Here is a 55466-nt window from a genome sequence, read left to right on the forward strand (position 1 = left end):
GAGCGGAAGCAGTGGCGAGAGGTACACCCAGGCAGAAGGCTCATCCTGGGTCCCGATTACGATAGCGACAAGGACGACGGAGGCCGTGAAGATAATTGACACCCATCGGTGAGTCTGCCGAATCCGCTTATTCCAGTTCAAGGCGATCTCCTCCCCTGAAGTCGAGCGACATCAGGTCAGCGATTTGCAGAGAAAATTTCAGCACCGCCGGTGCGCAACACCACTGGGTGCATAGCTGGAGGCCGCCCCGGCGGTCATGACCCAATTCGAGTTGCTATCGAAGTCGGCGCGGGAAGATTGTCAGGTGGGAAATACCGTCCATGACAGCAACGCTAGGCGCGACCCGGGTGCCGCCGCTTCTCGATTCCTGATCGGTTCGCTGTTGAGCTGGGTGGCGGCGTGCTGGTTCGGGTGCAAGAAGATGCCCGCCGGAACGGGTGGTTCGGGAGAGTGTTCGTGAATCTGGCCGCAGGTTAGGAGCCCTGCTCGCAGGGACTACCCGGGCAGGCTCACGGTACGGCCCTGAGCGCGGGCCGTCTCTGCCGCGTCGAGCACCGCCACCACCTCCCGGCCGAACCGGACGTCACACTGCTGGTCCCGGGTACCCGACTCGACCTCCGCCAACAGTTGATCGATGGCGAGCCCGAGCGCCTCGACCGGCGTACCCTCGCGCGCCGGCATCCGCTCGACGCCGTTCTCGCCGTAGAAGACGGTCTCTCCGCCGACCGCCGCAGCCGGCGCGTCCAGGGTCAGCGACACCGTGCTGGTCGCCTCGGCACCATGCTGCAACAGCAGATGGACCGTGTTCCGGGGGCCGTCCATGGCGGCCACCTCGGTGACCCGGCCAAGCACCGGCAGGATGACCGACAGCGCGTGCGGTCCCACATCCCACAGTCCGCCCCGCTCCCGGCGCCACGCCGACCCGCCGTACGGGCTGCCCGACTCGAAGATCGACGCGAACATGTTGACCCGGGCGCCCTGCCACCCGCCGGCCGCTGCCGTGGCAGCCACGAAACTGGCGATGTTCGGCTCGAACCGGTTGGTGAAGAAGACCAGAGAGGCGACCCCGGTCTGTTGGGCGGCGGCCACCACCCGGTCCGCGTCCTGGGTGCTCAACGCCAGGGGCTTGTCGAGCAGCAGATGCCGGCCCGCCGCAGCGGCCCGTACGGCCACCGCCGCCTGCACGTCCGGTGGCAGGGCCACGGCCACCGCGTCGACCGCCCCGATCAGGGCGTCGACGTCGTCGAAGGCGGGTACGTCGTACTGCTTGGCCAGCGTGGTGGCCTTGGCCAGGTCACGTCCCCACACTCCGGCGAGTTCCGTACCGGGGTGTGCCGCCAGCGCCGCAGCATGTGTCTTGGCCGCCCAGTGGCCAGTCCCAAACAGTCCGACCCGAAGCAAGGAAGGGCCCCTTCTTATCGTTTTCTGTCTTGGAAGGGTCCCTTCCTAACACATCAGGGCCCGCTAACCCGACCGTTTACGAACGCGGCGCAACCCCCGCCGACGTACGGCGTACCGCTCCACGGTGAGCAGCGCCTCGTGCGCCTCCACCGCGGCTACGGCTGCCTCGTCCACCAGTGCCTGGGCGGCCACCTCTGCCACCCGCGCTGCCTGGTCGGCCCGCCGCACCTCCGCCGCGGCCTGATCATGCACCCGCCGCGCCGCCACCTGCTGAAGGCGCTGCCGCTCGGCGATCTGTTCCCGCTCCCGCTGGGCCGGATCCCGATCGCCGGCCCGCTGCCACACCTCACGCATCTCCCGCACGGAGATGTCCCCCCGCCGGTACGCGGACAGAGCGGCCCGGGACACCACCCGCTCCTGCTCGATGCTGGCCTTGTCCGCGTCCTCGCCGGTACGTCGGCCCGCCTGGGCGGCGCGCAACGCTTCCTCGTACGCCTGCTCGATCGTCTCCTGGGCGGCCCAGGCCTCGTCGCGAACCCGCTCGGCGGCGGCAACCTCCTCCCGGGCCTCGACCGCGACGGCAACGGCCCGACCAGCATCGGCCTGGGCCTCGGCGGCGTGCACGGCCAATTCCTCGGCGTCAGCTCGTAACTCGGCCGGGTCGGGTCGTGCCGCGCGTTGCCGCTCGGTCAACAGGGCGAGCGCAAGCAGCGACAACCCGCCCAGCACGCCAACGACCAGCATTACCCATATCCCTGTCGCGTCCACGCCTCTCGACTCCCCAGACCGCGCGTCCGACAAACAGCTCGATGATAGATGTCCATTAATAGGGTGGGCGAGCGCATCGCCCGGAGTCGACGGAGGCGGCGGCCGCGACAGCCGCTGACATCGGCGTTAGTAGGCTGTGCCGGTGACCGACCCAACGATCCGGGACCTCCGGTGACCAGCGCCACCATGGGTATCCACGCCGCCATCAACGCCATCGACGCCACCGGCGCCGCAGCGACCACAGACACGACCTTTGGCTTCGCCGCAGCGGCGACCGAAGCGATAGCCGGTACGCCCGTGGACGGGGTGCTGGCGACCGTGGCGATCGTGCTGTCCCTCGCACTCGCCGCCTGGAGCTTGATCGCGACGGTGCGCGACCGGGCACCGGATCTCTCGCACATGATCGGACTGGCCGTGGTCGAGGTGTCGCTGCTCGCGTTGACCGCTGCCGCGCTGGTGGCGATCTTCGGGGGTGACCGGCCCCACGAGGCGGCCACGTTCGCTGGCTATCTGGTCACCCTGGTATGCCTGCCGCCGCTGGCCGCTGTGCTGGCCAAGATGGAACCGACCCGCTGGGGTTCGGCCATCATCACCGTCGTCTGCCTGGTCAACCCGGTCCTGATCGTTCGGCTCCAACAGACCTGGGAGGTAGTCGGTGGTTGACACCCCGACCCGCGCGACCAACCGCGGCCCCGGCCGCCTGCTGGTCGCGGTCTACCTGCTCTTCGCCATCGCCGCCACCTGCCGGGCCGGGGTGCAGATGATCCTCCGCTTCGGCGAGGCCCCGCTGGCCTACCTGCTTTCCGCCCTGGCTGCGGTCATCTACATCGTCGCCACCGTCGGGCTGGCCCGGGACAGCGCCGGTGGGCGGCGGACCGCCCTGGTCTGCTGCACCATCGAGCTCGCCGGGGTGCTCGTGGTTGGCACCATCAGCCTGCTCAAGCCGGCACTCTTCCCCGACGACACGGTGTGGTCCGGATTCGGCTCGGGATACGGCTATGTGCCGCTCGTCCTGCCGATACTCGGCCTGGTCTGGCTGCTCCGCGGCAGCCGCCGCCCAGCGACGCAAAGCTGACGTCCAGCGACACAGAGTTAACGCACGGCAACGCCAAGCCGACAAAGCGCAAAGCTGACGAAGCCTGCGAGCGTCAGTCGCAGGGACCGCCAGCGACGTAGATGACCTGGCCGGAGACGAACGACGCGCCCTCGCTGACCAGGAACGACACGGTGTGCGCGACATCCTCCGGTCGGCCGATCCGGCGTACCGGGGTCTGGGCGGCGATCCGCTCCTGAAAGTCGTCGAAGTCGACCCCGATACGCGCGGCGGTCGCGGCCGTCATGTCGGTGGCGATGAAGCCGGGCGCGACCGCGTTGACGGTAATCCCGAACTGACCCAGCTCGATGGCGAGTGTCTTGGTGAAGCCCTGGATACCGGCCTTGGCCGCCGCGTAGTTCGCCTGCCCCCGGTTACCCAGCGCGGAAGTGCTGGACAGGTTGACGATCCGTCCCCAGCGCTGGTCGACCAGGTACTTCTGGGTCGCCTGGCTGAACAGGAACGCACCCCGCAGGTGCACCCCCAGCACGGTGTCCCAGTCGGCGTCGGTCATCTTGAACAGCAGGTTGTCCCGGAGCACCCCAGCGTTGTTGACCAGCACCGCCGGGGCACCCAGCTCGGCGGCGATCCGGTCGACGGCCGCCTCGACCTGCGCCCGGTCGGACACGTCGGCCGCGACCGCCAGGCCCCGACCGCCCGCCGCGCTGATCGCGTCCACGGTGCTCTGCGCAGCTGCCTCGTCCAGGTCGACCACGGCCACCGTCAGGCCGTCGGCGGCGAGCCGCAGCGCGGTGGCCGCGCCGATCCCACGGGCGGCACCAGTGACAATGGCGACTCGGGACTGCTCCGACATGGCGACCTCCGGCAACTCGCGGCGACGGTCGGAGGAGCTTAACCCAGGGGTACGCCCGTCCGCCGTCACCCGAGAACGACGCCGGCTCGTCCGACGACGCCGACCCGCCGCGCTGCCCTCACTCGAAGGCGGCACCACGGCTGAGTCGGATCCACCGGTAGCCGTAACCGGCCAGCTCCAGCGCGTCGAACTTGCCCACCGGGGCGTACCGGCGGTCGGAGAGGACATCCCCCGGCAGCTCGGTCTCCGGATACAGCTCACCGAGGTCGAGAACGGCCTTGTCCGGGCCGAGGTTGTGCAGGAAGAGCATGCTGCCGGTCGGCCCGTCCGCCCGATGCGCCAACACCGAGGGTGGTAGCCGTACGTCGACATGCGTGCAGCTGCCCGATCCGATCTCCGGCGTCTCCCGGAGGGTACGGATCATCCGCTCGAACCAGTTCAGTAACGAGCCGGGATCCCGGCGCTGGGCCGTCACGTTGACCCGCTGATAGCCGTACTCGCCGTCGTCGATGACCGGCCGGACCAGCTCCTTCGCCGGGGCGGCCGAAAAGCCGGCGTTGGGCTGGTCGGACCACTGCATCGGGGTACGGATCGACTGCCGCCCAGGTAGCGACAGGTCGTCGCCCATCCCGATCTCCTCGCCGTAGCGCAGCACCGGTGTACCGCGTAGCGAGAACTGGAGGGCGTAGGCCAACTCCAACCGGCGGCGGTCGTTGCCGAGCATCGGGGCCAACCGGCGGCGGATACCCCGACCGTAGATCCGCATCTCCTCCGCCGGCCCGAACGCGGCGAACACCTGCTCCCGCTGCTCGGCCGTCAGCCGGGACAGATCGATCTCGTCGTGGTTGCGCAGGAAGGTCGCCCACTGGCCCCCTGGTGGCAGGGTCGGGGTGTCGCGCAGCGCGTCGATGATGGGCTCGGGGTCGTGGCGGGCCAGGGCCAGCATCAGCCGGCCGTTGAGCATGAAGTCGAAGAGCATGTGCAGCCGGTTCGCCGAGCCACCGTTGTCCCCGAAGTAGGCGGGCAGGTCGTCGGGCTCCACGTTCGCCTCGGCCAGCAGTACGGCGTCCGCGCGTCGCCACTGCACGTGCTGGCGCAACTGGGTCAGATACTCGAAGTCCTTTGGCGAGTTCGGGCGGCCCGGTTCGGTGTGCTCGATGATGAACGGCACCGCATCGATGCGGAACCCGGAGACGCCGAGCTGTAGCCAGAACGAGACGATCTTCGCGATCTCGGCGCGTACCTCGGGGTTGGCGGTGTTCAGGTCGGGCTGGAACCGGTAGAACCGGTGGTAGTACCAGGCCTTGGCGGTGCGGTCGTAGCTCCACGTCTCGTGCTGCTCGCCGGGGAAGACCATGCCCTGGCGTCGGTCCGGCGGCTGCTCGTCGGACCAGATGTACCAGTCCCGGTACGGCGAGTCCGGCGACGACCGGGCCGACTGGAACCAGGGATGCTGGTCGGAGGTGTGGTTGACGACCAGGTCGATGATGACCCGGATGCCCCGGTTGCTGGCCTGGTGCAGCAACTCGGCGAAGTCACCGAGGGTGCCGAAGCGCGGGTCGATGTTGTAGAAGTCGGTGGCGTCATAACCGTCGTCCTGATTGGGCGACGGGTGGATCGGGTGCAGCCAGAGGCAGGTCACCCCGAGCCGGGCCAGGTAGTCCAACCGGCCGATCAGGCCCTTGATGTCCCCGACCCCGTCGCCGTCGGAGTCCGCGTACGTGTCAATGTCGAGGCAGTAGACGACCGCCTCGGAATACCACCTGTCACCCATACCTGAGAAACTTTTCCGATCCGGCGATCGCACAAACCTGAACCGCCACGGTACGGAGTGTGACTAGCGTGGTCAGTGGGTAGGAGGGAAGCCCCGGACCACGCCGTAGCCCCAACCGTGTGCAGGAGGTACCCGCCGATGGCAGTCGCCGCCGAGGTCGACCCGACCGAGATGGGCGGTCTCACCGGCTGGATTGCTGGCGTGATCGACTCGATGGGCGCACTCGGGGTGGGGCTGCTGGTGGCGTTGGAGAACATCGTGCCGCCGATCCCCAGCGAGGTCGTCCTCGCCATGGCCGGCTACCTGGCCGGCGAGGGCCGGGTCAACGTCTTCCTGGTGGTGCTGGCCGCCACCGCCGGCTCGGTGCTGGGGGCGATCGCCCTCTACTGGCTGGGCGCGAAACTCGGCGAGGACCGGTTGAAGCGCTGGCTCGACCGGATTCCCCTGGTGGAGTCCGACGACCTGACCAAGGCGGATCGCTGGTTCGAGCGGTACGGCCGCTGGGCAGTACTCTTCGGCCGGATGGTTCCAGTGGTACGCAGCCTGGTGTCGGTGCCCGCCGGGGCCGATCGGATGCCGATCGGTCAGTTCCTGGCGCTGACCACGTTGGGCAGCGGCATCTGGAACTCGCTCTTCGTCGGGCTGGGCTACACCCTCGGCTCCCGCTGGGAGGAGGCGGAGCGCTACAGCAGCTGGTTCGACTACGGCATCCTGCTCTTCTTCGTCGTCATGATCGGCACCTGGGTGGTCAAGCGCCTCCGGCAACGTCGGGGCAAGCAACACGCCGCCCGCTGAAGTGTGCGGGCGGCGTGTTGCCCCGGGACCAGATGTACACAACACGCCGCCCGCTGAAGTGTGCGGGCGGCGTGCTGCCGGACTGGGCTCGGTTCGGGTCAGCCGAACTGGGCGGTGATGGAGGTGAACTCCCAGTCGTTCTGCGCGATGCCGCTACAGTGCGACACCACGCCGCCGCCCGCGCAGGGCCGATCCCGGTTGACCGCCCAGAAGGCGAGCCGGGCCAGTCCCCGGGCCTCCGCCCAGTCGCGGATCTGTGTCCAGGTCGCCGGTGTGGTGAGTTCCTGCTGGTCGGAGAGGCCGTTCATGCCGGAGATGCCCATCCGGCTGTAGGCCGTGGCGTCGTTCCAGCCGAACGCGGTCTTGAGCGCGTTCTTCAACCCTTCCGAGGCGTTGACCGTGCTCTGGTACATGTTGGCCCCGCCACCGAAGTCGAACGGCATGATCGTGAAGACGTCGATGTTGGCCTGCAACGCCGCCGCCTGGTTGATCAGCCTGGTGCCGTAGTAGCTCGGGCCGGTCGTACTGGTCGGCATGGTAACGATCGTCTTGATTCCCGGGTTGTTCTGCTTGACGATTTTCAGCGCGGTAAGGATCCGGTCCTGGACCACGGTGTTTTCGAACTCGTCGGTGTTCTCGATGTCGACGTCGATCGCCTTGAGGTTGAACGCGTTGATCACCTGCTGGTACGCCCCAGCCAGGGCCTCCGGGGTCGAGCAGTTGGGGCCCAGCTTGTTGCCGCTCCAGCCGCCGATCGACGGGACGATGTCGCCGCCCGCCGCCCGGATCGCGTTGATCGTGTTGGCGTGCACGCCACCGGTGAGCGGCGCGTTGCCGTCCCAGCCCGGCGCACAGCCACCGTTGGAAAGGATGAACGCCATGGTGAACCACCTGATCCCGGTCGCGTTCATCACCGTCGCCGGTGCCGGCGGGTTGCCCCAGCCCGGATAGAGGTACGGCGCAGCGGCCATTCCACCGGTGGACGGTGGGCAGCCACTGGTGGACGCCGGTACGACCGCCGACTTAGCCGACTCGCCGTTGGCGTTGTACCCCGCGACGGTGTAGCTGTGCGCCGAGCAGGTGGCCAGCCCGGAGATGGTCGCCGAAGTGCCGGTGACGGTGGTCTTGACCGCTGTGCCCTCGTACACCCGGTAGCCGGTCACGGTCCCGGCGGACGCGTCCCAGGCCAGCGAGATCGACGACGTGGTGGTGCCGGTGACCCGGGGGTTGCCCGGAACGCCGGGCACCGACGGGCCGGGGCCGCCGCCAGCGCAGGACTGCCCGTTGACCGTGCAGTTGGTCGGGTCACCGGTGCCGGTGACGATGAACCCGAAGGAGGTGCTCGCGCCCGGGGCCAGGCTGCCGTTCCACGACCGGTTCGTTGCGGTGACATGCTGCCCGGAGGTGGTCACCAGGGCGTCCCAGTAGGTGCCCATCGTGCTGCCCGACGGTAGGTCGAACTGGACGTTCCACGAGGCGATGGCGGTCGAGGTGTCGTTGGTAACGGTGAATGTGGCTTCGTACCCGGTGCCCCAGCTGGTGGTGCGGTTGAAGATCGCGGTGGCGGCGGACGCGGGCGGTGCCACCAGCACCGTGGCTGCGGCGGTCGCGGCCACGAGGGCGGCGGCGAAGGCCGCCGTCCGGAGGGAACGGATTCTCATCGGCTCTCCTAACAAAGACCAGGGGTACGACGTCAGGGCAGGGTGGCGAGGTGCGGCTTGACGGTGCGGGCAAAGTTGTTGCCGTTGGCGACGTCCCAGTTGACTGACCAGGTCATCGCGCCCCGGATGCCCGGGTAGGTGCGCGGCGGCCGGAAACTGCCGCAGTTGGTGGCCCTGGCCAGGCAGTCCAGTGCCTGGTTGACCAGGGCCGGGGCGACCACGCCGCCGCCGGCCGCGCCAGGTCCGGCGGGCAGGCCGAGGGCCACCTGGTCGGGTCGCAGTCCGGCCTCCAGTTGGATGCAGGCGAGCGCGGTCATGAAGTTGACCGTGCCCTGGGGGTAGGCGGCGTTCTGGTCGCAGCCGAGCATCGAGCCGGAGTTGTAGAACTGGGTGTGTACGACGGTGAGGATGTCCTTGATGTCCAGCGCGAGCTTGAAATAGGACACCGAGGGCGACTGCATGTCGATCGTCTGCGGTGCCATCGTGATGATCAGTCCACTGCCCACCCGACTACGCAGGGATCGCAGCGCCTGCGCCATGTACGTCGGGTTGAGCCCGTTCTCCAGGTCGATGTCGACGCCGTCGAAGCCGTACTCCTGAATGAGCTGGTAGACGGTGTTGCTGAAGTTGACCGCGGAGCTCGCGTCGCTGACCGACACCCGACCGGCCTCACCACCGACCGAGATGATCACCTTCTTGCCTCGGGCGTGCAGTGTTGCCACGTCCGCCTTGAAGTCGGCATTGGTGTAGCCGCCGACGGCCGCCGACAACCCCGGGTCGACGTTGAACGTCACCGCGCCCGGAGTGCTGGTGGCCTCGGCGAAGGCGACGGCGACCAGGTCATAGTCGGTTGGTACGTCCCGCAGCCGCAGCTCGACCGCCGGGTTGACAAAGTTGTGCCAGTAGCCGGTGAGGAAGTGCCGGGGTAGCCCATCGGTGGGCGGATCGGTCGGTGGGGTGGTCGGGGACACCGTCGGTGAGGCCGTCGGCGTCGCTGTCGGCGTCGCTGTCGGAGATCCGGTCGGGTTCGCACCACCACCACACGGCTGCCCGTTCAACGTGCAGTTAAGTGGTGAACCAGAACCCGACGCCAAAAACCCGAACGACACCGAACCACCCGGCACGATCGACCCATTCCACGACCGGTTCGTGAACGTATGCCGCTGACCTGACGACGACAACAACGCATCCCAATACGAACCCACACCCGTACCCACCGGAAGATCAAAAACCAACGACCACGAAGAGACCGTCGTACTCCCACCATTCGTGATCGTGTACCGCCCCTCCCAACCCGAACCCCAATCCGACACCCTCACAAACGACGCCGTCACACCCGCCGCGAATGCCGGCAACTGCCCCCACACCACCCCCAACGCCGCCACCAACCCCGCCACCACAGCCACCACCAACGACCTCGACCGCCGCCACATCCCAGACCCCCTCCCACCACGATCAGAAATCCACAGTCATCAACAGATCGCCCAATCATTAAGACTGTTAACTGTTTCTGTCCAGACCCTGGATTCGGGAAATCTCGCGGCACGACGGGGATCATCGGGACAATCGAGGGGTACGGTTCCCGCCATGCACTCGACTCGGGTCTCTCTGCGCGTCCACGCGGCACGGCCAGCCATCTACCGGGCACTGCTCGATCCGGAGGCGATCGCACAGTGGCGGGTGCCGGCTGGCATGAGTAGCCACGTACACGAGTTCGACGCCCGCGAGGGCGGTTGCTTCCGCGTCTCGCTCGCCTACGACGCGCCCGACCAGGCCGGCAAGTCGACATCCCACACCGACACGTACCACGGACACTTCCAGAAGCTCGTACCGGACGAGCAGGTGGTCGAGGTACTGGAGTTCGAGACCGCAGACCCTACGTATGCCGGCACCATGACGATGACCACGACGCTCACCGACGCGGACGGCGGCACCGATGTCCTCGTCGTACACGAAGGCATCCCGGACGGCGTCTCCGCTGCCGACAACGAGACTGGCACCCGGATGGCCCTGGCGAACCTGGCCCGCCTCGTCGAGACCGACGACCTTCGTTAGGAGTTGGGTGTTAGGAAGGGCCCCTTCCTATGCAAAAAGCGATAAGAAGGGGCCCTTCCTAACACCTCAACACACCAGCGAGGTCAGCGGCGGAAGGTGAACCAGTTGACGTTGACGAAGTCTTCCGGCTGGCCGCTGGTGAAGGTCAGGTAGACGGTGCGCGTACCGGTCACCGCCGACACGTTGCCCGGCACCGAGACCCAGTTCTGCCAGCCGCCCGTGTTCGCCACCGCGAAACTGCCGATCGGCGAACTGGTCGGGCTGTCGAGGCGTACCTCCACCAGGCCGCTCACCCCGCCGGGCGCGCCCGAGGCCACCCGGGCAACGAAGTCCCGGGGCGAGGTCGCACCAAAGTTGACCCCCTCGAATCGGACCCAGTCACCGTTGCGCAGCGCGCCGATGTTCTGTCCGCCCTCACTGCACGCCTCGACGATCACGCCGTTCTGGGCGCTGAACGCCTCCGCCTGAATCGTCGAGTACGCGTCAAACCCGCCGCCCGGTGGCGGAGTCGTAACCGGCGGGGTTGTCGGCACCGTACCCCCACCCCGGCTCCACACCGCCACGTAGTCCACCAGCATCGACCGACCGGAGACGGTGGCCGCCGTCGGCGTGGTCGAACCGGCGATGGCGTTCGGGAACGCCCCGCCCATGGCCAGGTTGAGCAGCAGGAAGTAGCCGGCGTGGCTGGTCATGTTGGTCCAGTGCGGCTCGCCAACCTGCGCCTGGGTGACCGTGTGGTACTGCTGACCGTCGACGTACCAGCGCAGTTGTTGCGGGCTGGCTCCGGCGTCCCACTCGAAGCGGTAGGTGTGGAACGCCGACTGGCAGGATGCCCCCGGGCAGGTACGGGACGCGCCGATGCCAGTGAACTCGTTGCACGGGCCGCCGGGCGCCACTCCGCAGTGGAGTACACCCCACACCGAGTTGATCCCGTTGACGTTTTCCATGATGTCGAACTCGCCGATGCCCGGCCAGTTCCAGTAGTTGCCCCGGAACGGCGCGCCGAGCGCCCAGAACGCCGGCCAGTAACCGGCCGCCGCCGCGCCCGTGACGTTGGGCATCTGAATCCGCCCCTCGATGGCGAGCACTCCCCCACTCGGCGGCTTGAAGTTGGTGCGTACCGTCTCGATCCGCGACGAGGTCCACCCGCCGGCGGCGTCGCGGAGCGCGGTGATCCGCAGGTTGCCGTTCCCGTCGTGGCCGATGTTGGCGCTGTTGCCGGTGTAGGTCTGAATCTCGCCGGTGCCCCAGTTGGCCGGGCCACCGGGATAGCTGGTGCCGGTGTCGATGATCCAGTTGCTGGCGGCGGGGGGACTGCCAGCGGCTCCGGTGAAGTCGTCACTCCAGACCAGGCTCCAGCCAGGTGGGGTGGACGGTACGGAGGCGCGAGCGGTGACGGCAACCGCCGCCAGCGTGGTCACGAGCACGGTGAACATGGCGGCGACCAGGAGCAGGCGACGTCTGGGGGCCGGGCCGACGACAGCCGGCCCGGCGGACACGTACGGTCTCATCAGGGGGCCTCTCTGCGGAACGGAATTCGAGAGAGCGCTCTCTCACGGTTGTACGGCCCACATCGACACATGTCAACACTTGTCGATCAACGTACGATGTCGCCCACGCCCTACCCGCGCCGCAGTACTGCCTGCTCCAGCGCCGTCCATGCCGTACTGGTGGCCACGTAGAGCACTGCCGCGAGCGGCGCCACCAGCACGATCAGCGGTGTCGCGTACGGCAACAACGGCAATATCCTCCCCAGTGGATTCGCCATTGCCGCCGCAGTCGTCCCGTCAGCCGACGTGGCCGTCGTCGGCTGAGCACCCGCCGACCCACTCGCCGCCGCCTGAGCATTCGCCACCGCTGATCCACTCGCCGCCGCCTGAGCATTCGCCACCGCTGATCCGCTCGCCGTCGCCTGAGCGTTCGCCGAACCGGCCGCCGCCCGACGCATCCGCCGCGACGACAGCCAGGCCAACCCCACAAGCAGCAACACGAGTACGCCGAAGAGCGGCCCCGCCGCGCCAGCCAGCCCGTCGCCAACGTGGTGGCCGAGCGGCACCCCGAACAGGCGCTCGGAGAGCAGCCCATCCGCCTCGCCAGGGGTGGTGAAGAGGCGGTACATCACGAAGAAGAACGGTGCCTGCAACAGTGCCGGCAGGCAGCCGGCCAGCGGCGAGGCACCCGCCTCTTGATAGAGCGACACCAGTTCCGTACGCAACCGGTCGGGCTGGTCGGCGTACCGTTTCTGGATTTCTTGGATCTTCGGAGCGAGTGCCGCCTGCCGCTGCTGGCCACCCACCTGCGCCACCGTCAGCGGCGAGATCAGCAGGCGGACGACAACGGTGAACAGCACGATGGCGGCGGCGGTGGCCGCCGTTCCGGCCAGTGGCGCGACGGTGTCGGCGAGTACGGAGACAACGGCGGAAGCGGCAGCGACCGCAGCGTCGAGTGGTGCGAAGGCAAGCATGGTTGAACCCCTCGGCTCGATTCCAGGTGTCGTGTTCGACAGACGAGCCCGCCTGGTCTGCGGGCATGGCGTGGAATCGGCCGCGTGGCGGCTGGGAAAAGACGGGGCGCGCTACACGGCCGAGGGGACGGCCGACGGGGCTCGGGGACGGGGCCGCCCGGCCGCGTCCGGATCGATCTGCCGGGGCACCCGGCTACGGCGAGCCCGATCTCGCAGGATGCTGGCATGTCGTGCCGGATCAGCCGTGCGACACGGCCAGCCGACGAAGTGGACCGTGACAGCGACCGCGATCAACGTCGCGGCAGCAAGCGCCGCACCGGCGACCAGTTCGGCCGGGTGGGTCGTGAGCTCCGCGAGCTGCGTAACGACGTATGCCCAGAGGCTCGTCACAATCAGCGGATACGCGGGCACGGGAGTCAGCATAGAAGATCGGGTCCAGTCCACGGTCTGAACCGTGTCCCGCCTCGATCACGTCACATGCTCAATCGACCCGATCGATCACCTGTGTCGCCGCCTCCGCCAAATCGGCGAACATCCGCGCGCGTTCGTGGTCGCCCATCCGGGCGTGCAGCCGCGCCATATCCCGGAGGACCGTAGCCCCGCCATCGGCGTAGCCGACCGTTCGGAACAGCGCGAGGGCCTGCTCATGACCGGCGAGTGCGGACTCGTGGGCACCCCGTCGGGCGGACAGGTTCGCCAGGCTGGCGATGGCGTGCCCGGCCCCGGCGAGGTTGTCCAGGTCAAGGAACTCCACAAGGGCCCGACGATGGTGGTCGAGCGCCGATCCGTCGTCACCCAACTGCTCGTACGCGGTGGCGATGTTGCTCAGCGCCATGGCCGCGCTCGCCCGGTCCCCCGCCTGTTGCAGCAGGGTGAGTGCCCGCTTCGCCGTGGACAGCGCACGCCGGGGCCGGGCTGCGGCGAGACGGAGTACGGCCAGATGGACCAGCAGAAGTCCACGGATACCGGCGTCGCCGGTCCCGGCGGCGATCCGCGCGTGGTACATCGCCCGCCCGTGGCGGCCCAACCGGAACTCGGCCAGGCTGAGGGCACCCGTGACGATCGCCTCCGTGACGGGTTCCCCCACCGCGTGGGCGGCCAGACGTGCCCGCGAATGCAGGCGTAGACCGAGTGTGTAGTGGCCGCCGGTGTCGAGGTAGCGCCACATGATGGCCGACAGACGGTGAATGTAGCTCTCCGGCGCGGTGTCGGTCAGCGCCAGAACGTCGGCCCGCTCCGCGTCCAGCCACGACAGTGCCGCCTCACGGCCACTCTCGCCCCATCGATGCGGATCATGCCGACCCTCGTCCGGGGCCGCGAAGTCGCACTCGGACGAGGGTGCCGGTGGTCGCAGGTGCCGCTCATGCGGTGCGATGGCATCCATCGCCGCCGACACCGCACCGAGGTAGAAATCAAGAAGTCGGGCGTGGGCCGCGCGCGACGTGGGATCGGCACCGGCCAGCTCGGACGCGTAGCGCTTCAACAGGTCATGCTGCCGGAAGCGGCCTGGAGTAACCGCAGTGACCAGGTGCGCCCGCATGAGTTCGTCCATGGCGCGCCGGACCGCCTCGACCGACGTACCAGCCATCCATACGATCGCCGGCTCCGCCACACTCGTCCCGGGCACCAAGCCGAGCAGGCGGAACATCCGAGCCGCAGGCCCGCTCAGCGCGGCGTAGGACCAGGAGAAAACGGTGCGTACGTCGATGAGCGGGTCGCCGCCGACGTCAAGGGCGTCTAGCCCGCACCGTTTGATCTCCTCAATCAGTACGGTCGGCGTACGCTCAGGATGGGCTCCGATCCGCTCGGCTGCCACGCGTAGCGCCAGCGGAAGCCCGGCGCAGAGTCGGTTGAGTTCACCGGCTTCCCATGGGGTGAGCCGCCCCGGCCCGAGCATCTCATCCAGTAGGTCGGATGCCTGCGTTTCGGTGAGCGACTCCAGGACCAGACGACGAGCGCCCTCCCGGGCCACCAACCCGGGCAGCGCGTCACGGCTCGTAACGATCGTCATGGTGTCGGCTGAGCCGGGCAGCAGCGGGCGTACCTGATCGGCAGAGCGCGCGTTGTCGAGGACAACGAGCATCCGTCGGCCACTGAGCATGGTGCGGTAAGCCGCGGCTCGCGCCTGGATCCCGGCGGGAACCGCCGCGCCGATCGAGCGCAACAGGCAGTCCAGTGCCGAGGTCGCGTCCAGCGGTAGCGCCGGATCGTAGCCGCGCAGATCGAGGTACAGCTGCCCGTCCGGAAAGCGCGCGGCCTGTTGATGCGCGAAGCGGACCGCCAACGCACTCTTGCCCACTCCCGCCGGGCCGGAGACCACCGTTACCGGTCCACGAAGTGCCGCCAGTTCGCCTCTCCGGCCGACGAACCCCACCACGTCGGCCGGCATCTGATGCGGCACGAGCCACCTCGACGCGGCGCGCGGACCCGTACCGATCCGCTCCAACGCGGTCGCCCACCGGCGCGCCTCGCCTGCGTGCACGCCGAGGGCGAGCACCACCGAGTCCAGCGCGTCGGCCGTGAACATGGTGCCGCCGTTGAGGTAGGAAGCCAGGGTACTGCGGGGTATCCCGCTGGCCTTCGCGATGTCCGTGAGGGAGAGACGCACCTTGCCCCTGCCCTGTGCCGCGTGTCGGCGCAGCAGGTCAAGCTCAGCCAGCAGCTGTGGCAGCGACGTCACGGTGTCGGGATCGGACACCAGCCCAGGGTATGGGATCAGCGCGTGCGCGTCCGGTGTCATCCCGGCCCGTCCCGGACGTCCATTCACTGCCGCCGGCCTCCCATAACCTGCGGAAATGCTCAAAACCAAACTTCGTGCGGGTCTCACCGCACTGACTCTGATCGTTCTGGCCCTGGTATCGACCACGGCGCACGCCGCATCAGCCGCCCCGCCACTGGTCATCGAAACGCGGGCACCGGTCATCGAAACGCGGGCACCAAGCCTGCACCCGGAGGGGGTCGCCTGGGATCCGCTGCGACACGCCTTCCTCGTCGGCTCGGTACGCCACGGCACGGTCTCCGTCGTACGCCTTGACGGCTCCGTACGCACACTCGTCGACGACGGTGTGATGGTCTCCGTCATCGGCGTACATGTCGATGCGCACCGCAGAAGAATCCTGGTGGCGTACCAGGACCCCGGTGTGGGCGTCCGCTCCAGCGACGCCACAAGGCTGCGCCAGTCAGGCGTGGGGATCTTCGACCTGCGGTCCGGCGCGTTGCTACACCGGGTCGACCTGACGGCCGTGCCAGGCGCTGCCGAACACGTCCACGGTGCCAACGACCTGGCGATCGACTCGAACGGCAACGCCTACGTCACCGACATCGCCAGCGGTGAGATCTACCGGGTCGGCAGGGACGGCACGGCCACGCTGCTGCTGCGTGACGAGCGGCTGGGTCGCGACGGGGTGGGGCCCAACGGCATCGTCTGGCATCCGGACGGATACCTCCTCGTGGTCCGGTACGACACGGGAGTCCTGTGGCGGATTCCCGTCCAGGAGCCGGCCCAGATGACCGAGGTTCACCTCGGCACCACACTCGTCGGCGGGGACGGGATGGTCCTACAGCCGGATAGGTCTCTCGCGGTCATGACCAACCATCTCGCCTCCGCAGCCATCTCGGGCGTGTCGGTGCTCCGCTCGTCCGACGGTTGGGCCTCGGCGGTCGCGACCGTCCGGCCCTGGCCGCAGCCGGAGCAGAACCCGACGACCGCGACCGTGACCCCGCTTGGCACATATGTGCTCGAAGGTCGTCTCGGTTCCCTCTTCGCAGGCACACCCCTTGATGACTTCACCCTCAGGCCACTGTGTTAATGGTGGTGGTTGACCAAACCCGTTAGGAGCGCGCTGATGACGGTAGTCCTGTGGGCGCAAGCGATGCCGTCCGCGCCCGCACTGCGCCTGCGCCCGTGGAACGACCAGGACATCGCACCGTTGATCGAGATCTACCGCGATCCCGTCCTGCGCCAATGGACCCGGCTGCGCGTGGAGAACGCCGAAGACGCCGTACGGTGGCTGGACGTACAGCGACAGGGCTGGCAGAGCCGGCAGCGGCTCAGCTTCGCGGTGCTGGAGAATCAGCCGGACACCGACGAGGGGCAGCTGGTCGCCAACGTCGTCCTCAAGAAGGCTGACCCCACCGGCCAGTCCGCCGAAGTCGGCTACTGGACGGCGGCGCATGCTCGGGGCCGCGGAATCGCCCCGCGTGCTCTGACGGCGCTCACCGACTGGGCCTTCGACACCTTTGCCGCCGACGGGTTGAGTCATCTCGACCTGCTCCATCAGGTGGACAACCTGGCGTCGTGCCGGGTGGCCGAGAAGACCGGCTACCGGTTCGCACAAACCTTGCCCGCCCAGCCGCCCGCCTTCCCGCAGGACGGCCACCGCCACACCCGCCCCCGGACGTAAGGAAGGGCCCCTTCTTATCGCTTTCTGTATAGGAAGGGGCCCTTCCTAACACCTCAGGACAGGCGCACGTGCGGTTCCAGGGTCACCTCGAACAGGCGATCCCAGGGCAGCTCGATGTGCACCGAGTCGAGCCGGTCCAGGGTCGCGGTGATCGTCTTCGCGCCCCGTCGGCCGAGCACGATCTGGTGCCCGGCGAAGTGGTCCGTGAAGTACCGCGAGGTCACCGGCCCGAGCCGATCGGCGATCCAACCGTCGAAGTAGGTCTTCTGCGCGTCGGTCAGCCGCAGCGGGTCCCAACCCTGGGCGCGGGCGTGGGCGTACGCCTCAGTTTGCACCACGTTCTTCCACGGGTCGTCCTTGACGAACCGGTAGAGCAGGTACTCGGCGTGCGCCTGCCCCGGGGTCGACATCTGTGGTACGCCAAAGCCGCTGCCGGAGTTACGCAGGTACGACCAGCGCGCGGTGCCGTGCCCGAGGGCCAGCCCCAGCGCGTTGCCCCCGGTGTTCCACCCGGAGTACGACAGCAGCGCCGCCAGGTCGAGCCCCGCCTCCATCCGGGACACCAGGTCGTGGTCGCCCTTGTTGACGATCAAGGGGTCCACCACGATGACCGGGGTACCGGCGGCGAGCAGCGCCCCGATCCGGGCCACGAAGGCGTCCAGGTCGGCGCCCCGGTTGGCGGCCACCGCCGACGGGGTGTTCACAGCGAGCACGATGTCGGCGGAGCGGCCGACGGGTCGGCCGTCGATAACCCGACCGTCGACCACCGGACCATCGACCACCTGACCGCCGACCGACTTCACGTGCCGGCGGATGTTCTCGGCGAACGGGATGCCCTCCAGTTGGGCCGTCCACTCCTCGCCGGAGACGCCCGCGTACTCCAGCCGGTAGGTGGGGTTGTCCCCGGTGGCGATGAGTCGGGCCACCAGCAGCGCGTTCACCTCGTCCGCACCCGGGAAGATCTCCACCCGGTCGGTGACGCCGAGTTGGGCGGCCAGCGCCTCCAGTTCGACCCGCTCGGCCCGAGCCAGTCCGACCGGCGCGGTGTCGTCCTCGGAGAGCACCAGGTGGCTGATGGTCCCGTCGGCGACCCACTCCACCATCAGCTTGTTGACCTGGTGGTTGCGGGCCCGCGCCGCGAGGTAGTCATCGACGATCTCGTCGGGGATCTGCGCCCGGGTCGCGTCGAGTTGCCCGCGCAGCTCCTCCTGGCCGAGGTTCACCACCTGGTCGTAGAGCTTCGCCCAGCTGACCAACAACGAGATGTACGCGTCCAGCGGCGTACCGGTGCTGGTCAGCGCCAGCCGCTGGATGGTGTCGTGTACCTCGATCGTGGCGTCGGGGTGGGACTTGCGCAGCGTCCGAATCGCCGCGACGTTGGCCAGCGCCTCGGCCATCGTCGCGGTGGCGGTACGCGAGGCGATCAGGCCGCCGTACGCGAGCATGCTCACCGAGATGACGTACCCGTCGACGTCACCGACCGAGCCCAGCCACCGGCCGATCCCCGCCCCGTCGCCGGGAGTGAAGAACCGGCCGAGCAGCTCACGCGGCGGCAGTTCCAGGCGTACGCCGGCACTGGCGGCGGTCATCTCCGAGCAGTACACGTTGACCGGGCGGTCGTCGAGCGGTACCAGGGCGATCGTCCGGTTCTTGCCCTTGGCTGGCCCGGCGAGTGCCGAGCCGCCGCCCAGGGTGGCGCCAGCCAGACTGCCAGCGGCCAGACCACCGAGGCCCGCAGCCAGGACGGTACGTCTTCTCATCGTCTCTCCGTTCTTCACTGCCCCGCCACATTGGGCGCATTTCGTCGTGCCCGCCGGACGGGAGTCCTCCGCCGCACCCGTCCGGCCTGCCGAGGGTGTTAGGAAGGGCCCCTTCCTAGGCAAAAAGCGATAAGAAGGGGCCCTTCCTAACACTCAATCCGTGGCTCGGGGGGTGGCCGGGACGAGCCGGCGAGTAATCCATAGGGGTGAGGTGACGGCGTTGCCCATCACCACGGCATGTGCCCCGGCGGCGAACGCCTCGCCGATCTGCTCGGTGTTCCGGTAGCGCCCTTCGGCGATCACCGGCACCGACAGCAGCTTGGTCAGGCGGGCCAGCAGGTCCAGGTCGGGTCCGTCGGTCGGCGGGCTGGCCGGGGTGTAGCCGGACAGGGTGGTGGCCACCGCGTCGGCTCCCGCCTCGACGGCCGCCACCGCTTCCTGCTCGGTCGAGATGTCGGCGAGCACCAGGGCGCGGCTGCATTCGCGTACCGCCTGGACGGTGTCGGCGAAGCTGCGCCCGTCCGGCCGGGGGCGGCCGGTGGCGTCGATGGCGACGATGTGTGCCCCGGCGAGCGCCGCGTCGACGGCGTGTGTCGCGGTGGGGGTGATGAAGACACCCTCGCTGCCCTGCTTCACCAATCCGATCACGGGTACGTCCACAGTGGCTCGAATGGCCGCGATGTCAGCCAACCCGTTCGCCCGGATCGCCACCGCGCCACCCCGTACCGCAGCGGCGGCCACCCGCGCCTGCACGTACGGGTCACGCATCGGGTCGTCCGGCTCGTCGGGCAGCGGCTGGCAGGAGATGACCAGGCCACCGCGCAGGTCGTCCAGGATTGTCACAGGTCCTCCATGGCTAGTCGGGCCGCGCCGACAGCGACCGAGTCGGAGCCGAGCGCGGCGGGTAGCAGCGGCACGTCGGCCCAGGCCGGGGGAAGTTCCACCGGGTACGTGGCCAGAGCGGCCGGGAGCAACGCGTCTCCCGCACCGCCGGCCACCAGTACGGCTTGCGGGTCGAGCAGGGTGACCAGCCCAGCGAGGGCCCGCCCCAGTGCCGCGCCGGCCTGGTCGAGCACCGCCTGTGCGGTGGTGTCCCCGACAGCGGCCCGCTGTGCCACCAACTGCCCGGCGATCCGTTCCCCGGTGGCCAACTCGTACGCGGCCGCGAGCCCGGTGCCGGAGGCGATCGCCTCCAGGTGACCGTACCGACCGCAGCCGCAGCGCAGGCGCTCGGCTCCGGGCACCGGCAGGTGGGCCAGTTCACCGGCCCCGCCTCGGGCACCATGCTCGACCTGGCCGTCCCGGATCAGTCCGCCGCCGAGGCCGGTGCCGGCGGCGACCAGGAGCAGGTGTCGTCGGCCTCGGCCGGCTCCGGCCCAGGTCTCGCCGAGCGCGGCGGCATTGACGTCGTTGTCGACGCGTACCGGGGCGAGGCGCGCCCGGTCGTCGAGCGTGCCGGCCAGGCGGGCGGTGAGTTCGGCGGTGATCCGGGTGCCGGCCCAGCCGGGGAGGCTGTTGGTGGCGTACCGGACGGTGCCGGTGTCCGGGTCGATGGTGCCGGCCGCGCCGACCCCGACGGTGACCAGCCCACCGGCGGTCGCAGCACGGTCACCGCCGAGCCCAACGGTGACGGGTACCCGGCCACCGTCGGCCGCGCTGGCGAGGAGCTGCCTGACGAGCCCGGCGGCGGTGTCCAGCACCGCTGCCGGGCCCCGTTGGGCCGGGGTCGCGGCTGCGCTCCGGGCCAGCACCCCGCCGGCCGGGGTCACCAGCACGGCGAGGGTCTTCGTACCGCCAATGTCGACGCCGACATGCAGCGCGTCATCGCCGACATGCGGCGGGTCCGGCAGGCTCATCCCTTCAGACCGGTGTGCGCCAGGCCTTCGACGAACTGCTTCTGTGCTACCACGAACACCGCCAGTACGGGCAGTGCGGTCATCGACGCGGCAGCCAGCTGCACGTTCCACATCGGACCGCCGTACGCGTCGACGAACTGGGTCAACGCCTGCGGCAGGGTGAACATCTCCGGCGAGGAGAGGAACACGATCGGTTCGAGGTAGAGGTTCCAGCTGTGTAGGAAGGTGAAGATGGCGACCGCGCCCAGCGCCGGGCGGGACAGCGGCAGGGCGATCTTCCAGAACGTCGCGAACCGGCCCAGCCCGTCCACCCGGGCTGCCTCCTCCAGTTCACCGGGGAGGCTGATAAAGAACTGCCGCATGATGAACGTCGCCAGCACGCTGGGCGCGCCGAGGATCGGCACCAGGATCAGTGGCCAGTGGGTGTCGACCAGTCCCAGTTTGAAGAACATCTGGAACAGCGGGACGATCGTCACCTCGCTCGGGATGAGCAGGCCGGCGAGCACCACCAGGAACAGCACGTTCTGTCCCCGGAACCGGATCCGCGCGAAGGCGTACCCGGACAGGGCCGAGACCGCCAGCGTGCCGACGGTGACGATCAGCGCGATGTAGAGGCTGTTGAAGTACTGCCGTTCGAACGGCTGCAACTCGAACACCCGCTGGTACGCGTCGAACTGCATGTCGGTGGGCCACAGCTGCGGCGGGAAGGCGAAGATGTCGGCGATCGGCTTCAGCGACGAGGTGACCATCCACCAGGTCGGGAAGATGAACGGGATGCACAGGACCATCAGTACGCCGTAGAGCAGGAGCTTGGTTCGGCGCGAAACGTCACGATTCATGGAAGACCCACCTCTTGCGCATCTGCCACTGGAGCACGGTCAGCGCGAGGACGATGGCGAAGAGCACGATCGACAGGGTGGCGCCGTAGCCGAAGTGGTGGAACTGGAACGCCTGCTGGTAGAGGTAGTAGACGAGCACGGTGGTGGAGGTGCCTGGTCCGCCCTGGGTCAGCACGGCGATCTGCGCGAAGACCTGCAACGACCCGACCACCGTGATGATCGAGGTGAGCAGGATCGTCGGGCTGATCAGCGGCACGGTGATCCGCCAGAACTGGCGCATCCGACTCGCGCCGTCGACCTCGGCGGCCTCGTACAGCTCGGCCGGCACACCCTGGAGCGCGGCCAGGAAGAGCACCATGTTGAGGCCGACGTTCTTGAAGACCTGTACGACGATGACCGAGAGCATGGCACTGGTCTCGCCGCGCAGCCAGTTCGGCCCGTCGATGCCGATGGTGTCGAGCAGCCCGTTGATCCCACCGTTGTCCTGGAGCAGGAAGTTCCAGACGATGGTCCAGGCCACCAGCGACACGACCACCGGCGAGAAGAAGAGGGTACGGAACACGATGCTGCCGCGTAGCCGCTGGTTGAGCAGGACCGCCAGTAGCAACGCCAGGGCGAGGTTGAAGACCACCAGGCCGATGGAGAAGAGTCCGGTGGCCTTCAGTACGTCCGGCAGGTTGGTGTCGTCGGCCAGTGCCTGGTAGTTCTCGGCTCCGACGTAGTCGAAGGTGCCGGCGAGCACGTTCCACTCGTGCAGGCTGTACCAGACCACCAGGATCAGCGGCAGGATCACGAAGACCGCGCTGCCCAGCAGTTGCGGGGTGATGAACAGGTAACCGGTGAGTTGGTCCCGTCGTCGGGCGGTCCAGTATGGGCGGCGGTCACCCGCTCGCCGTGGACCGGCCGGTTCGGCGGTACGCCCCCCGGTGGCGGGCCGGGCCGATTCCCGGCCCGCCATGGTGTCCGTCTCGGACATGGTGGGGAGTCCCTACTTCGCCAGCAACGGCTGGATCTTGGTGCAGACGCCGTCGAGTACCGCCTTGACGTCGGCGTCCGCCTTCCACAGCGGGTCGAGGCTGGCCCGGACCTGCTGGCTCAGTTCGGCCTGGCCGGCGTGGTTGGGCTTGACGACCCCGTTGGTGATGCCGTCGATGACGACCTTTTGCAGCTGCTCCGGCTTGAGCTTCGGGTTGGTCTTGGCCAGCGTCTCGGCGGTCAGCTGCGACTGGCGCGGCGGCGGGAAGTACTGGGCAAGCTTCGCCGAGTTGGCGGCGTTGGTGAAGTACGCCAGGAAGTCGGCCGCCGCCTGGGCGTTCTTGCTCTTCTTCAGCACCCCGAGGCCGGCCTGGCCAACCACCGAGTAGTTGCCCTTCGGGCCGGCGGGCAACGGCACCAGGTCCCAGCCGAACCCGTCGTCCTTGAGCAGCGATGCGCGGGAGATCTGGGTGACGGTCATGGCCGCCTCACCGGCGAAGAAGTCGGCGGTCGTACCCGGGCCGGGCAGCGCCTTGTCGACGAAGATCGCCTTGTGCAGGGTGGTCATCGCGTCGACCATCTCCGGGGAGTTGAAGCCGCAGCTCTTGCCGTCCGCGCTCCACGCCTGGGCGCCCCAGCCGGTGAAGTAGGTGGAGAGGTTGTCCCAGCCCTTGTAGTCGAAGTCCCGGATCACGATGCCGGCCTTGCCGGTGGCGGCGTTGGCAGCCGAGGCGGCGGCCAGCGCGTTGGTCCAGTTCCACTGGCCGGCGGCGATCAGCTCGGCCGGGGTCTTCTGACCGGCCTTCTTGAGCAGGTCGTTGTTGACGAAGACACCGAACGGCGAGGTCGAGAACGGGTACGCGTACAGCTTTCCGCCGTCCTGCCACAGCTTGAGGGTGGCCGGCGACAGGTCGTCGTACCCGTAGCCCTCGGTCTTCTTCAGGATCTCGTCCAGCGGCAGCAGCGCACCGGAGGAGACGAAGTCGGGGGCCGAGTTCTCGAAGATCCAGGCCAGGTCGGGGGCGTTGCCGCCGGCGATCTGGGTGGTCAGCGTGGTGGTGTAGTTGTCGAACGGCAGCGGATCGAACTTGATCTCGGCGATGTTCGAGTGGGTCTTCTTGTATTCCTCGGCGATCTCGTTGAACAGTTTGAGGTGCGCCTCGTTGGCGGTCCAGACCGTCATCCGCAGGGTGGCCGGGCCGCTGTCGGCGGCGTCGTCCCCGCCGCCACAGGCGGCGAGGGCGACCATGCCGGCCAGCGCGGCAGCGGTGACGCGCAGACCCTTTCTGATCTTCACGGTATGTCTCCTCGTTCGGGGGTGTGGTGTTCAGTTGCCCGCAGTCGGGTCGGTAACCCGTGGTTGGGTCAGTAGCCCGCGATCTGCGGCCAGCGCAGTTCGACGCCGGCTGCGGTGATGCGGTCCTGGAATTCGGCCAGCAGGGCGGGGGTGTTGCGGACCGCGCGCGGCGACTCGCCCCGCGCCAGGCAGAAGTCGGCGAGCAGGCCGGCGACCTCGCCGACGTTCCACTCGACCGGGTGCAGCCGGTAGCTGCCGTTGGTGATGTGCGTGGTGCCGATGTTCTTGCCCGCCGGCAGCAGGTTCTCCACCCGGTTCGGAATGAGTGCGCCGAGCGGAATCTCGAACGGGCAGGAGCCGACGTCGATGTAGTTGTCACCGCCGGTGGAGGGGTGCAGGTCGATGCGGTACATGCCGACACCGATCGAGTCGGCGTAGTTCACCGCTCCCCGGTCACCGCGTACGGCCAGGGACAGGTCCTGTTCCGCCACCGTGTACTCGGCGCGGATGCGCCGCGACTCGCGGATGTACGGCGCTTGGGCCAGTCCGTCGGCGCTGCCGGTGACGTCGCCACGTAGCCGCAGGCCGGGGAAGCCGGTGCCACCGTCGGGGCGGGGTGCCTCGGTCTGCATCCAGTAGAGGACCGAGTAGGACAGTTCCCGGGCCTGGGCGAGGTGCCAGGACGCGTTCGGTACGTCGATGACCGGGCCCTCGAAGTAGTCGATCATCGGCCAGTTGACCAGGGTGATGTCGCTGGCGTACGCGCCGTCGACGAAGTTGCGCCGGGCGGCGATCCGCCGGAACGTCCACAGGTTGCCGTCGCCCGGGTTGAGCCGCTGGTCGGCGTTGACGCTCAGCGGGTCGTCGTCCGGGTTCGGGGTGAAGCTCCGCTCGACGATCTCCAGGGTGCGCGGGTGCGGCGAGCGCCAGGAGAGCAGTCGGTCGCCCCAGAAGTCCGGCTTGTAGTCACGCCAGAAGTCGTAGTTGGCCGGCCGGTCGATGGTGTGGTCACCGTCGACGTGGTCGAGGGCGAAGCAGACCGAGACCGCCTGCATGTTCATCGGCTGTGCCTCGCCCGGCGCGCTGGGCTCGCCGGTCTCGGACTGGGCCTCGAAGCCGGTCACGTACTCGGTGCCGGTCAGCGGCAGCAGGTCGCCGGTCTCGGTGGCGTCCAGGATGTAGGGGGCGGTGATGTCGATCCGCTCGTCCCGGTCGCGGTGGGCGACGGTGACGCCGACGACCCGGTCGCCGTCGGTCTCGGCCGCCACCGGACGGTACGGCTGGAGCACGGTCAACCGCCCGGCCCCCCGGTACGGGGCCAGCATCTCCTCCAGTACCGCGACCGCGACCCGGGGCTCATGGCACAGCCGGCTGACCCAACCGGCACCCGGGTTGAGGTCGGTCCAGCCCCGGGACCGGGCGGTCAGCGGGTAGTGCCGCCGGTAGTAGTTACGGATCCCGTTGCGCAGCTCCCGGTAGCTGGCGGTGGCGCCGAACTGCTCGATCCAGGAGTGCTCGTCCGGCGGGACGGCCTGGCTGGTGAGCTGCCCGCCGAGCCAGTCGAACTCCTCGGTGAGTACGACCGACCGACCGGCCCGCGCCGCCGCCAGGGCCGCCGCGACCCCGCCGAGGCCACCGCCGACGACGAGGACGTCCGCACGCATCTGTGCCACTTGCTTCCTTCCAGTAGTCCGGTCGCCGCTCAGCCGCGGCCGACCGTCCGATCAGGTGCGCCGAGGGTGCTGCCCTCGACCAGTTCGCAGGGCAGGAGCCGCTGCTGCACGGTGCTGCCGCCGGTGCCGGTTCCGGCATCGGCGGAGGTGGCCCTGGCATCGGTGACGGTGGCCCCGTTGACCATCGCCACCAGTACCTCCACCGCTTGGCGGCCCATCTCCTCGCGCGGGATGAGGAAGCCGGTGAAGGCGACGTCGCTGGGCACCGGGACCGTCGGGTCGCCGAGCGCCAGGATCGACAGGTCCCCCGGTACGGCCAGGCCACGTCGACGGGCGGCCCGCTCAAGTTCGACCATGGCGGCGAAGTCCTCGACGAAGACGACGGTCGCGTCGTCGGCGAGTACCTGGTCGAGCAGTTCGTCGGCGGTACGGCCGTCGGTGCCGAGTTCGATGCCGCTGCCTGCTGATCCGATCTCGGCGGCGAAACCCTCGCGGCGGTCGGCGGCCGACTCGGCGGCCATTCCCATCCGCAGGTACGCCATCCGGCGGTGCCCGTATCCGTGGGCTCGTCGGACGAGTTGCCGTACGGCGTCGGCGTAGTCCGCGCCGACGTACGGCACCGGCCCACCGGCGTCGTCACGTCGACCGACCGCCACGAACGGAAAGCCGTCGTCGTTGAGCCGGCGTAGTTCGGCCGCGTCGAGTTCCCGCCCGAGCAGGAGGCAGCCGTCGGCCAGCCGGAGCCGGTTGTCCTGGTGGAAGATCCGTCGCCGTCCGTCGACCACCGGGGCGCTGGTGAAGAGCAGCAGGTCGCAGCCGACCCGTTCGGCGCATTCCTCGATGCCGACCAGGAATGGGTGGAAGAAGTCCCGGCTGCCGCTGGGGAAGGCGGGTTCGTAGGTGAAGACGCCGATGATGCGGTTGAACCGGGAGACCAGGCGGCGGGCGATCGGGTCGGCCACGTAACCGGTCTCCTGGATGGCGCGCAGCACGCGCTGCCGGGTCTCGGGGGCGATCCGCACCTCGGTGTCGGCCCGGTTGTTGAGCACCAGGGACACCGTCGCCTGACTGACGCCGGCAAGCCGAGCGATGTCACGCTGGGTAACGCGCCGGGAGGCAGGGGTCACGGTGGTCAAGCCTTTCGGTCGGCATCGCTAATACGTATAACCGGCTTGGTATCCAGGGATACTGCTGCGCGCTCCGGGTGGCTGTCAAGGGCTGGACGACAAGTTCGTTGGGAGGTAAGTTCCCTGGCTAATGCGCATTAGCAAGATCTGACCGCTCCCTGAGGGAGAATGTCACCGTGACGGAACGGTTGATCGTGATCGGCGGAGACGCGGCCGGGATGGCTGCCGCTTCCCAGGCCCGGCGACGCCGCAAAGTGGACGATCTGGAGATCGTCGCGTTCGAGCGCGGTCACTTTACGTCGTACTCGGCCTGCGGCATTCCGTACTGGGTCGGAGGGCAGGTCGCCGAACGCGACGAGCTGATCGCCCGCGACCCGGCGACGTTCCGGGACAAGCACCAGATCGACGTACGGCTGCGACACGAGGTCACCACGATCGACCTGGACCGGCGCGAGGTCGTCGCCCGGGACCTGGCCTCCGGCGGCGAGGTGCGCGAACCCTTCGACCTGCTGATGTACGCCACCGGCGCGACCCCCACCCACCCGGACTGGACCCGTACGACGGCCCGTGGCGTCTTCGGCGTACAAACCCTGGACGACGGCGCGGCCCTGCTCGACTGGCTGGACGGCACACGCCGGTGCCGGCGGGCGGTGGTGATCGGCGGCGGCTACATCGGGGTGGAGATGGCCGAAGCACTGCTCCACCACGGTCTGTCGGTCACCCTGGTCGACCGGAGCGAGCAGCCCATGTCCACGATGGATCCGGACATGGGCGCACTGGTCCGGGCCGCGTTGGTCGGGCTGGGCGTCGACGTGCGTACCGGATGTGCGGTCACCGGCCTGACCACGCAGGACGGGCGGGTCACCGGGGTACTGACCGACGCCGGGGAGATCCCGGCCGACGTGGTGGTCCTCGGCCTCGGCGTACGCCCCAACACCGCACTCGCCGCCGCCGCTGGCCTACCGCTCGGCATGTCCGGCGGGGTACGGGTCGACCAGCGGATGCGGGTGCCGGACGTCGACCGGGTCTGGGCGGCCGGCGACTGTGTCGAAACCCTGCACCGGGTCACCGGCCAGTCGGTGCACATCCCGCTCGGTACGCACGCCAACAAGCAGGGCCGGGTGGCCGGCATCAACATCGGCGGCGGTTACGCCACCTTCCCCGGGGTGATCGGCACCGCCGTGACGAAGGTGTGCGACCTGGAGGTGGCGCGTACCGGCCTGCGGGAACGGGATGCCACCGCCGCCGGCTTCGAGTTCGTCACCGTACGCGTCGAGTCGACCAGCCGGGCCGGCTACTACCCGGGAGCCGCCCCGATGACAGTCAAACTGCTCGCCGAACGGCGCAGCGGACGGCTACTCGGGGCGCAGATCGTCGGCCGTTCCGAGGCGGCCAAGCGAATCGACGCGCTGGCCGTGGCGCTGTGGAACCGGATGACGGTGGACGAGATGAGCGGCCTCGATCTCGGCTACGCACCGCCGTACGCCCCAGTGTGGGATCCGGTGCTGATCGCCGCCCGCAAGGCCATGGAGGCGGTGGAATCCACCGGCTGAGGTGTAAGGAAGGGCCCCTTCTTATCGCTTTCTGTATAGGAAGGGCCCCTTCCTAACCACTAACCCCCGTCCACCAGGCGTCAGGAACGACCGCTTACCAGCGCGTTGAGTTCGCCGTAGTCCACCGCGTCGACGAGCGTCGAGTAGCTCCCGGTGGTGAGCAGTTCCTCGGCGCTGCGCCGGGCCAACGCGTACGCCGCACTCACGATCCCGACACCGACGCTGACCCGGGCCACGCCCAGCTCGGCCAGCTCACCGACGGTGGGCGCGCCGGGGCCAGCCATCACGTTCAACGGTCCCGGCACCGCCTTGACCAGCGCCGAGATGGTCTCCGGATCGACTACCCCGGGTACGAAAATTCCGTCCGCGCCGGCCGCGAGGTATGCCGACGCCCGCTCCATGGTGGCCGCGAGCCGGTCGGCCGGGTCACCGAACTGACCCAGATAGATGTCGACGCGAGCATTCAAGAACATCGGTACGCCCACCGCATCGGCTGCCTGCCGGGCGGCGGCGATCCGCTGGGTCTGCTCCTCGATCGGACGGGACAGGAACCGGCCGTCTTCGAGGTTGACGCCGACCGCGCCAGCGGCCAGTACTCCCCGGATCGTCTCGGCCACCCCATCCGGATCCTCCGCATAGCCGCTCTCGATGTCGGCGGTGACCGGTACGTCGACAGCGGCGACGATCCGGGCGATAAGGTCCAGGGCTCGGTCCCGGTCGAGCTGGTCCCCATCGGCGGCACCGAGACTCCATGCGACACCCGCGCTGGTGGTGGCGATCGCCTTCGCCCCAGCCGCCTCGATCAGACACGCGCTGGCCACGTCCCACGCGTTGGGCAGCGCCAGGATCTGGCGGCCGTCCCGCAGTTGGCGGCCATCGTGCAGTTGACGGTCATCGTGCAGTTGACGGTCATCGTGCAGTTGACGGTCATCGTGCAGTTGACGGTCATCGTGCAGTTGACGGAAGAGCAGGGCCTGCTCCGACTGGTTGTTGGTCATGGCATCGAGTCTGGCCACCGCCGCCGAAGATCGTCTAGCGGCTTCCGGACTTGACCAGCGGGTACGGAGTCAGGGGGCTCGGTGGGCTCGGTGGGCGCGCTTCGCGTGAGCGACCGTTCGGCGGGCGTCGCGCCAGGCGACAAGGGCGGTGCGTATTCGAGGAGAGGAGATGGTTTCACCTCGCCGTCTGGCGCTGAGCTGGTCGATCAGCCAGATAGGGGCGTGCGCCTGCTCGATGGCTTGCGTCTTGGTGAGGAGTTCGCCGTTGTCGAGTGCATGGCGGCCCCGGGCCATGGAGGTAAGACCAAGGTCAGCGATGGTGGGGTCCAGCCACAGCCAGGGGCGTCGAGCGGCCCAGGCCCAGTAGCCGGTCAGTTCGGCATGGGCCGCTGCTCGTATGTCGTCATCCGAGACTTCAGGGAAGACTTCGCGCGGCGAACGCCCAAAGATCTCGTACCCGTGTCGTACCAGTTCTGATCTTGTGACCCTCGACAGAATCCGGTGCACGAGTTGTCCGTGAGTCCAGGTCGGATGCTGCATCTCGATGTGGGAATGGTCGCGCTGTCGACGTATACGCAGCCGAGTTTGAATCCCGCGCCGGCCCCGCTGTCGAGGTGACGATGGATGGCCGCAAGCTCGTCCTGCCGGCCGATGTCGATAGGCCCGTCGACGAGCGCAACCAGGTCGAGGTCGCTGACCAGGGGTATGTAGTCGCCGGTGGCCAATGACCCTGCGACCATCAAGTCACTGACCCAGCCGAGCCCCTGCAGTTCATTGCCAAGTGTTCTAACAACATCGGGTGACGTCGCCATGATGGCGAGTGTATGGGCCCCTTCAGTCAGTCAATCGGACTGCCAACTACGAGCGGACAGGCCCGCCCGGACCGCACCACGATGGCCCGGTCGCTGGTCGACGCGCCGCAGTGGGCGCGTACCGACGACGAGGCGCAGACGATCCTCGCCGCCGGTTGCCAGCAGCGTCGGGCGACGCCGGCCGAGATCGAGACGGTGATCCTGCGGATGCCCAGGACTCGGTGGCGCGGGTATGGCGGCTACACGTCGCGATCGATGGCGCACACCACCTGGACGCCCGGTACTGGGCAGCGGACCTGCGCCGGCAGAACGAGATCTGGATAGCCGGCGACCGGATTCGCCGGTTCACGGCTTTTGACGTACGACATCGGCCGGCGTACGTCGTGACGCAGATGCGGACGGCGCTGGAGCGGCCGGCTGGCGACCGGGTCTCTGAACAACCCTCGCTGTCCCGGCAGCAACAGATGCACCCAAACTTCAGGCTGCTCAGGCTGATCCCGACACCGACTCCGACGCCGCTGCCACTGACGACGACGATGCCGATGCCGATGCCGACGATGCCACCGTCACCGGGTAGCGGAGGATCGTCTTGAGCTTCTCGGGTGCGGTGCGGCCGGGATTCGACAGATAAATCTCGTGGTGCCGGCCGCAGACCTCCCGGCCCTGTTCGGCCACGAAGGCGAGCAGTCGTTCGATCGTGGGGCGCTCCGCCGCGTACGGTCCGATGTGCAGAATCTGCGCGGCCGGCCCTTCGGCGAACTCGCGCAGCTCAAGCCGATCCACCGCGGCCGACGGCTTCTTCTTCGCCGTCGCGGCGATCCCCTGCGCGACCAGGTCTGCCGTGACCTGCGACGGCTGCATGATCATCATGGTCCACTGCCAGTCGGCCCGATCCCGCTCGGTAATGTCCCACCCGCCTTCGGCCCACCACAGCCCCTGCAACGGCATCACCGAATACTCCACGGTGCCCGCATTCTTCAAGGCGAACCGCGCGAAATACGAGACGCCATACAGCGCCTCGACCGCCGACTGCCAGACCGGCCCGTCGGGATCTCCAGCGCCGTCGACCGCCAGGAACTGCAACGCGGGTACGTCCACCACGGCCGGATTGCCCGTCGCCCCGTACAAATCTTTGTGCACCTTCTTGAAGTCCGTGCTCAGCATTCGTCTTCCTTCTCGATCGGGATGACGATCCGGGTCGCCAACTGCGTCGGATCGCTCGTGGTCGGATCGGTCAGGTACGCCTCACGTACCGGGCCGTGGGGGCGCAGCCCTCGCTCGTGGATCCAGGCGAACATCGCCTGGTAGGTCAGGGGCAGATGCTCGTACGCTCCGACGTGCGTCGCGACGACCGCCGGTCCCCCGGGCAGGTGCTCCACCGTCGTCCCGCCCACCGGATCGGCCGCGGTCTCCACGCCGACCGCGATACGCAACTGTCCGTCGATGTCGACCGGAAACAGTCCCCACATCGGTGGGGTCCACGGCAAACCGGGCAATACACTCGACAACTGCGCGAAGCATCCGCTGATCGCCACGCCGATCTCGTCCGGCGCGCACACCGTCGGGGCGACCAGTAGTCGCCGGGGCGGTTCCCTGGTCAGGCCGACCTCCTGCTGAAGCAAGCCGTCCCGGAGCAGCCGTTCCAGTGCCGCCAGGGTGTTGCGCTGCCGGGCCAACCGCTCCTCCAGCCGGTCCCGTTCGGCGCGCAGGGCAGCGGTCTGGGCGTTCTCGTCGCCGCGTAGGGTCTGCGCGATCGCCGCCAGCGGCACGTCGAGCGTACGGAGCAGGGCGATCGCCAGCGCGTCACGTACCTGGTCACGGCGGTAGTACCGATAGCTGGTGATCGGGTCGATGTGTGCTGGCGGCAGCAGTCCTACGTCGTCGTAGTGCCGTAGCTGCTTGACGCTCAGCCGGCACATCTGGGCGAAGCGGCCGATGGGCAGGAACTCCTCGGGCATGCCCTCATCGTCGGCCCTCCCATCGTGGGAGAGTCCAGCGCCCAAAGGTTGGGGTGTTAGGAAGGGCCCCTTCCTATCGCTTTCTGTATAGGAAGGGGCCCTTCCTAACACCCGACGGCGCCCAACCGCTTGCGAATGCAACTATTGGACAGCGCATATATCTGCGCTAACATCTAGCGATGTCCCTACGGCACGCCATCCTCGGGCTCCTGTCAATCCAGCCCATGAGCGGCTACGAACTAAAAAAGATCATCGACACGAGCGTTGGACACTTCTGGACGGCAGATCAGTCGCAGGTGTACCGGACGCTGGCCAGCCTGGTGGAGGACGGCCTGGCATCCCGCCGCACCGTGATGCAGGCGGAGCGCCCCAACCTGCATCTACACAGCGTGACCGACCGCGGATTGGCCGAACTGGACAAGTGGCTCGCCTCGCCGTTGCAGACACCGCCGACGCGCGAGCCCTTCCTGGCGCGACTGTTCTTCGCCGACAGGATGCCGGCGGACGAGGTGCGAAAACTGCTGGATAACCGCCGACAGGAAGTGAGCGACGAGCTGGCGGCGTTGGAGGCGATCGCCGTTCCGGCAGAGGTCACTGAGATCGGGCAGGTGCTCCGGTTGGCCACGCTCGCCAACGGCATCGCTCATGCCCGAGCCGAGCTCGACTGGCTGGACGCCACGAAACAACAACTAGATGGGATCGCGTCATGAGCCCATCCGTGCCCGGCCGACCTGGTAGCCAGCACCCGGTCGCAGCCAAGCTCGACCGAGTCGCGGCACGCTACGCCGCCAAGCCGAGGGTGTCGGCGATGAGCTTCGCAATCGAGCAGCCGTCGACGGGATTCACCTGGCACCATGGCGACACCGACCAACCGTACTTCGTCGCCAGCATCACCAAGCTGTACACCGTCTCGATAATCATGCAACTTCGCGACGAGGGAGTCCTGACGCTCGACACTCGCGCCGCAGAGCTGCTCGGCGAGGAAACGATGTGCGGCCTGAACGTGCACGACGGCCACGATTACGGTCCGGCGATCACCGTACGCGAGCTGTTGACGCAGACATCCGGGATACCCGACTACTTCGAACAGAAGCGACCCGACGGCGGCACCTTCCTGAGTGACATGCTCCGCGCCGACGCCGCCTGGACGTTCGAGAACTACATCGAGATGGCAAGGGCCATGCCGAGCCAGTTCGCCCCCTCGACACCGGGTAAGGCGCAGTACTGCGACACCAACTACCAGCTGCTCGGACGCATCATCGAGGTAGCCACCTCCGGCAGCTTCAACGATGCCTTCCGTAGCCGAATCATCGAGCCGCTCGGCTTGCCCAACACCTGGCTGTTCACCCCGCACACAGTGCATCGGTACGACGAGGTCGCGACGATCCTGCATGGCGACACACCACCGCACATCCCGAAGACGATCGCCTCATTCGCACCCGATGGCGCGGTGGTGTCAACCGCCACTGACCAGCTGCGACTCCTCCGCGCCTTCATGGGGGGCGAACTGTTCCCCGCGCGGTACCTGACCGAGATGACCGCGCACTGGAACCCGGTCTTCTCCCGTCTCGAACCCATCGACTACGGAATCGGGATCATGCGGTTCAAGCTTCCCCGCTGGCAATCGCCGCTCGCGCCGGCCCCGGAGATGATCGGCCATTCCGGCGCCTTCGGGTCCGTGCTCTATTACATCCCGGAACGGGATCTCTACGTCTCCGGCACCGTAAACCAGATGCACCCCCGTAGCCTCTCCCACCGCCTCCTGCTACAGCTCGTAACTCAACTCCGCTGAGAGACAACCCAAGCACGTGCCGGCGAGCCGGCCACCGGACGGCAGCACGGCCGCTCGGGTTGGGGTGTTAGGAAGGGGCCCTTCCTATGCAGAAAGCGATAAGAAGGGGCCCTTCCTTACACCCGAAGGAGGGTGAGTAGGCCGTCGACCAGGCCGCCTCGCCAGCAGACCGGGTCGTGCCCGCCGTCGTACTCGTGGTAGTCGACGGGGGCGTCCACCGCCCGCAGGAGGTCGCGGAGGTGCCGGGTCCGGTCGAGCAGGTCCCACTCTCGGGTGCCGACTTCGAGGTACCAGCGGATGTCGCGAGCGGCTGCCGTCTCGGCGACCCGGGTGGCGAACCAGTCGTCGCGGGGATACCAGAACGAGCCGGACTGCGACAGTACGGCCCCGAACCGGTGCGGTGCACGCAGCGCCGCGTAGGCGGCGGTGAGCCCGCCCAGGCTCTGACCGGCGATGACGCTACGCGCCGGGTCGGTGGTGATCGGCAGCCGCCGACCAGCCCAGGGCAGCAGCTCGTCGACAAGGAAGTCCACGTAGGACGGATTGCAGGCGAGATCCCGGGTACGGGTGGGCATGTCGACCGGATCGACCATGAGCACCACTGTCGGCGGGATGCGACCCGCGCCAACGAGGTTGTCCAGGGTGGAGCCGAGCGCCCCCTGGTCGCCCCAGAGGTCGCCGTCGAGGAGTACGACCACCGGCAAGTCGCCGTGCCGGCCCAGGTCGCCGTGCCGGCCCAGGTCAGCCTGCCCGTCGCCGGGCGGCACCCAGAGCCGGACGGTACGCGTACCGCCGAGCGCGGCGCTCTCGAACCGGTGCACCGTGATGGTGCCGCTCGGCGTACCCGGTCGCGGGGCCAACCACGGCTGGGCGGGCGCGTCGGGCAGGGTCACCGTCGACAGCACCGGCCCGTCGGGGCCGTCGGCCAGCGGTTGCCGGTTGAGTGGGTCGGTCACCGTCGCCGACCGCATCCGCTGCCAGAGGGTACGGTCGGGTGTGCCGGTCGGGTCGAACTCCGGCACCGGTACGTCCAGCGGCCCGATCGTGTAGCTGGCCCGCCAGGTGCCCGGCATCCGGTAGCTAAGGTGCCACACGTCCGTACCGGGTAGCCGGTGCATGGTGCTCTGCCGCAGGTCGTGGAAGTCGGTCAGCTTGTTCAGGTGCAGTACGACCGCCTGTGCCGATTCGTCCCGCCACAGGAACGTGACCACGTGCTCGGTACCGTCAGGCTCGATCAGCGGCGTACCTTCGGTGGCGACCTGCGCCCAGAACGAGGCAACCGCCGCTGCCCTCCCCGAATCGTCCGCCTCGGCCAGGGCGGCGGCCAGCGCGGTGACGCGTGGGCTGGCGCAGACCGGCAACGGGTACGGCCGGGGCCGGTGCGGCGGCACGACCGGGCTGCTCGGCACGTGGAACGCATCCTCCGGCAGGTGGGACACATCGTCGGGCAGGTGGGACGCATCGTCGGGCACGTCGACGGTGCCCTCGATGCGTGGTGCCGTGCTACCCATGCGTTCGTGCTCCGTCCCAGAGGAGGAATCAGCAGTCTTAGGGGAGCCTAATCAGGCTCGACCTGGCTCCTCAGGCCGCCTGGACAGCGAACAGGCGCGCGAACTGTGCCCTGCCGTCACGCTCAAGTCATGCGTCGGAGGTCAGCACCCGAGGGGGCATGACGGACGCCTACCTCTGCGAGCGGGGCATCCGGCCCGACATCGGTCGCTCGGCTGATAGGGCTGATGTCGGGATCCCTTCTCGCTTGGTTGACACAGAAACTATCCGAATAAATCATGGACATCGATACAAAACGTCTTGCCTCTGGGCTGAAGTCAGCCGGAACGCCGACCGGAAGGACACTCATGCGCAGATCCGTCAGCCGAATCGCCGCGACTTTCGCCGCTGCCCTGATCACCACGCTGGCCGCGACGCTACCGGCGTTGCCTGCAGCCGCTGGCGAGCCGGTCAAGAGCCCCGACGAGGGCCTGGTCTTCTACTCGAGCTACCCGACCGAAGTAGTCGGCAGGCAGGGCAAACCTGACGACGTCTGCCGTCAGGTCCCGGCCGACGCGACCTGGCTGCTCGCCTGGAGCGACGGCTTCGGTAGCGTCTCCGGCTACCGGACCCCGGACTGTAGTGGTCAGGCGTCCGAGCTCAACAACTTCCACAGCTGGCCGAAGGGCCACTACCTCACCTACAAGGCCAGCTGACCAGTGTTCCCGGTGGTCGTTCGCCGACGACCACCGATCCCGTCAGCAGGGCGCGAGTCATGCGCTGCCCGGGGCGCGAGTGGGGGCACTATCGTTCTGGCGTGCACATCCGTTTCGACGTCCCAGCCGATCCCGCCTACCCGGGCCGCGTGGCTGCTGCACTCAGTAGTGTTCGGCTGCGCAAGTACGGTTATATCGGCGCGGTGCTGGTGGTGGTCGGGGCGATCGGTTTCGCCGTCTCGCCGGGGTTCGCGTGGGGCGACCAGATCTCGCTGCTGTGCATGCCGATGGTCGTGGGGGGCCTGCTGTCGATGCTGTACGCGCCGTGGGTGCGGTGGCGCGCCCGGCGTCGCTCCAGTGGCTACGCCGTCGAGGGCGCGTACGATATCACCGACGACAACATCATGATGCGCAGCGGCTCGGAGTCCGGCGGCATCGCCTGGGACGGGGTCACCCAGGTGAGGGACACCTCTGACTTCTGGATCGTGTACGTCGGCCGCATGCCGGCGACCGTGATCCCACGCCGCTTGATGTCCGCCGAGGACGCCGAGACGTTGCACGCCTTCATGGCCGAACGCGGGCTGCTCCAGCTTCGGTGAGCACCGGGATCAAATGCTCCAGCTTCGGTGAGCACCGGGATCAGATGTCGTGGAGGAACAGGGTCATGCCGCTGAGGCGGTCGCCGGCCAGGGTGAGCACCATCAGCCCGCCGGGTTGCTCGTCCCCGTCGCCGGTGAGGTGACAGGTAAACGCCGGCTGCCCGTTCGCGCGGATGGGGCGCAGTTGCATACACAGACCCTGACGGACGCGCCAGGCGGCACTGGCCCGCAGGAACGACATGATCGCCGCCATGCCGTGGTACTCGTGCGGCGCGGGCGGCATGGCCAGCCACGCCTTGTCGGTGAGCAGACTGACCAGGGTGTCGACATCGTCGCCCGCGAAGGCTTCGGAGAAGCGCTCCACCACCTGACGTTCGCGCGCCGACCCAGGCGCGGGTGGCGCCTCACGGCCGGGCTCGCGGTGCCGTTCGATCGCACGGCGGGCTCGCTGCAATTGACCTTTGATGGCGGTCGGTGTGGTGTCCAGCATCGGCGCGACCTCACCGAGTGGATATCCGAGTACGTCACAGAGCACAAGTACGGCGGCCTGCCTCGGGGTGAGTCGCTGTAGCGCGGCGATGAACGCCAGTTCGATCGCCTCCCGAGCGGTGTAGCGCGCTTCGGGGTTGGGATCGGTGTCGGGCGTGTGCACCAGGAGCGCGTCGGGGTACGGCTGAAGCCAGGTCACGTGACTGCGGCGGCTGGGCTCGGGAGGCTGGAACGGCGGTTGCGGCTCGGGTGGGATCCGTCGGCCACGGTCGCGCAGCGCGTTGAGGCAGCGGTTGGTGGCGATCCGGTACAGCCAGGACCGCAGCGAGGCTCGGCCCTCAAATCCGTCCAGGCCACGCCAGGCCGCCAGCAGCGTTTCCTGGAGCACGTCCTCGGCATCGGTCACCGAACCCAGCAGGCGGTAGCAGTGCACCAGCAACTCACGCCGATGCGCCTCCACCGCCTCCTCGAAAGTGACCTCCGCCACAGCCGTTCCGTTCCTCGCGTCGTCGGTGTCAAGACCAGCAACACCGGAAGGAGTTTCAATGACCAGCCCAGCATTGCAGACCGCTTTGGCCTACCACCGCGCGTGGACCGGCAAAGATCTTGAAGCGGCGATGGCCTTCATCGCGGACGAGATTGTGCTCGACGCACCAGCCGGGCGGCTCACCGGCATCCAGGCATACCGCCAGTTCCTCGGGCCGTTCGCGGAACAGTTCCTGATCCGCGCGGAGATGATCGCCGGGTTCGGGGACGACAGTACTGCCCTGCTCATGTACGACACCGAAACAGTTCCCGCCAAGAGCGCACCGGCAGCCGAGTTTGTCACGGTCCGGGACGGAAAGATCGTCTACAACCGGTTCATCTTCGACCGCCTGCCGTTCGCAGAGTTCCAACGCCGGCAGGTCGATGATGGCGTTCGATGAGGAACTGGCCGGTCGGGTGCGGGAGATCATCGGCGACCAGCCGGGGGTGACCGAGAAGCGGATGTTCGGTGGGCTCGCCTGGCTGGTGCACGGCCACCTGGCCACCTGGGTACGGCGCGGGCTGACCTATGCGTTGACATTGTCGGGCCGGTAGGCCGTCAGCTCATCCGCCGGTATCTCGTATCGGCGGATGAGCTGAGTCTCCACTCAGTGCCGACCGGCTACCTCATGAGGCACTGGCGAGTCAGGAGGGCGGCTGGCAGGTGGGACACCAGTACGAGTTCCGGCCGGCGAGTTCGCCCCGACTGATCTCCGTACCGCAGACGTGGCAGGGCAGCCCAGCGCGCCGGTAGACGTACACCTCGCCACCGTGCGCGTCGACGCGCGGTGGGCGACCCATCGCCTCCGGCAGGTGCTCCGGGCGAACTGTGTCGATCTTGCCGACGGTCACCGCAACGCCCATCAACTCGACCAGATCGGCCCAGATGGTCGCCCATGCCTGCGGGGCGAGCTTTCGGCCGGGCAGGGTCGGCGGCAGACCGGCCCGGAACAGCGCCTCGGTCACGAAGATCAGGCCGGTGCCGGCCACGATCGACTGGTCCATCAGCAGCGCCGCCAGGGCGATGTTGCTGCGCGCGATCCGGGCGTACGCGGTGGTCGGGTCGGCGTCGGCGCGCAGTGGATCGACGCCGAGCCGGTTGCGTAGTGCGTCGACCTCGGGCGGGGAGAGCAGTTCACAGGCGGTGGGACCGCGCAACTCCAGCCAGTGCCGGTCGCTGGCCAACTGGAGACGTACCTGGCCGACCGGCTCCGGCGGCGCACCGTCGCCGTCGGCGAACTTGCCGTAGAGCCCGAGGTGGATGTGCAGGCTCAGCCCGTTGTTGTAGTGGTGCAGCAGGTGCTTGCCGCACGCCTCGGTGTCGTCCAGCACCGAGCCGGAGAGCAGCGCCGCACCCTCGGCGAACCGACCCTGCGGGCTGGCGGCCAGCACCTTGTCACCGGCGAAGAGCGTACGGTGCCGCGCCGCCAGGCGGTGGATCGTGTGTCCTTCGGGCATGGCAGTCAAGGGTAGTCAGCGACCTTTGCCCCGCCCAGGCAACCTGGTCACGACCGGCCGTCACGCAGCCGGCCAGGACCGGCCGTCAGGTAGCCCGGCCACGAACTCTCGCCGCACCCTATGCAGAACTAGGAATAGGTAGCTACCATGCCGGATATGAGTTCGCTCCGCATGACAACGCCACGCCTCATGGTGCTGCGGGCGTTGCTGACCGATCCGAGCCGCGAGCGGTACGGGCTCGATCTGGCTCTGACGGCGGGCCTGCAACCGGGAACCGTTTACCCGATCCTGGTCGCCTTCGAGGCCATGGGCTGGCTGGAGAGTCGCGAGGAAGACATCGACCCCCATGCGGCCAACCGCCCCCGGCGGCGCTACTACCGACTGTCTGCGGCCGGGGCGTCCGCAGCTCAGCAGGCTGTCCTGGCCGCCGAGAAGCGGCGCAACGCAGGCTCGGGCACCCGGAGGCGGTTGGCGTGGTGAAACGGACGGCACCCGCGCCGGAATCGGTGCCCCAGAACTGTCCGAGCCCGTGTCCGCCAATCGAACGCGCCGCCGTCGCCGCGCTCACCCGCCTGCTACCGGCGGGATTCCGTGACCGGCAACAGAACGAGTGGACGGGTGACCTGGTCGCCCTGGCTCAGCACGGGGCAGCCGCACGCTGGCAGTACCTGTTCTGGGCGGCATGGACCCTGCCGTCGCTGCGCTTGGCGGCGAGCCGCAGCCGGAAGTCGACCACGGCGCAGACACTCCCGGTCGGGACCAACCAGAAGCAAGGCGGACTGCCTGTCGGGCTGCTTCGGGCTCTCACCGGCGTCCAGTTCTACGTGGTAGCGGCCTACCTCGCCGCCGCGGTGATTCCGTACCTCTGGAGCCCGCGCCCCTATCCCCCGACCTGGCTGTGGATAGTGCCGGGCTGGCTACTTGGCGTACCGGGATTCTTCGTCACTCTGCTCGGACCGGTACTCGCGATTCCCCTGGCGCTCGCCGGCCTTGTTGCGCTGGCCAGGTACCGCCGGGCGCTGTCCGCTCGAATGACCCGTTGGGGCCTGGTGGCTACCGCCCTTTCGACTGCCTATGCCGTCTATGGTTTGACGCCCCTGGCCCACGCGATGCGCATCTACCTGATCGACTGACAGCGGTAAGGCCCACGCCATACCTCGGCAAACCGCCCCTGCGGAGTCACCGACCACCTCCTTGCCGAGCAGCCGACTCAGTTCCGAAGAAAATCCCTCAGCTGTGGAGTCACCGCTTTACCGCACGGGAAACGTCACTCCGGTCAACTCTTCGGAGACAGTCCACAGGCGCTGCTGAACGGTCTGGTCGTGGGAGTCGGGGCTGGAGGTGACCAGCTTCGGATATCCCCGGATCTCACCCCGGTTGCCGGGACCGTAGTACTGGCCGCCGATGACGGCCGGATCGGTGGCGGCGCGCAGGGTGGGCAGGGCACCCATCTCGGCCTTCTGGGTGAGCAGCGGCGCGAGCCAGGTGACGGGCAGCCGAATCGCGGCGGGTGTGTTGCGGATGAGTTCGGTGTTGGACACGCCGGGATGGGCGGCCACCGCGACCGTGGTGCCGTGCGGCGCGAGCCGGCGCTGTAGTTCGTACGTGAACATCAGGTTGGCGAGTTTGGCCTGGCCGTAGGCGGCGGCACGGCTGTACGAGCGCTCCCACTGCAGGTCGTCGAAGTGGATGGCGGCCCGGATGCGGTGGCCGGTGCTGCTGACCGTGACGACGCGGGAGCCGGGGACGGGCAGGAGCCGGTCCAGCAGCAGGCCGGTGAGGGCGAAGTGGCCGAGGTGGTTGGTGCCGAACTGCAGCTCGAAACCGTCGGCGGTGGTCTGCTTCGGGGTGTACATCACGCCGGCGTTGTTGATCAGGAGGTCGATGCGCGGGTGGGCGGCGCGCAGGTCGGCCGCCGCGGACCGGATCGAGGCCAGGGAGGTCAGGTCGAGGACCTGGACGGTGACGTCGCCGGTGATGCGGGCGGCTGCCTGCCTGCCCTTCTCGATGTCGCGGACGGCCAGGACCACCGCCGCCCCGCGCGCGGCGAGCATCCGGGCGGTCTCGAAGCCCAGCCCGGTGTTGGCGCCGGTCACGATCGCCACCCGTCCGTGCTGGTCGGGGATGTGCTGCTCGGTCCAGTTTCCACTCACACTCACGGCACACTCCTAAAGAACCATCGGTCTGTTATGAGAACGACCTTAAGAGACTGCCGGTCTGCTGTCAAGGAACCGCTGGTCTTTAAGCTAGGCTGGGGACGTGACATTCCAGCGGGCGCGGAGCGAGGAGCAGCGGGAGATCCGCCGCCGGGCGATCCTGGACACGGCGGCGGCGATGCTCAACGAGATGCCCGTGGCCGAGGTGAGCCTCAACGAACTGAGCCGGCGGGTGGGCCTGGCCAAGTCGAATGTCCTGCGCTATTTCGAGTCGCGCGAGGCGGTGCTGCTCGAACTGCTGGACGACTTCCTGGGAAGTTGGCTCGCCGAGCTGGCGGACGAGCTGGCCGCGGGCATCGAGGCGCACGCGGCGCCGGAAGTGCGGGCAAGCCGGCTAGCCGAGATCCTCAGCCAGTCGCTGGCGGACCGGGTGGTGCTGTGCGACCTCTTCGGCGCGCAGGGCGGCGTCCTTGAGCACAACGTCTCGGTCGAGGTGATCAAACGGCACAAGCGATCCTCCCTCGCCAGGCTCGCGGTCATGACCGAGCTCGTGCGCCGCCATGTGCCCGAGCTCGGCGACAGCGCACAACCCTTCTGCCTGATGAGCCTCGTCGCGGCGGGCGCCCTGTCGTCCTACGCCCCGCCGCCGCCCAGCCTCCTCGCCGCCTATGCGGACGAGCCTGCGCTCGGCGTACTCCACATGGAGCTGCGTGACGCTCTGCGGATGTCCTTCACCTCGACACTCCTGGGCGTGCTGCCGCGCGCCTGAACCTTTATCAGTGACTCAGGTGGCTGGACTTCACGCTGTTCAGAAACGCCGTCCAGGCGTACGGGTCGACCGCCAGCACCGGGCCGGTGACGTCCTTGCTGTCCCGGATGCCAACCACACCGACGAGGTTGTCAGCCACCTCGACACACTCGCCACCGCTGCCACCACTGCGGGTGGACTTGCGCCACCGGGCACCACTCAGGTCAGGCATAGCGCTCTCCTATGATCTCGCCGATCAGCCTTGGTTGATTGCTCGGGCTAGGGGCCCACCTCAGCGTGCCCCGGTCTACCATCGCCGTCAATGCGGACGGGATCGCCGGACGGATGGCCCGGCGACCCTGCCGCTCCGCTGCGTCACCGGGTCAGGCGGCCGGACTTCACGCTGCACACGAACGCCGTCCAGGCGCTCGGCTCGACCGCCAGCACCGGGCCGGCGGCGTCCTTGCTGTCCCGGATGCCGACCACGCCGACGAGGTTGTCGGCCACCTCGACACAGTCTCCGCCGCTGCCACCACTGCGGGCAGCCTTGCGCCATCTCGCACCATTCAAGTCAGGCATAGCGCTCTCCTATGATCTCGCCGATCAACCTTGCTGATTGTCTCTCGTCCAGGGCCAGGGATTCCAGGTCCGACCAGACGTGCGCGTAGGCGGCCACCTCCGCCTGCCGGTCGAGATAGAGCGCACCGGTGATGCCCTCAATGTAGATGGTGGTCGGCTCGGTGGCGGCCCGGCCGAAGGCGACCGGGAAGTCGAGGATGACGAAGGTGCCGGCCTCACTGGCCAGCGGCGGTCCGGCGGCGAGCGGCAGCACCCGGATGGAGATGTTGTCGCGGGTGCCTGCCTCCAGCAGGTGCCGCAACTGGTCACCCATGCCGGCCCGATCGAGCGGTGGCCGGAGCAGCACCGCCTCGCTCAGCATCACTCGGAACGTGGGCGCGGGTGGTAGTCGGCGGGTGAGCACGTTCTGCCGCTGCAACCGGACCGCCACCAGTTTCTCCCGCTCCTCCACCGGCATCGTCGGTGACTTGCGGCGAAACATCTCGGTGGCGTAGGCCCGGGTCTGCAACAGGCCGGGAATCAGCTCGCCGTTGTAGTGACGGAGTTGCTGGGCCCGCTCCTCCAGGCCGACGTAGAGCGAAAACCAGGTGGGCACGGCACTGCCGTAGGAGTGCCACCAGCCGGTGGCCCGGGTCTCCCGGGCCAGACCGAGTACGAGATCAGTCACCTCCTCGGCCACGCCGTACCGCGTGCAGAGCGCCCGTACGTCGATGACCCGGGCCGGAACCAGCCCCTTTTCGATCCGCCAGATCTTCTGCCGGGAGCAGTCCAACTCCTCGGCTGCCGCGTCGAGGGTGACTGCCGCCTCCTCGCGGAGCTGGGTGAGCAGCCGCCCGAGCTGTCTCCTCGGGACAGTCGAACCCGATGTTTCATCCACGATGCAACACCCCGCATTCCCTCGTGCAACAAATAAGAACCATTCCCTCACCGACCTTTCCGCATTCCTCCGTCAACCCCGGCAATTGAGGTTATGAAGCCGCAGTTCATTGCGCAAGACAATGGACGGACAGAAACTTGATAGGCGGCTTGCAAGGCAGAAATGATCAGCGGCGAACGGTTTCCGGGAGGGCGAAGGAGGGCGAATGAAACGTCGTGTCTCCTACGAGGAATACCTCTCCGCAGCGGCGATGACCTTCGCGCGCCGGCACCGTCCGCTGCCGCTGGAGCGCAGGTGTACGTGCAGCGCTGACCTGCCCTGCCAGGCCCGCCACCGGATACCGATCAGCCGCCAACACTGGCCTACCCCGGAGGAGCAGGAATGAGTTGGCACAACCCGCTACGCCCCTACTGGACCTGCACCGGCTGCGATGCCGACTGGCCCTGTCCGACGAAACGACGAGAATTGTTCGCCGAATACCAGGGGGCAATGATCAGTTTGTCGATCTACCTCGCCAGTCAACTCGTGAAGGCGGCCACCGAACTCGACTACATTCCGGCCGGCTGGCTGCACAACCGATTCCTCGGCTGGATCCGTCATCCCGAGGAGCCACTGCCGCACAGCGCCACCGACGTGCTGGTCAGCACCTACGACCTGGTCACCGAGCACACGATCAACACTGACGGGCGCTGCCCGACCTGCGGCGACCCGGACACCTGCTGGGTACGCATCAACCCCAACGGGCCGCCGATCGCCGTACCGCTGCCCAGGTCGGCGCTGCTCACCCAGCGCGTGGGCGAGGACCGACACCAGCCTCCACGGTAGGCGTGACTACAGGGGTGGGAGTGCTTCGCGGGCGTTGAGCCACTCGTCGGGCACATCGTCCAAGCCGGTACGAGCGGCGACGATACCGCCAACGATGGCGCAGGTCGTGTCCATGTCGCCGCCAGCGCTGACGGTCGCCCACAGCGCCTCGACGAGATTGTCGAGGTGTCGGGCGGCGCACCAGATCGCGTACGGCACGGTGTCAACGGCGGAGATCAAGCTGCCACAACCGACCTCGCCGGCGATCCACTGCGGCTGGCGAGAAAACGGTCGGCGGGTGAGCAGACGCAGCCGAGCGGCGACCTCGCTGTCCGGCGTGCGAGCAGCTACCTGCGGCAGCAGTTCCTCTGCCGATACCTGCCGTACCGCCAGTGCGGCCGCGACGGCTACGGCGATGGCACCAGCGGTCGCCTCGGGGTGCGCGTGCGTGACCGCAGCGGACAGGTCCGCCTGCTCGACGACCCGGTCAAGGTCGTCAGCGAACCAGGCTCCGAGTGGGCCGACGCGCATCGCGGCACCGTTGCCCCAGGACCCTTGCCCGTCGAACTGGGCGGCGGTGACCAGCTGCCACGGCTCACCAGCACCGATGGCCTGCAACACCCCGTGCATGGACGGGCCGTAGTTGCGATACGGGTCGGCGGCGTACGCACTGGCGAACCGGTCGGCCAGCTCATCCTGGACCACCTGTCCGTGGTCACGCAGCGTCCGGTAGAGCGAGATGGCCATCGCGGTGTCATCGGTCCACGGCCAAGGTCCCTGTGGTACGAACCGCTCATCGAGAAGCCGCTGCATCTGCTCGGCGGGCCGGAAGAACCACGTCTCGCCGAACGCGTCGCCCATCGCCACTCCGTGCAACGACCAAGTCGCGGCCTCAACGTTGGCAGTCATGCTCTGATCGTGACAGCCGGCCGTCTCCCCGGTCGAACCGTTTCCGCGGCGCTGCACCCCACCCGCGATGGGTTTGGCCACCGCTCTCTCGCTGAAGTAGACGGTGCTGGTACGGACAGGTGTGGCCGCCAGCACATCGGGGTACAGCGATGTGGTCCCCCGCGTAGGCGCCACCGGACACGGCACCCACGCTTGGCTCAGGAGGTGAACCATGGTCAGAATTCCTTCGTTCTCGCGCAACCAGGAGACGGCGCCCACCCGGGCCGGCAGTCAGGTCGCCAGCAATGACCGGTCGACCACCGACACCAGCAGCACCGCCACCGTCACCAGCACCGACGAGACCCGCGACAGTGGGCGGGTAGCGGTCGCCGACCGTCCCGTTCGCACCACCGACACCCGCGCTACCGACACGCGCAGCACCGACACCCGCGCCAACGACACGCGCAGCACCGATACGCGTACGACCACCCGGCCGCGACCGGTCGACACGGACCGCCGGCTGGAGACCAACCGCCGATCGGCTACCGACCGGACGACGGACGTCCCCCGGAAAGTCGACACCGACCGGGTGCCGCAGGTCGACCCGAGCACTGAGCGGGTCGTACCCGCTGGCCCTCGCCCCCGGGCCAGCATGCTCGCCACCCTCGGCCTGATTGTCGGCGTGGCGGCGGCGCTCTTCGTACTCACCGGCACCCTCGCCGGGTACGGCATCGGCCTGGGCGTCCTCGCCCTGCTGTTCAGCATCGGCGGCGTCTCGGCCACCGGCCGTCGGCACGTGGCCGGCAAGACCGACGCGCTGATCGGTCTCATGCTCGGCCTCGGCGCGGTGCTTCTCGGCGTGCTCGCGGTCAGCGGCGAGTTCGGCTGGCCCACGATGGACGGTGACACCGTGCAGCGGTTCCGGGAGTGGCTTGACTCACAGTTTGTGAACCGGTTCTGACGGGCAACTACTGATCTCGGAACGGTGGTTCACCGGTTCCAGCGACTGGGTACAGGTGGTTCACCGGCCAAGCGCACATCTTCGAGGGGCGGCAACGTTGCCGCCCCTCGAAACATGTCCGGAGCGATCGCGCGCAACGAACCGATGGCCTGACCGGAGTTAGACGCAACGTTCCACGCCACTACGCAAGTCTCACCAGTGGTTTCCGCCGTCCGCCCCGGAATAGCGTGGATCAGGACGCCAGCCCGCAGCCGTTCCGTGGCCGGGCGCGTCCGATCCCCTGGGAGCAGGACACATGACGTTGGATACCACCGGTCGGCGCTATCTGATGTGCCGGCCGACGTACTTCGCCGTCGACTACGCGATCAACCCGTGGATGGATCCCTCCGCCCCGGTCGACACCGCGCTCGCCGTCCGGCAGTGGGAGACGCTGCGTCAGACGTACCTCGACCTGGGGCACCGGGTCGAGGAGATCGAGCCGCTGCCCGGCCTGCCGGACATGGTCTTCGCCGCCAACGGTGGCATCGTCATCGACGGCAAGGCACTGGCAGTGCAGTTCCGCGACCCGCAGCGTGCCGACGAGGCACCGGCCTACCGGGCCTGGTTCGAGCGCGCCGGCTTCGCGATGTACGACCCCAAGCACGTCAACGAGGGTGAGGGCGACCTGCTGCTCGCCGGTGACCTGCTGCTCGCCGGCACCGGTTTCCGCACCGCCCACGCCGAGCACGCCCACCTCCAGGAGGTCTTCGGGCGGCCGGTGATCACGCTGCAACTGGTCGACCCGCGCTACTACCACCTGGACACCGCGCTCTGCGTACTCGACGAACGGAACGTCGCGTACCTGCCGGCGGCCTTCTCCCCCGGCAGCCAGGCGGTGCTGCGGCGGCTCTTCCCGGACGCGGTGCTGGCCACCGCCGCCGACGCGGCGGTGTTCGGCCTCAACGCGGTCAGCGACGGCCGGCACGTGGTGTTGCCCCGCCAGGCCACCGCGCTGGCCGCCACGCTGCGCGACCGGGGGTACGAGACGATCGGCGTCGACCTGTCCGAGCTGCGCAAAGCCGGCGGTGGCCCGAAGTGCTGCACGTTGACGCTGCGTGAAGGAGAGGGAAGCAAATGATCGTGGACGACGCCCTGCGTACCCCGCCGACGGACGACGCTCTGCGTACGCCGACGGCGGTACGCGACGCGGAACGGTGGACCGCGCACAACTACCACCCGCTGCCGGTGGTGATCGAATCAGCCGAGGGCGCCTGGCTGACCGACGTCGACGGCCGGCGCTACCTGGACTGTCTGGCCGGCTATTCGGCGCTCAACTTCGGGCATCGGCACCCGACGCTGATCGCCGCCGCCCACGCTCAGCTCGACCGGCTCACGCTGACCAGCCGCGCGTTCATCCACGACCAGTTTGCCGCCTTCTGCCGCGAACTGGCCCAGCTGTGCGGCAAGGAACTGGTGCTGCCGATGAACACCGGGGCGGAGGCGGTGGAGACCGCCATCAAGGTGGCCCGCAAGTGGGGCTACCAGGTCAAGGGGGTGCCGTCCGGGCAGGCCACCATCGTGGTCGCCGACGGCAACTTCCACGGCCGTACGACCACCATCGTCAGCTTCTCCACCGACCCGGACGCCCGCGACGACTTCGGCCCGTACACCCCCGGGTTCCGGATCGTCCCGTACGGCGACCTGGCCGCGTTGACCGAGGCCATCGACGACACCACGGTGGCCGTACTGCTGGAGCCGATCCAGGGCGAGCAGGGCGTCGTCGTCCCGCCGGCCGGTTACCTCTCCGGCGTACGTCGTGTGTGCACCGAGCGGAACGTGCTCTTCCTCGCCGACGAGATCCAGTCCGGGCTGGGCCGGACCGGTACGACGTTCGCCTGCGACTACGAGGATGTCGTACCGGACATGTACCTGCTCGGCAAGGCGCTGGGCGGGGGCATCGTGCCGGTGTCGGCGGTGGCCGCCGACCGGTCGGTGCTCGGGGTGCTGCGCCCCGGCGAGCACGGCTCCACCTTCGGCGGGAACCCGCTGGCCTGCGCGGTCGCCACCGAGGTGGTCCGGCTGCTGGCCACCGGGGAGTTCCAGCGCCGCTCCGCCGAGCTGGGCGTGCACCTGCACGCCGCGTTGCAGAAGCTGGTCGGGCAGGGCCTGGTGGCCGTACGCGGCCGGGGCCTGTGGGCCGGGATCGACATCGACCCGACGCTGATGACCGGCCGGCAGGCGTGTGAGCGGCTGGCCGAGCGCGGCATCCTGGCCAAGGACACCCACGGTTCGACGATCCGGTTGGCTCCCCCGCTGGTCGTCACCGTCGAGGAGCTGGACCACGCGGTCGAACAGTTGGCCGCCGTACTGCGCGGCTAACCCGCCACCCGCCTGACGCGGTTCGCCCGCCCCGTACACGTACGGGGCGGGCGAACTAACCGGCTGTTGGGGAGGTGGGCGGACCTACGGCTTGAGGCGGATCGCCATGGTGGGGGCCTCGGCCATCACCGAGGTCGGGTTGAAGTCGCCCCCGGAGGTCATCTTCGCCGCTCGACCGATCTGTACGCCCGGATACAGCTCCACGAGGTCTCCGGTGCTCAGCGCCCGGGCCTGCTGGTTGATCAGGGGCACCCGCTGCGCCTCGTCCATCGAACCGCCCGGCCGGATGCCCGAACCGTTGGTGCTCACGTCCCGGGCGATCAGGTCGGCGCCGTGCAACTCGAAGCTGACATGGTTACGGCTGATCCAACGCCGGGCCTCGTCGTTGAGCCACTGCCCCAGCCGGATGCCCTCGGACTGTTCCGGCGCCCGGCCCACCACGACCCGCTGTTCGGGGGCGACCACGAACCGTCGCCGGATCTGCCCACCGATCCGTACGGCGAGCACCTCGATCTTGGGGCGCGGACCGATGTCGGAGAGCCGGCGCTCGTGCCGGGGGCAGGTCGGCACCCCGGTACGCAGGCTCGGCGGCGGCTGACCGTACGGCGCTCGTTCGACCCGCAGGTCGGCAAAGGCACCGCCTCCGCCACCGCCGAACAGGGAACATCCCAGTTCGGGGCAGCGCCACACGCGGGCGAGCAACTTGGTGCCGGCCGGTGACGGGCCGACCGCGGTGGGCACGCTGACGCCCACCCGGGCCTTGAGGGTGGGACCGTTCGCGCTGGGGATCGGGGCGAGCATCCGCCCCGGCTCGGTCACCCACGGAAAACGCCCGGCGAGCCCGTCGAACCGCTGCCGACTGAGCACCGGCAGGCCGAGCAGGTCGGCCACCTCAAGCACCCGGTCGGCGGGGCGCTGGTCGACGACCTCGACCAGACCGTCGTCGGCCCAGCGGCGGATCACCATCCGCTCGTTGGAGGTCAGGTCGGCGTCGGAGAGCAGCCCCCGGTGCACCACCGCGTAGACCGGTGCGCCGTCCTCCTGGAGTTGCCGACCGAGCGCGTCGATGGTGATCCCGAGTCGTAACAGGCTGGCCGGCCGGCCACCGTCGAGGTCGACGTAGCGGACCACGTCGGCCAGGTCGAGCACCGCCCGAGCCAGGGCAGGGTCGGTGCAGACCCGGCCCTCGATCGCGTCCAGAACCTTGCTGATCTCGAATCTCATGCCGGGTTCCGTAGGATCTCGTCGATGCGGCGGGCCAGGTCGAAGTCCCGCCGGGTCACTCCGCCAACAGAGTGGGTGACGCACTTGAAGGTCACGGTGCGCCAGCGGATGTCGATGTCGGGATGATGGTTGAGTTCCTCGGCGACCACCGCAACCCGGTCGACAACGGAGATCGTCTCGGGAAAGCCGCCCAGTTCTGCCGTCCGGGAAATGCCAGCCGGGTTACCGGTCCAGCCGGCCAACCCGTCCAGCTCGCTGCGCACCGCCTCAGCGTCGAGCACCTCTGCCATGCGGCTGACCTTACCTTCTGGCTGGTCCAGCTCAGGAGCCGTCGTGATGCTTGCCCACCTTTCCGTCACGAACGACGCCACCCCGGGCAGCGAACGACGCTACCGCTGGGCAGCGGGCGACGCCGACCGGGGCAGCGAACGACACTGCCCTGGTCGGCAACGGTGCCGCCCCGGTCAGACCCGGGTGATCCGTACGGCGTCGGCGACGACGTATCCGGTGGCGCTGGACCACCGGCTCACCCCGACCACGTCCTTGTCACCGGCGGTGAGGGTGAAGGTGCCGAGGGACTTCCATGCCCCGCCACCGGTGCTCTGGTCGACGATGACGGTCTGGTTGCCGCCCTTGGCGACGACGACGTACGGCGTGGCCGTGTTGTAGCCGGCGATGCCGGGGTACCAGGCGTCGATCCGGTAGCTGCCCTCGGCCGGGATGTTCGCCTTGTAGTAGGCGACGTCACTGATCGCCTGCGGGTTGGCGTACCGGTAGTCCGCCCCGTAGCGCTCAGCGGAGTAGCTGGAGGTGAGCCAGTTGGCGCTGGCGGTGAACCGCCCGGCGGTGGTGTTGTCGATGATGACGCTGAACGCCGGCGGGGTGGTGCCGCCGAGCGCGGCGGCGACGTCGAGACGCAGTTGCGGCAGCTTGGCGTAGAGGACGTCACCGGGGCAGGCGGTGGCGACGTAGTCGCGGTGGCCGAAAATCTGGGTCGGGGCGATGTTGTACTGATCGCAGATGTATGCGCAGAACTGCACCAGCTTGTTGTAGAGCACTGCCGGCGGGGCGACCGAGGTGTAGAGCCCCTCGTTCTCGATCCCGATGGCCTTGTCGTTCTGGCCGGGGCAGTGTGCGCCGACGACCATCCCGCTGCCGGCCTGTAGGCGGCTGAGGCTGTTGTGCCGGCCCTCCATCACGTGCCCGCCCCGGCTGATGGTGAAGTGCTGACCGCTGTCGGCCCAGCCGTTGCCGTCCATGTGCCAGCCCTGGACGGTACGGGCGAACGAGTAGGCATACGACAGCGAGGTGTCGCTGACGTTCGCGCTGGCCGTGTGGTGGATGATGATCTTGTTCGGCGAGGACGAGATGACGTTGAGCGAGCTGGAGGGGTTGCGAGCCCCCCAGGTGGCGCAGCTGGCGATGGTGGGCGAATCGACGGCGAGGGCCGGCGCGGCACTGGCGAGCGACAGTCCGCCGGCGGCGGTGCCGACGCCGATGAGTACCGCACCACGCATGACGTCCCGGCGGGACAGGTGACTGCCGGTCATGGACGACCTCCACAGCTGGGGGATGAAGATTTCTTTAGCGATAGCACCAAAGATCGAAGGAATTCTTACCAGACATCGACATCTCCCGCTAGAGCCCACTTCGTCGGGTAATGGGGCAGTTACGAGTCGGCTCGGCAGTCGGCAGGCGGCGGAGGCAACCGGCGGAGGCAACCGGGTCACGTCACGTCAGGCCAGGTCAGGTCATCCGGCGTACCGCAACGCGCAGCCGGGCCAGGTCCCGTCGCCGTCGCTCGTAGGTCATGGCCAGCCCGATCAGCGCGAGGCCACCGATCGCCAGGAAAATCCACCGAGGTAGTCGGTCCCAGACTCCGACCACCTCGTGCAGCGCGACCAGGGCGAGCGTCCCGCCACCGAGCAGCACCGGAGCCTGCCGACGCCACCTGGCACCCACCAGCACCGTGACGAGTGCCCCTGCCCCGACCAGTAGCCGCCGCCAGGGCTGCCCGTCGGCGACCAGAATCGAGACCAGGCCCGGCAGCAACGCCGCAGCCAGCCCCGGCCCGTACGTGAGCCAACTGTTCCGCCCCGGCCGCGTCCGGTTCGCCAGCCAGCCGGCGACCAACGCCAACGCCGCCGCCGGCAGGGTGTACGCCTCCAGCACCGCCACCCGCTCGGCGGCCAGCAGCAGCCACGCGGCGAGCAGTTCACTCCCACCCGCGACCGCCGCGAGGCTCCAGCGACGACCCGCCGACTCCTTCGGGTGCAGCGCCCGGACGCCTGTCGCGACCCCCCACAACGTGCAGACCACTACCGCGTACCGCAGGTCGGACGCGGCGAGCAGTAGGGCGACCACCGCACCGGCGTGACCGGCTGCCTCGATCGTGATCGATTCCACCGGTCGCCGGCCGCGCAGCACGGCACCGACGGCCAGAGCCGCCCCGGCCACCCCGAGCACCGCGAAGGCGGCGAACCGCAGCGGCAGTTCGGCGGCCCGGGACGCGACCACCGCGAAGATCACCCCGGTGGGGACCGCGGCCAGCCAACCGGCCAGCCGGGCGGGGCGGGTCCGGCCGGCGAGCCCGGTCACCGCAGCGACCACGACGACCAGGCCCACCGCCACGAGCGTGCTGGCCTTCGTCGCCAGCAGACCCGCCAGACCCGGCCCGGCCAGGACCACCCCCAGCGGTACGGTCACCGCGCCGACCCGGGGTCGCCACGGCGTCAGCGCGGCGAAGAGCAGGCCGGTGAGCCCGCTGACCAGCGCCACCGCCGGTACGACCGGCCAGCGGGCCCCCGACACGGCCAGTCCGACCAGGAGCGCCGTCGCCCCGAGCGGTGCTGCCGTGACGAGCCTGCCGGCCCAGCGACGGCCCCAATGGATCGACTGGTACGGCCAGGGGAGGATCAGTGCGGCGACGGTGAGGACGGCCAAGGCGATCCCGGCCGGGGCGTCCACCCGGTGCATCAGTTCGTCGGATGGCCCACTGACCGGCACCAGCCCCACTCCACCGGGTGCGCCGGACCAGATCCCACCCAGCCAGGCGTACGGGCTGACCAGCACCGCCCAGACGGCCGGTGTCAGCAGGACCGCGCTGGTCAGCAGCAGTAGCCCGCCGGAGAGCAGCAACGGCACCGCCCGCTGGATCGGCCGGACCAGCACCAGTCCGATGGCCACCAGCAGGACGGTGATCGAGGCGTACACCGGTCGGGGCTCCCCGGCCCGCTCGACGGCCGGGGACAGACCCGGCACCAGGACGGCGAGCGCGAGCGCCACGGCGGCGTACGACTGTTGGCCAGGCCGCCACCGACGGACCGCGACCAGCGCACCGACCAGCAGGGCGACGGCGATGGTGCCTCCCCGTGCCTGCCACCCGAGGCCGACCCCGGCGGTGAAGAGCCCCACGGTCAGCGCAGCTGGCCCGGCGAGCAGCCCGACGGCGAGCGCGGTTCCGCCGACCGCCCGGTCCACTGAGGAGTCGACCGGCGCGGTGAACGCGACCGCGATCCCGACAACCAGGAGCCCGGCGAGTACGGCGGTGGCGCTCGCCGGGCGGGCCAGGCCCACCAGGAGCGCATGTCCGGCCAGCAGCGCACCGGTCAGGGCGGCTGTCACCCGGACCGGAGTCGGGCTGCGCGGCACAAGCCGGCCACCGCCGGTGGCCGCCGGTAGGCCAACCGCCGCCGGTAGGCCAACCGCTACCAGCGGGCCAACCGCCGCCGGCAGACCAACCGCCGCCAGCAGACCAACCGCGACCGCGAGGTCCACCACCGGCACCGCCCACCAGGCCAGTCCGGTCGCCGGCAGGGCCAGCACCACCAGCCCGGTCCCGCCGATCGCAGTGCTGACCCGGGCAGCCCTGGGCAGCAGCAGCGCCAATGCCGTGCTGGCCACCCCCACCGACACCGGTACCTGCCAGTCGAGCGGCACGATCGCGTCGACGTCCCCCCGCCACACCGGCATCGATCGCAGCAGGGTGGCCGCCACCACCACAAGCACCGCGATCCCGACCGGGATCCACAGCGCGCCGACGGTGACCAGCCCACCGATGCGGGCACCGAGCCCCACTCGGGGCGGCAACACCCCGCCCGCCGCCGTAACAGCTCCGGCCATCGTCCTCATGAACCCCGGCACCGCCGTCACGAGCAGGGCGATCGCCATGACAACCAGTGCCGCCGGCAGCAACGGTGATCCGGGCAGTTCGACCATCGGGCGGACCGCCGCAGCGGCCACCACGACCACCAGCACGCCGGCCGCCACCGCCGGAAAGACGACGCCCCGGCCGACGATCGAGCCGGCCACCAACAGCAGCGCCACCACCACCAACGGGCCACCGGCCAGTATCGGCGGGTCGGTGACGAACAGGGCGCCCAGGCCGCAGCCGGCCGCGCCGAGCAGCGCGACGCCGTACGCGATCCAGGCGCTGATCCGACCGGCCCGCGCTACCCCGTCACCACGTACCAGCCACACCACCGCGAGATTCAGCGTGGCCAACCCGGCGAGCACCAACGCCCACCCGGCGACCCCCAGGTGGGCGTCGACCGCCAGCAAGACTGGCACCGGCTGGGCCAGGAGCAGCGCGGTAAACCAGGGTGCGGCGAGCCGGGTGGCCGCGCCGTAACCAGCGGCGATCACCGTACCGAGCGTCAACACCAGCGCCGGATAACGCAGCCCCGGCCAGCCGGCCACGCCAAACAGATCGACCGACCAGGCCGCGTACCCGTCGAGCAACACCAGCAGCAGCCCCACTGCGGCGAACGTCTCCCCGGTCGCGGTCAGCCCCCGGTGCTTCGCCAACGGCGGGGCGGCCAGCACCAGCAGCGTGACGGCGGCCAGGATCATCGCCCGGCCGGTGACCCCGACAGTGGCCCAGGCAACCACGGTGAACACGATCGCGGCCGTACCGAGCAGCAGCCCACCGAGGATGAACAACAGGTTCTGCACGGTACGGGTGGACGTCTCCGGCCGTACGCCACCGTCGGGGTTACCGGTCGTCGGGGCAACCTGGGCCGGAACCGCTGGTAGGGCGGTCGAGGTGCGGATCGGGGTACGGGCCGAGCGGTCGACGTAGCTGGCGACCCGTACCCGGGCGGCCAGCTCGTTGCGTCGCCGCTGGTGATCCCGCAACGTCGCCGACAGCATCAGGTACGCCTGTCGGGCCTGCTCGACCCGACCGGTGAGCCCGGCGATCTCGCCATCGAGCCGGATGACCTCGGCGGCGACGGGATCGGGCCCCCGACCGCAGCCCGGACAACCGGTGGTCAGACTGGCGGCGACACCACACACCGGACACGGATAGCTGCCGACCGGGCTGGCCTGACCGCTGCCCTCGCCACTGGACGAGGCAGGCTGGCCGCTGATCGGGCTGGGCTGGGGCGGCTGCATTCCCACATGCTCTGAGGCGGCACCGATAGCGGGCCAGAGTGCGGATACTCAGCCTCGGCCGTCGGGCACCCGGTTGGCCTCGATCCACTCGTCGATGCGCGTCCACCAGTCGTAGAGCCAGTCGATGCGTTCCTGCTTACCGGCCGGCACCTCCTCGGGAGGTACCGACCAGAACCGCATCACGATCCGCTTGTCCATCGGAAGTTCCCGCCACACGTCGGTGACGGTAAGCATCCGGTCCAACCCGGTGTGCGCGACGAAGACGACCCCCGCGTCCGGGGCAGCCTCCAGCGCGGCCAGCATCCCACCGGGCTGCGGAGCGAGCACGTGCCGC

56 protein-coding genes and 1 pseudogene (1 of these 57 only partly in view) are annotated in these 55466 nt (G+C 68.8%); 22 read left to right on the forward strand and 35 right to left on the reverse strand.

The window, feature by feature from the left end; all coding sequences use genetic code 11:
• Positions 1 to 495: 495 nt before the first annotated feature.
• Together ACWDV4_RS01535 and ACWDV4_RS01540 are read right to left on the reverse strand one after the other, a co-directional pair.
• Positions 496 to 1401: a Gfo/Idh/MocA family protein gene (locus ACWDV4_RS01535; protein WP_449973964.1), complete on the reverse strand. Its 906-nt coding sequence runs from the start codon at positions 1399 to 1401 to the stop codon at positions 496 to 498.
• Positions 1402 to 1464: 63 nt separating this feature from the next.
• Positions 1465 to 2145 carry a hypothetical protein gene (locus ACWDV4_RS01540; RefSeq protein ID WP_449973966.1) on the reverse strand — a complete coding sequence of 227 codons (681 nt, stop codon included), beginning with the start codon at positions 2143 to 2145 and terminating at the stop codon, positions 1465 to 1467.
• A 210-nt stretch (positions 2146 to 2355) separates the two neighbouring features.
• Between ACWDV4_RS01540 and ACWDV4_RS01545 the strand changes: the two genes are divergently transcribed.
• Positions 2356 to 2832 carry a hypothetical protein gene (locus ACWDV4_RS01545; RefSeq protein ID WP_449974131.1) on the forward strand — a complete coding sequence of 159 codons (477 nt, stop codon included), beginning with the start codon at positions 2356 to 2358 and terminating at the stop codon, positions 2830 to 2832.
• A complete protein-coding gene (locus tag ACWDV4_RS01550; protein ID WP_449973968.1) occupies positions 2825 to 3244 on the forward strand; it encodes a hypothetical protein in 420 nt (139 codons plus the stop codon). The genes ACWDV4_RS01545 and ACWDV4_RS01550 overlap by 8 nt, the downstream gene beginning before the upstream one ends.
• 73 nt (positions 3245 to 3317) lie before the next feature.
• Here ACWDV4_RS01550 and fabG read toward each other — a convergent pair whose 3' ends face one another.
• Both fabG and ACWDV4_RS01560 read right to left on the reverse strand, forming a co-directional pair.
• A complete protein-coding gene (fabG, locus tag ACWDV4_RS01555) occupies positions 3318 to 4076 on the reverse strand; it encodes a 3-oxoacyl-ACP reductase FabG (protein ID WP_449973970.1) in 759 nt (252 codons plus the stop codon).
• Positions 4077 to 4194: 118 nt separating this feature from the next.
• A complete protein-coding gene (locus tag ACWDV4_RS01560; RefSeq protein ID WP_449973972.1) occupies positions 4195 to 5850 on the reverse strand; it encodes an alpha-amylase family protein in 1656 nt (551 codons plus the stop codon).
• 138 nt (positions 5851 to 5988) lie between these two features.
• On the opposite strand from ACWDV4_RS01560, the gene ACWDV4_RS01565 reads away from it, so the two are divergent.
• Complete coding sequence (locus tag ACWDV4_RS01565) at positions 5989 to 6645, forward strand: DedA family protein (protein WP_449973974.1); 657 nt, start codon at positions 5989 to 5991, stop codon at positions 6643 to 6645.
• 98 nt (positions 6646 to 6743) lie between these two features.
• Here the strand turns inward: ACWDV4_RS01565 and ACWDV4_RS01570 are convergent, their stop codons facing one another.
• Both ACWDV4_RS01570 and ACWDV4_RS01575 read right to left on the reverse strand, forming a co-directional pair.
• A complete protein-coding gene (locus ACWDV4_RS01570; protein ID WP_449973976.1) occupies positions 6744 to 8306 on the reverse strand; it encodes a cellulose binding domain-containing protein in 1563 nt (520 codons plus the stop codon).
• A 32-nt stretch (positions 8307 to 8338) separates the two neighbouring features.
• A complete protein-coding gene (locus ACWDV4_RS01575) occupies positions 8339 to 9739 on the reverse strand; it encodes a chitinase (RefSeq protein ID WP_449973978.1) in 1401 nt (466 codons plus the stop codon).
• A gap of 154 nt (positions 9740 to 9893) precedes the next feature.
• On the opposite strand from ACWDV4_RS01575, the gene ACWDV4_RS01580 reads away from it, so the two are divergent.
• Positions 9894 to 10361: an SRPBCC domain-containing protein gene (locus tag ACWDV4_RS01580; RefSeq protein WP_449973980.1), complete on the forward strand. Its 468-nt coding sequence runs from the start codon at positions 9894 to 9896 to the stop codon at positions 10359 to 10361.
• Positions 10362 to 10444: 83 nt separating this feature from the next.
• Here the strand turns inward: ACWDV4_RS01580 and ACWDV4_RS01585 are convergent, their stop codons facing one another.
• From ACWDV4_RS01585 to ACWDV4_RS01600, 4 genes are all read right to left on the reverse strand, one after another.
• Positions 10445 to 11797 carry a carbohydrate-binding protein gene (locus ACWDV4_RS01585; RefSeq protein WP_449974133.1) on the reverse strand — a complete coding sequence of 451 codons (1353 nt, stop codon included), beginning with the start codon at positions 11795 to 11797 and terminating at the stop codon, positions 10445 to 10447.
• A 185-nt stretch (positions 11798 to 11982) separates the two neighbouring features.
• On the reverse strand, positions 11983 to 12825 hold the full coding sequence (locus tag ACWDV4_RS01590; RefSeq protein WP_449973982.1) for a YidC/Oxa1 family membrane protein insertase: 843 nt from the start codon (positions 12823 to 12825) through the stop codon (positions 11983 to 11985).
• Positions 12826 to 12936: 111 nt separating this feature from the next.
• Entirely contained in the window at positions 12937 to 13236 is a 300-nt protein-coding gene (locus ACWDV4_RS01595; RefSeq protein ID WP_449973984.1) for a DUF6412 domain-containing protein, read from the reverse strand.
• Positions 13237 to 13306: 70 nt separating this feature from the next.
• Positions 13307 to 15523: a helix-turn-helix domain-containing protein gene (locus ACWDV4_RS01600; RefSeq protein WP_449973986.1), complete on the reverse strand. Its 2217-nt coding sequence runs from the start codon at positions 15521 to 15523 to the stop codon at positions 13307 to 13309.
• Between the two features lie 97 nt (positions 15524 to 15620).
• On the opposite strand from ACWDV4_RS01600, the gene ACWDV4_RS01605 reads away from it, so the two are divergent.
• Both ACWDV4_RS01605 and ACWDV4_RS01610 read left to right on the forward strand, forming a co-directional pair.
• Positions 15621 to 16634, forward strand: coding sequence for an SMP-30/gluconolactonase/LRE family protein (locus ACWDV4_RS01605; RefSeq protein WP_449973988.1), 1014 nt, complete (start codon positions 15621 to 15623; stop codon positions 16632 to 16634).
• A gap of 36 nt (positions 16635 to 16670) precedes the next feature.
• Positions 16671 to 17228: a GNAT family N-acetyltransferase gene (locus ACWDV4_RS01610; RefSeq protein WP_449973989.1), complete on the forward strand. Its 558-nt coding sequence runs from the start codon at positions 16671 to 16673 to the stop codon at positions 17226 to 17228.
• A 53-nt stretch (positions 17229 to 17281) separates the two neighbouring features.
• Here ACWDV4_RS01610 and ACWDV4_RS01615 read toward each other — a convergent pair whose 3' ends face one another.
• The 8 genes from ACWDV4_RS01615 to ACWDV4_RS01650 form a co-directional block, all read right to left on the reverse strand.
• On the reverse strand, positions 17282 to 18988 hold the full coding sequence (locus tag ACWDV4_RS01615) for a DUF4127 family protein (protein ID WP_449973990.1): 1707 nt from the start codon (positions 18986 to 18988) through the stop codon (positions 17282 to 17284).
• A 153-nt stretch (positions 18989 to 19141) separates the two neighbouring features.
• Positions 19142 to 19831: an N-acetylmannosamine-6-phosphate 2-epimerase gene (locus ACWDV4_RS01620; protein ID WP_449973992.1), complete on the reverse strand. Its 690-nt coding sequence runs from the start codon at positions 19829 to 19831 to the stop codon at positions 19142 to 19144.
• A complete protein-coding gene (locus tag ACWDV4_RS01625) occupies positions 19828 to 20844 on the reverse strand; it encodes an ROK family protein (protein ID WP_449973994.1) in 1017 nt (338 codons plus the stop codon). The genes ACWDV4_RS01620 and ACWDV4_RS01625 overlap by 4 nt, the downstream gene beginning before the upstream one ends.
• Positions 20841 to 21683, reverse strand: a complete 843-nt coding sequence (locus tag ACWDV4_RS01630) for a carbohydrate ABC transporter permease (RefSeq protein WP_449973995.1) — start codon at positions 21681 to 21683, stop codon at positions 20841 to 20843. Before ACWDV4_RS01630 ends, ACWDV4_RS01625 begins: the two co-directional genes overlap by 4 nt.
• On the reverse strand, positions 21673 to 22659 hold the full coding sequence (locus tag ACWDV4_RS01635) for a carbohydrate ABC transporter permease (protein WP_449973996.1): 987 nt from the start codon (positions 22657 to 22659) through the stop codon (positions 21673 to 21675). Before ACWDV4_RS01635 ends, ACWDV4_RS01630 begins: the two co-directional genes overlap by 11 nt.
• A gap of 12 nt (positions 22660 to 22671) precedes the next feature.
• Positions 22672 to 23955, reverse strand: coding sequence for an ABC transporter substrate-binding protein (locus tag ACWDV4_RS01640; protein WP_449973997.1), 1284 nt, complete (start codon positions 23953 to 23955; stop codon positions 22672 to 22674).
• 68 nt (positions 23956 to 24023) lie between these two features.
• Positions 24024 to 25619, reverse strand: a complete 1596-nt coding sequence (locus ACWDV4_RS01645) for an FAD-dependent oxidoreductase (RefSeq protein ID WP_449974135.1) — start codon at positions 25617 to 25619, stop codon at positions 24024 to 24026.
• Between the two features lie 38 nt (positions 25620 to 25657).
• Positions 25658 to 26755 (reverse strand): LacI family DNA-binding transcriptional regulator, encoded by a 1098-nt coding sequence (locus ACWDV4_RS01650; RefSeq protein ID WP_449973998.1) that lies wholly within the window; start codon positions 26753 to 26755, stop codon positions 25658 to 25660.
• Positions 26756 to 26931: 176 nt separating this feature from the next.
• Between ACWDV4_RS01650 and ACWDV4_RS01655 the strand changes: the two genes are divergently transcribed.
• Positions 26932 to 28308, forward strand: coding sequence for an FAD-dependent oxidoreductase (locus ACWDV4_RS01655; protein ID WP_449974000.1), 1377 nt, complete (start codon positions 26932 to 26934; stop codon positions 28306 to 28308).
• An 80-nt stretch (positions 28309 to 28388) separates the two neighbouring features.
• On the opposite strand, the gene ACWDV4_RS01660 is transcribed toward ACWDV4_RS01655, so the two are convergent.
• Together ACWDV4_RS01660 and ACWDV4_RS01665 are read right to left on the reverse strand one after the other, a co-directional pair.
• Positions 28389 to 29306, reverse strand: coding sequence for an isocitrate lyase/PEP mutase family protein (locus ACWDV4_RS01660; RefSeq protein ID WP_449974002.1), 918 nt, complete (start codon positions 29304 to 29306; stop codon positions 28389 to 28391).
• A 69-nt stretch (positions 29307 to 29375) separates the two neighbouring features.
• A pseudogene (locus ACWDV4_RS01665) lies at positions 29376 to 30118 on the reverse strand (hypothetical protein).
• A 12-nt stretch (positions 30119 to 30130) separates the two neighbouring features.
• On the opposite strand from ACWDV4_RS01665, the gene ACWDV4_RS01670 reads away from it, so the two are divergent.
• Positions 30131 to 30442 (forward strand): hypothetical protein, encoded by a 312-nt coding sequence (locus tag ACWDV4_RS01670; protein ID WP_449974003.1) that lies wholly within the window; start codon positions 30131 to 30133, stop codon positions 30440 to 30442.
• Positions 30443 to 30604: 162 nt separating this feature from the next.
• On the opposite strand, the gene ACWDV4_RS01675 is transcribed toward ACWDV4_RS01670, so the two are convergent.
• Together ACWDV4_RS01675 and ACWDV4_RS01680 are read right to left on the reverse strand one after the other, a co-directional pair.
• Positions 30605 to 31282: a GyrI-like domain-containing protein gene (locus tag ACWDV4_RS01675; RefSeq protein ID WP_449974005.1), complete on the reverse strand. Its 678-nt coding sequence runs from the start codon at positions 31280 to 31282 to the stop codon at positions 30605 to 30607.
• Positions 31276 to 32076, reverse strand: a complete 801-nt coding sequence (locus ACWDV4_RS01680; RefSeq protein ID WP_449974006.1) for a MerR family transcriptional regulator — start codon at positions 32074 to 32076, stop codon at positions 31276 to 31278. The genes ACWDV4_RS01675 and ACWDV4_RS01680 overlap by 7 nt, the downstream gene beginning before the upstream one ends.
• Before the next feature lie 179 nt (positions 32077 to 32255).
• Here ACWDV4_RS01680 and ACWDV4_RS01685 point away from each other — a divergent pair, with 179 nt between their 5' ends.
• A complete protein-coding gene (locus tag ACWDV4_RS01685; RefSeq protein WP_449974007.1) occupies positions 32256 to 32786 on the forward strand; it encodes a PadR family transcriptional regulator in 531 nt (176 codons plus the stop codon).
• Positions 32783 to 33868, forward strand: a complete 1086-nt coding sequence (locus tag ACWDV4_RS01690) for a serine hydrolase domain-containing protein (protein WP_449974008.1) — start codon at positions 32783 to 32785, stop codon at positions 33866 to 33868. Before ACWDV4_RS01685 ends, ACWDV4_RS01690 begins: the two co-directional genes overlap by 4 nt.
• A 116-nt stretch (positions 33869 to 33984) precedes the next feature.
• On the opposite strand, the gene fes is transcribed toward ACWDV4_RS01690, so the two are convergent.
• Positions 33985 to 35379 (reverse strand): enterochelin esterase, encoded by a 1395-nt coding sequence (gene fes, locus ACWDV4_RS01695; RefSeq protein WP_449974009.1) that lies wholly within the window; start codon positions 35377 to 35379, stop codon positions 33985 to 33987.
• A 345-nt stretch (positions 35380 to 35724) separates the two neighbouring features.
• On the opposite strand from fes, the gene ACWDV4_RS01700 reads away from it, so the two are divergent.
• Positions 35725 to 36072, forward strand: coding sequence for a hypothetical protein (locus ACWDV4_RS01700; protein WP_449974011.1), 348 nt, complete (start codon positions 35725 to 35727; stop codon positions 36070 to 36072).
• 101 nt (positions 36073 to 36173) lie between these two features.
• The gene (locus ACWDV4_RS01705) at positions 36174 to 36671 is read left to right on the forward strand and encodes a YcxB family protein (protein WP_449974012.1); all 498 of its coding nucleotides are present in this window, start codon (positions 36174 to 36176) and stop codon (positions 36669 to 36671) included.
• Positions 36672 to 36711: 40 nt separating this feature from the next.
• On the opposite strand, the gene ACWDV4_RS01710 is transcribed toward ACWDV4_RS01705, so the two are convergent.
• Positions 36712 to 37713 carry an RNA polymerase subunit sigma-70 gene (locus ACWDV4_RS01710; RefSeq protein ID WP_449974137.1) on the reverse strand — a complete coding sequence of 334 codons (1002 nt, stop codon included), beginning with the start codon at positions 37711 to 37713 and terminating at the stop codon, positions 36712 to 36714.
• Between ACWDV4_RS01710 and ACWDV4_RS01715 the strand changes: the two genes are divergently transcribed.
• On the forward strand, positions 37706 to 38086 hold the full coding sequence (locus ACWDV4_RS01715; RefSeq protein ID WP_449974013.1) for a nuclear transport factor 2 family protein: 381 nt from the start codon (positions 37706 to 37708) through the stop codon (positions 38084 to 38086). The genes ACWDV4_RS01710 and ACWDV4_RS01715 overlap by 8 nt on opposite strands.
• Positions 38070 to 38240, forward strand: coding sequence for a hypothetical protein (locus tag ACWDV4_RS01720; protein ID WP_449974015.1), 171 nt, complete (start codon positions 38070 to 38072; stop codon positions 38238 to 38240). Before ACWDV4_RS01715 ends, ACWDV4_RS01720 begins: the two co-directional genes overlap by 17 nt.
• A gap of 90 nt (positions 38241 to 38330) precedes the next feature.
• Here ACWDV4_RS01720 and ACWDV4_RS01725 read toward each other — a convergent pair whose 3' ends face one another.
• Positions 38331 to 39143, reverse strand: a complete 813-nt coding sequence (locus tag ACWDV4_RS01725; protein ID WP_449974017.1) for an Fpg/Nei family DNA glycosylase — start codon at positions 39141 to 39143, stop codon at positions 38331 to 38333.
• Between the two features lie 156 nt (positions 39144 to 39299).
• On the opposite strand from ACWDV4_RS01725, the gene ACWDV4_RS01730 reads away from it, so the two are divergent.
• Together ACWDV4_RS01730 and ACWDV4_RS01735 are read left to right on the forward strand one after the other, a co-directional pair.
• Positions 39300 to 39623: a PadR family transcriptional regulator gene (locus ACWDV4_RS01730; RefSeq protein WP_449974019.1), complete on the forward strand. Its 324-nt coding sequence runs from the start codon at positions 39300 to 39302 to the stop codon at positions 39621 to 39623.
• Positions 39617 to 40276 carry a hypothetical protein gene (locus ACWDV4_RS01735; protein ID WP_449974020.1) on the forward strand — a complete coding sequence of 220 codons (660 nt, stop codon included), beginning with the start codon at positions 39617 to 39619 and terminating at the stop codon, positions 40274 to 40276. Before ACWDV4_RS01730 ends, ACWDV4_RS01735 begins: the two co-directional genes overlap by 7 nt.
• Before the next feature lie 117 nt (positions 40277 to 40393).
• On the opposite strand, the gene ACWDV4_RS01740 is transcribed toward ACWDV4_RS01735, so the two are convergent.
• A complete protein-coding gene (locus tag ACWDV4_RS01740) occupies positions 40394 to 41296 on the reverse strand; it encodes an SDR family NAD(P)-dependent oxidoreductase (RefSeq protein WP_449974138.1) in 903 nt (300 codons plus the stop codon).
• 106 nt (positions 41297 to 41402) lie between these two features.
• Between ACWDV4_RS01740 and ACWDV4_RS01745 the strand changes: the two genes are divergently transcribed.
• Entirely contained in the window at positions 41403 to 42068 is a 666-nt protein-coding gene (locus ACWDV4_RS01745) for a TetR family transcriptional regulator (protein WP_449974021.1), read from the forward strand.
• Between the two features lie 7 nt (positions 42069 to 42075).
• Here the strand turns inward: ACWDV4_RS01745 and ACWDV4_RS01750 are convergent, their stop codons facing one another.
• From ACWDV4_RS01750 to ACWDV4_RS01760, 3 genes are all read right to left on the reverse strand, one after another.
• Positions 42076 to 42279, reverse strand: coding sequence for a DUF397 domain-containing protein (locus ACWDV4_RS01750; protein WP_449974023.1), 204 nt, complete (start codon positions 42277 to 42279; stop codon positions 42076 to 42078).
• Between the two features lie 143 nt (positions 42280 to 42422).
• Positions 42423 to 42626: a DUF397 domain-containing protein gene (locus tag ACWDV4_RS01755; RefSeq protein ID WP_449974025.1), complete on the reverse strand. Its 204-nt coding sequence runs from the start codon at positions 42624 to 42626 to the stop codon at positions 42423 to 42425.
• Positions 42619 to 43503, reverse strand: a complete 885-nt coding sequence (locus tag ACWDV4_RS01760; RefSeq protein ID WP_449974026.1) for a helix-turn-helix domain-containing protein — start codon at positions 43501 to 43503, stop codon at positions 42619 to 42621. The genes ACWDV4_RS01755 and ACWDV4_RS01760 overlap by 8 nt, the downstream gene beginning before the upstream one ends.
• Positions 43504 to 43708: 205 nt before the next feature.
• Between ACWDV4_RS01760 and ACWDV4_RS01765 the strand changes: the two genes are divergently transcribed.
• The gene (locus ACWDV4_RS01765; RefSeq protein WP_449974028.1) at positions 43709 to 43888 is read left to right on the forward strand and encodes a hypothetical protein; all 180 of its coding nucleotides are present in this window, start codon (positions 43709 to 43711) and stop codon (positions 43886 to 43888) included.
• Positions 43885 to 44328 carry a hypothetical protein gene (locus ACWDV4_RS01770; protein WP_449974029.1) on the forward strand — a complete coding sequence of 148 codons (444 nt, stop codon included), beginning with the start codon at positions 43885 to 43887 and terminating at the stop codon, positions 44326 to 44328. Before ACWDV4_RS01765 ends, ACWDV4_RS01770 begins: the two co-directional genes overlap by 4 nt.
• 6 nt (positions 44329 to 44334) lie before the next feature.
• On the opposite strand, the gene ACWDV4_RS01775 is transcribed toward ACWDV4_RS01770, so the two are convergent.
• Entirely contained in the window at positions 44335 to 45216 is an 882-nt protein-coding gene (locus ACWDV4_RS01775; protein ID WP_449974031.1) for an ADP-ribosylglycohydrolase family protein, read from the reverse strand.
• 211 nt (positions 45217 to 45427) lie between these two features.
• Here ACWDV4_RS01775 and ACWDV4_RS01780 point away from each other — a divergent pair, with 211 nt between their 5' ends.
• The 3 genes from ACWDV4_RS01780 (at position 45428) to rocD (ending at position 48514) form a co-directional block, all read left to right on the forward strand.
• A complete protein-coding gene (locus ACWDV4_RS01780; protein ID WP_449974032.1) occupies positions 45428 to 46156 on the forward strand; it encodes a thrombospondin in 729 nt (242 codons plus the stop codon).
• Between the two features lie 295 nt (positions 46157 to 46451).
• Positions 46452 to 47273 (forward strand): dimethylargininase, encoded by an 822-nt coding sequence (gene ddaH / locus ACWDV4_RS01785; RefSeq protein WP_449974033.1) that lies wholly within the window; start codon positions 46452 to 46454, stop codon positions 47271 to 47273.
• Entirely contained in the window at positions 47270 to 48514 is a 1245-nt protein-coding gene (gene rocD, locus ACWDV4_RS01790) for an ornithine--oxo-acid transaminase (protein ID WP_449974034.1), read from the forward strand. Before ddaH ends, rocD begins: the two co-directional genes overlap by 4 nt.
• Positions 48515 to 48598: 84 nt before the next feature.
• Here the strand turns inward: rocD and ACWDV4_RS01795 are convergent, their stop codons facing one another.
• From ACWDV4_RS01795 to ACWDV4_RS01815, 5 genes are all read right to left on the reverse strand, one after another.
• On the reverse strand, positions 48599 to 49738 hold the full coding sequence (locus tag ACWDV4_RS01795; RefSeq protein WP_449974035.1) for an FHA domain-containing protein: 1140 nt from the start codon (positions 49736 to 49738) through the stop codon (positions 48599 to 48601).
• Positions 49735 to 50028, reverse strand: coding sequence for a 4a-hydroxytetrahydrobiopterin dehydratase (locus ACWDV4_RS01800; RefSeq protein WP_449974037.1), 294 nt, complete (start codon positions 50026 to 50028; stop codon positions 49735 to 49737). Before ACWDV4_RS01800 ends, ACWDV4_RS01795 begins: the two co-directional genes overlap by 4 nt.
• Positions 50029 to 50202: 174 nt before the next feature.
• The gene (locus ACWDV4_RS01805) at positions 50203 to 51288 is read right to left on the reverse strand and encodes a golvesin C-terminal-like domain-containing protein (protein ID WP_449974039.1); all 1086 of its coding nucleotides are present in this window, start codon (positions 51286 to 51288) and stop codon (positions 50203 to 50205) included.
• Positions 51289 to 51484: 196 nt separating this feature from the next.
• A complete protein-coding gene (locus ACWDV4_RS01810) occupies positions 51485 to 55132 on the reverse strand; it encodes an SCO7613 C-terminal domain-containing membrane protein (RefSeq protein ID WP_449974040.1) in 3648 nt (1215 codons plus the stop codon).
• Between the two features lie 48 nt (positions 55133 to 55180).
• Positions 55181 to 55466: the 3' portion of a 1-acyl-sn-glycerol-3-phosphate acyltransferase gene (locus ACWDV4_RS01815; protein WP_449974041.1), read on the reverse strand. 737 nt of this gene lie beyond the right edge of the window; only the last 286 of its 1023 coding nucleotides appear in the window; the start codon falls outside the window, past its right edge; the stop codon is at positions 55181 to 55183.

Source organism: Micromonospora sp. NPDC003197 (assembly GCF_053590565.1).

Coding starts and splice junctions, on each gene's coding strand:
- ACWDV4_RS01540 (WP_449973966.1), bottom strand. CDS start 2,145: ATGCTGGTCGTTGGCGTGCTGGGCGGGTTGTCGCTGCTTGCGCTCGCC.
- ACWDV4_RS01545 (WP_449974131.1), top strand. CDS start 2,356: ATGGGTATCCACGCCGCCATCAACGCCATCGACGCCACCGGCGCCGCA.
- fabG (WP_449973970.1), bottom strand. CDS start 4,076: ATGTCGGAGCAGTCCCGAGTCGCCATTGTCACTGGTGCCGCCCGTGGG.
- ACWDV4_RS01560 (WP_449973972.1), bottom strand. CDS start 5,850: ATGGGTGACAGGTGGTATTCCGAGGCGGTCGTCTACTGCCTCGACATT.
- ACWDV4_RS01565 (WP_449973974.1), top strand. CDS start 5,989: ATGGCAGTCGCCGCCGAGGTCGACCCGACCGAGATGGGCGGTCTCACC.
- ACWDV4_RS01570 (WP_449973976.1), bottom strand. CDS start 8,306: ATGAGAATCCGTTCCCTCCGGACGGCGGCCTTCGCCGCCGCCCTCGTG.
- ACWDV4_RS01575 (WP_449973978.1), bottom strand. CDS start 9,739: ATGTGGCGGCGGTCGAGGTCGTTGGTGGTGGCTGTGGTGGCGGGGTTG.
- ACWDV4_RS01580 (WP_449973980.1), top strand. CDS start 9,894: ATGCACTCGACTCGGGTCTCTCTGCGCGTCCACGCGGCACGGCCAGCC.
- ACWDV4_RS01585 (WP_449974133.1), bottom strand. CDS start 11,797: ATGTTCACCGTGCTCGTGACCACGCTGGCGGCGGTTGCCGTCACCGCT.
- ACWDV4_RS01590 (WP_449973982.1), bottom strand. CDS start 12,825: ATGCTTGCCTTCGCACCACTCGACGCTGCGGTCGCTGCCGCTTCCGCC.
- ACWDV4_RS01605 (WP_449973988.1), top strand. CDS start 15,621: ATGCTCAAAACCAAACTTCGTGCGGGTCTCACCGCACTGACTCTGATC.
- ACWDV4_RS01610 (WP_449973989.1), top strand. CDS start 16,671: ATGACGGTAGTCCTGTGGGCGCAAGCGATGCCGTCCGCGCCCGCACTG.
- ACWDV4_RS01615 (WP_449973990.1), bottom strand. CDS start 18,988: ATGAGAAGACGTACCGTCCTGGCTGCGGGCCTCGGTGGTCTGGCCGCT.
- ACWDV4_RS01625 (WP_449973994.1), bottom strand. CDS start 20,844: ATGAGCCTGCCGGACCCGCCGCATGTCGGCGATGACGCGCTGCATGTC.
- ACWDV4_RS01630 (WP_449973995.1), bottom strand. CDS start 21,683: ATGAATCGTGACGTTTCGCGCCGAACCAAGCTCCTGCTCTACGGCGTA.
- ACWDV4_RS01635 (WP_449973996.1), bottom strand. CDS start 22,659: ATGTCCGAGACGGACACCATGGCGGGCCGGGAATCGGCCCGGCCCGCC.
- ACWDV4_RS01645 (WP_449974135.1), bottom strand. CDS start 25,619: ATGCGTGCGGACGTCCTCGTCGTCGGCGGTGGCCTCGGCGGGGTCGCG.
- ACWDV4_RS01660 (WP_449974002.1), bottom strand. CDS start 29,306: ATGACCAACAACCAGTCGGAGCAGGCCCTGCTCTTCCGTCAACTGCAC.
- ACWDV4_RS01670 (WP_449974003.1), top strand. CDS start 30,131: ATGGGCCCCTTCAGTCAGTCAATCGGACTGCCAACTACGAGCGGACAG.
- ACWDV4_RS01675 (WP_449974005.1), bottom strand. CDS start 31,282: ATGCTGAGCACGGACTTCAAGAAGGTGCACAAAGATTTGTACGGGGCG.
- ACWDV4_RS01680 (WP_449974006.1), bottom strand. CDS start 32,076: ATGCCCGAGGAGTTCCTGCCCATCGGCCGCTTCGCCCAGATGTGCCGG.
- ACWDV4_RS01685 (WP_449974007.1), top strand. CDS start 32,256: ATGTCCCTACGGCACGCCATCCTCGGGCTCCTGTCAATCCAGCCCATG.
- ACWDV4_RS01690 (WP_449974008.1), top strand. CDS start 32,783: ATGAGCCCATCCGTGCCCGGCCGACCTGGTAGCCAGCACCCGGTCGCA.
- fes (WP_449974009.1), bottom strand. CDS start 35,379: ATGGGTAGCACGGCACCACGCATCGAGGGCACCGTCGACGTGCCCGAC.
- ACWDV4_RS01700 (WP_449974011.1), top strand. CDS start 35,725: ATGCGCAGATCCGTCAGCCGAATCGCCGCGACTTTCGCCGCTGCCCTG.
- ACWDV4_RS01715 (WP_449974013.1), top strand. CDS start 37,706: ATGACCAGCCCAGCATTGCAGACCGCTTTGGCCTACCACCGCGCGTGG.
- ACWDV4_RS01720 (WP_449974015.1), top strand. CDS start 38,070: ATGATGGCGTTCGATGAGGAACTGGCCGGTCGGGTGCGGGAGATCATC.
- ACWDV4_RS01725 (WP_449974017.1), bottom strand. CDS start 39,143: ATGCCCGAAGGACACACGATCCACCGCCTGGCGGCGCGGCACCGTACG.
- ACWDV4_RS01730 (WP_449974019.1), top strand. CDS start 39,300: ATGAGTTCGCTCCGCATGACAACGCCACGCCTCATGGTGCTGCGGGCG.
- ACWDV4_RS01750 (WP_449974023.1), bottom strand. CDS start 42,279: ATGCCTGACCTGAGTGGTGCCCGGTGGCGCAAGTCCACCCGCAGTGGT.
- ACWDV4_RS01755 (WP_449974025.1), bottom strand. CDS start 42,626: ATGCCTGACTTGAATGGTGCGAGATGGCGCAAGGCTGCCCGCAGTGGT.
- ACWDV4_RS01765 (WP_449974028.1), top strand. CDS start 43,709: ATGAAACGTCGTGTCTCCTACGAGGAATACCTCTCCGCAGCGGCGATG.
- ACWDV4_RS01770 (WP_449974029.1), top strand. CDS start 43,885: ATGAGTTGGCACAACCCGCTACGCCCCTACTGGACCTGCACCGGCTGC.
- ACWDV4_RS01775 (WP_449974031.1), bottom strand. CDS start 45,216: ATGACTGCCAACGTTGAGGCCGCGACTTGGTCGTTGCACGGAGTGGCG.
- ACWDV4_RS01780 (WP_449974032.1), top strand. CDS start 45,428: ATGGTCAGAATTCCTTCGTTCTCGCGCAACCAGGAGACGGCGCCCACC.
- ddaH (WP_449974033.1), top strand. CDS start 46,452: ATGACGTTGGATACCACCGGTCGGCGCTATCTGATGTGCCGGCCGACG.
- rocD (WP_449974034.1), top strand. CDS start 47,270: ATGATCGTGGACGACGCCCTGCGTACCCCGCCGACGGACGACGCTCTG.
- ACWDV4_RS01795 (WP_449974035.1), bottom strand. CDS start 49,738: ATGAGATTCGAGATCAGCAAGGTTCTGGACGCGATCGAGGGCCGGGTC.
- ACWDV4_RS01800 (WP_449974037.1), bottom strand. CDS start 50,028: ATGGCAGAGGTGCTCGACGCTGAGGCGGTGCGCAGCGAGCTGGACGGG.
- ACWDV4_RS01805 (WP_449974039.1), bottom strand. CDS start 51,288: ATGACCGGCAGTCACCTGTCCCGCCGGGACGTCATGCGTGGTGCGGTA.
- ACWDV4_RS01810 (WP_449974040.1), bottom strand. CDS start 55,132: ATGCAGCCGCCCCAGCCCAGCCCGATCAGCGGCCAGCCTGCCTCGTCC.